This is a genomic window from Pectobacterium brasiliense (genome assembly GCF_016950255.1).
GTDB classification, from domain to species: Bacteria; Pseudomonadota; Gammaproteobacteria; order Enterobacterales; family Enterobacteriaceae; genus Pectobacterium; species Pectobacterium brasiliense.
On sequence record NZ_JACGFN010000003.1, the window covers coordinates 1 to 57,671 of the forward strand.

43 protein-coding genes, 8 tRNA genes and 3 rRNA genes (1 of these 54 running past the window's edge) are annotated in these 57,671 nt (G+C 52.7%); 44 read left to right on the top strand and 10 right to left on the bottom strand.

Annotated elements, in window-relative coordinates; all coding sequences use genetic code 11:
- The 11 genes from H4F65_RS19310 to yjfF form a co-directional block, all read left to right on the top strand.
- Positions 1–1,072 (top strand): 16S ribosomal RNA (locus H4F65_RS19310); the annotation flags it as partial.
- Between the two features lie 73 nt (positions 1,073–1,145).
- A tRNA-Ile gene (locus H4F65_RS19315) sits at positions 1,146–1,222 on the top strand.
- Between the two features lie 42 nt (positions 1,223–1,264).
- Positions 1,265–1,339: transfer RNA gene (locus H4F65_RS19320), tRNA-Ala, on the top strand.
- Between the two features lie 215 nt (positions 1,340–1,554).
- Positions 1,555–4,459: ribosomal RNA gene (locus tag H4F65_RS19325) — 23S ribosomal RNA — on the top strand.
- Between the two features lie 137 nt (positions 4,460–4,596).
- Positions 4,597–4,712 (top strand): 5S ribosomal RNA (gene rrf / locus H4F65_RS19330).
- 52 nt (positions 4,713–4,764) lie between these two features.
- A tRNA-Asp gene (locus H4F65_RS19335) sits at positions 4,765–4,841 on the top strand.
- Between the two features lie 54 nt (positions 4,842–4,895).
- A tRNA-Trp gene (locus H4F65_RS19340) sits at positions 4,896–4,971 on the top strand.
- 439 nt (positions 4,972–5,410) lie between these two features.
- The gene (ytfQ, locus tag H4F65_RS19345; RefSeq protein WP_010283932.1) at positions 5,411–6,367 is read left to right on the top strand and encodes a galactofuranose ABC transporter, galactofuranose-binding protein YtfQ; all 957 of its coding nucleotides are present in this window, start codon (positions 5,411–5,413) and stop codon (positions 6,365–6,367) included.
- Between the two features lie 190 nt (positions 6,368–6,557).
- On the top strand, positions 6,558–8,078 hold the full coding sequence (gene ytfR, locus H4F65_RS19350) for a galactofuranose ABC transporter, ATP-binding protein YtfR (RefSeq protein WP_010283930.1): 1,521 nt from the start codon (positions 6,558–6,560) through the stop codon (positions 8,076–8,078).
- Positions 8,065–9,075, top strand: coding sequence for a galactofuranose ABC transporter, ATP-binding protein YtfT (gene ytfT, locus H4F65_RS19355; RefSeq protein ID WP_010283927.1), 1,011 nt, complete (start codon positions 8,065–8,067; stop codon positions 9,073–9,075). The genes ytfR and ytfT overlap by 14 nt, the downstream gene beginning before the upstream one ends.
- Positions 9,075–10,037 (top strand): galactofuranose ABC transporter, permease protein YjfF, encoded by a 963-nt coding sequence (gene yjfF / locus H4F65_RS19360; protein WP_010283925.1) that lies wholly within the window; start codon positions 9,075–9,077, stop codon positions 10,035–10,037. Before ytfT ends, yjfF begins: the two co-directional genes overlap by 1 nt.
- 21 nt (positions 10,038–10,058) lie before the next feature.
- On the opposite strand, the gene hdfR is transcribed toward yjfF, so the two are convergent.
- Positions 10,059–10,886 (bottom strand): HTH-type transcriptional regulator HdfR, encoded by an 828-nt coding sequence (gene hdfR / locus H4F65_RS19365; protein ID WP_010283922.1) that lies wholly within the window; start codon positions 10,884–10,886, stop codon positions 10,059–10,061.
- A 120-nt stretch (positions 10,887–11,006) separates the two neighbouring features.
- On the opposite strand from hdfR, the gene H4F65_RS19370 reads away from it, so the two are divergent.
- Positions 11,007–11,345 (top strand): MaoP family protein, encoded by a 339-nt coding sequence (locus H4F65_RS19370; protein ID WP_010283921.1) that lies wholly within the window; start codon positions 11,007–11,009, stop codon positions 11,343–11,345.
- A gap of 57 nt (positions 11,346–11,402) precedes the next feature.
- Here H4F65_RS19370 and H4F65_RS19375 read toward each other — a convergent pair whose 3' ends face one another.
- Positions 11,403–12,929 (bottom strand): YifB family Mg chelatase-like AAA ATPase, encoded by a 1,527-nt coding sequence (locus tag H4F65_RS19375; RefSeq protein WP_010283920.1) that lies wholly within the window; start codon positions 12,927–12,929, stop codon positions 11,403–11,405.
- A 407-nt stretch (positions 12,930–13,336) separates the two neighbouring features.
- Between H4F65_RS19375 and ilvL the strand changes: the two genes are divergently transcribed.
- The 7 genes from ilvL to H4F65_RS19410 all read left to right on the top strand — a co-directional run bounded on the left by ilvL (position 13,337) and on the right by H4F65_RS19410 (position 20,836).
- Positions 13,337–13,435: an ilv operon leader peptide gene (gene ilvL, locus H4F65_RS19380; RefSeq protein ID WP_071531109.1), complete on the top strand. Its 99-nt coding sequence runs from the start codon at positions 13,337–13,339 to the stop codon at positions 13,433–13,435.
- A gap of 140 nt (positions 13,436–13,575) precedes the next feature.
- On the top strand, positions 13,576–15,222 hold the full coding sequence (gene ilvG / locus H4F65_RS19385) for an acetolactate synthase 2 catalytic subunit (protein ID WP_010283919.1): 1,647 nt from the start codon (positions 13,576–13,578) through the stop codon (positions 15,220–15,222).
- Between the two features lie 78 nt (positions 15,223–15,300).
- A complete protein-coding gene (gene ilvM / locus H4F65_RS19390) occupies positions 15,301–15,561 on the top strand; it encodes an acetolactate synthase 2 small subunit (RefSeq protein ID WP_005969103.1) in 261 nt (86 codons plus the stop codon).
- A gap of 25 nt (positions 15,562–15,586) precedes the next feature.
- Entirely contained in the window at positions 15,587–16,513 is a 927-nt protein-coding gene (locus H4F65_RS19395; RefSeq protein ID WP_010283915.1) for a branched-chain amino acid transaminase, read from the top strand.
- A gap of 73 nt (positions 16,514–16,586) precedes the next feature.
- Complete coding sequence (gene ilvD, locus H4F65_RS19400; protein WP_010283912.1) at positions 16,587–18,437, top strand: dihydroxy-acid dehydratase; 1,851 nt, start codon at positions 16,587–16,589, stop codon at positions 18,435–18,437.
- 5 nt (positions 18,438–18,442) lie between these two features.
- Entirely contained in the window at positions 18,443–19,987 is a 1,545-nt protein-coding gene (ilvA, locus tag H4F65_RS19405) for a threonine ammonia-lyase, biosynthetic (protein WP_010283910.1), read from the top strand.
- Positions 19,988–20,092: 105 nt separating this feature from the next.
- Positions 20,093–20,836 (top strand): DUF2461 domain-containing protein, encoded by a 744-nt coding sequence (locus H4F65_RS19410; RefSeq protein WP_010283907.1) that lies wholly within the window; start codon positions 20,093–20,095, stop codon positions 20,834–20,836.
- Positions 20,837–20,854: 18 nt separating this feature from the next.
- Here the strand turns inward: H4F65_RS19410 and H4F65_RS19415 are convergent, their stop codons facing one another.
- On the bottom strand, positions 20,855–21,655 hold the full coding sequence (locus tag H4F65_RS19415) for a lysozyme inhibitor LprI family protein (protein WP_010283905.1): 801 nt from the start codon (positions 21,653–21,655) through the stop codon (positions 20,855–20,857).
- A complete protein-coding gene (gene ilvY / locus H4F65_RS19420; protein WP_010283902.1) occupies positions 21,652–22,542 on the bottom strand; it encodes an HTH-type transcriptional activator IlvY in 891 nt (296 codons plus the stop codon). The genes H4F65_RS19415 and ilvY overlap by 4 nt, the downstream gene beginning before the upstream one ends.
- A 167-nt stretch (positions 22,543–22,709) precedes the next feature.
- Here ilvY and ilvC point away from each other — a divergent pair, with 167 nt between their 5' ends.
- Positions 22,710–24,188 (top strand): ketol-acid reductoisomerase, encoded by a 1,479-nt coding sequence (ilvC, locus tag H4F65_RS19425; protein ID WP_010283900.1) that lies wholly within the window; start codon positions 22,710–22,712, stop codon positions 24,186–24,188.
- A gap of 71 nt (positions 24,189–24,259) precedes the next feature.
- On the opposite strand, the gene H4F65_RS19430 is transcribed toward ilvC, so the two are convergent.
- Positions 24,260–24,922 (bottom strand): NADPH-dependent F420 reductase, encoded by a 663-nt coding sequence (locus H4F65_RS19430; protein ID WP_010283898.1) that lies wholly within the window; start codon positions 24,920–24,922, stop codon positions 24,260–24,262.
- A 101-nt stretch (positions 24,923–25,023) separates the two neighbouring features.
- Between H4F65_RS19430 and H4F65_RS19435 the strand changes: the two genes are divergently transcribed.
- Complete coding sequence (locus H4F65_RS19435) at positions 25,024–25,911, top strand: LysR family transcriptional regulator (RefSeq protein ID WP_010283896.1); 888 nt, start codon at positions 25,024–25,026, stop codon at positions 25,909–25,911.
- 43 nt (positions 25,912–25,954) lie between these two features.
- Here H4F65_RS19435 and putP read toward each other — a convergent pair whose 3' ends face one another.
- Complete coding sequence (gene putP / locus H4F65_RS19440; protein WP_010283894.1) at positions 25,955–27,439, bottom strand: sodium/proline symporter PutP; 1,485 nt, start codon at positions 27,437–27,439, stop codon at positions 25,955–25,957.
- A 196-nt stretch (positions 27,440–27,635) separates the two neighbouring features.
- Between putP and putA the strand changes: the two genes are divergently transcribed.
- Positions 27,636–31,604 carry a trifunctional transcriptional regulator/proline dehydrogenase/L-glutamate gamma-semialdehyde dehydrogenase gene (gene putA / locus H4F65_RS19445; RefSeq protein WP_039320256.1) on the top strand — a complete coding sequence of 1,323 codons (3,969 nt, stop codon included), beginning with the start codon at positions 27,636–27,638 and terminating at the stop codon, positions 31,602–31,604.
- A gap of 92 nt (positions 31,605–31,696) precedes the next feature.
- Here putA and ppiC read toward each other — a convergent pair whose 3' ends face one another.
- Complete coding sequence (gene ppiC / locus H4F65_RS19450; RefSeq protein WP_010283892.1) at positions 31,697–31,978, bottom strand: peptidylprolyl isomerase PpiC; 282 nt, start codon at positions 31,976–31,978, stop codon at positions 31,697–31,699.
- Positions 31,979–32,138: 160 nt separating this feature from the next.
- On the opposite strand from ppiC, the gene rep reads away from it, so the two are divergent.
- Positions 32,139–34,160 carry a DNA helicase Rep gene (gene rep, locus H4F65_RS19455; RefSeq protein WP_010283890.1) on the top strand — a complete coding sequence of 674 codons (2,022 nt, stop codon included), beginning with the start codon at positions 32,139–32,141 and terminating at the stop codon, positions 34,158–34,160.
- 20 nt (positions 34,161–34,180) lie between these two features.
- Here the strand turns inward: rep and ppx are convergent, their stop codons facing one another.
- Complete coding sequence (ppx, locus tag H4F65_RS19460) at positions 34,181–35,677, bottom strand: exopolyphosphatase (protein WP_010283887.1); 1,497 nt, start codon at positions 35,675–35,677, stop codon at positions 34,181–34,183.
- Positions 35,678–35,683: 6 nt separating this feature from the next.
- Entirely contained in the window at positions 35,684–36,973 is a 1,290-nt protein-coding gene (gene rhlB, locus H4F65_RS19465) for an ATP-dependent RNA helicase RhlB (protein ID WP_010283884.1), read from the bottom strand.
- A 118-nt stretch (positions 36,974–37,091) separates the two neighbouring features.
- Between rhlB and trxA the strand changes: the two genes are divergently transcribed.
- From trxA to H4F65_RS19555, 18 genes are all read left to right on the top strand, one after another.
- Positions 37,092–37,418 (top strand): thioredoxin TrxA, encoded by a 327-nt coding sequence (gene trxA / locus H4F65_RS19470; protein WP_010283883.1) that lies wholly within the window; start codon positions 37,092–37,094, stop codon positions 37,416–37,418.
- 494 nt (positions 37,419–37,912) lie between these two features.
- Complete coding sequence (gene rho / locus H4F65_RS19475) at positions 37,913–39,172, top strand: transcription termination factor Rho (protein WP_010283881.1); 1,260 nt, start codon at positions 37,913–37,915, stop codon at positions 39,170–39,172.
- 206 nt (positions 39,173–39,378) lie between these two features.
- Positions 39,379–40,476: a UDP-N-acetylglucosamine--undecaprenyl-phosphate N-acetylglucosaminephosphotransferase gene (gene wecA / locus H4F65_RS19480; RefSeq protein WP_085996945.1), complete on the top strand. Its 1,098-nt coding sequence runs from the start codon at positions 39,379–39,381 to the stop codon at positions 40,474–40,476.
- Between the two features lie 21 nt (positions 40,477–40,497).
- Complete coding sequence (gene wzzE / locus H4F65_RS19485; protein ID WP_010283877.1) at positions 40,498–41,544, top strand: ECA polysaccharide chain length modulation protein; 1,047 nt, start codon at positions 40,498–40,500, stop codon at positions 41,542–41,544.
- A 67-nt stretch (positions 41,545–41,611) separates the two neighbouring features.
- Positions 41,612–42,742 (top strand): non-hydrolyzing UDP-N-acetylglucosamine 2-epimerase, encoded by a 1,131-nt coding sequence (gene wecB, locus H4F65_RS19490; protein ID WP_010283876.1) that lies wholly within the window; start codon positions 41,612–41,614, stop codon positions 42,740–42,742.
- Between the two features lie 112 nt (positions 42,743–42,854).
- On the top strand, positions 42,855–44,117 hold the full coding sequence (gene wecC / locus H4F65_RS19495; RefSeq protein ID WP_010283875.1) for a UDP-N-acetyl-D-mannosamine dehydrogenase: 1,263 nt from the start codon (positions 42,855–42,857) through the stop codon (positions 44,115–44,117).
- The gene (rffG, locus tag H4F65_RS19500) at positions 44,108–45,181 is read left to right on the top strand and encodes a dTDP-glucose 4,6-dehydratase (RefSeq protein ID WP_010283874.1); all 1,074 of its coding nucleotides are present in this window, start codon (positions 44,108–44,110) and stop codon (positions 45,179–45,181) included. The genes wecC and rffG overlap by 10 nt, the downstream gene beginning before the upstream one ends.
- 37 nt (positions 45,182–45,218) lie before the next feature.
- Positions 45,219–45,950 (top strand): dTDP-4-amino-4,6-dideoxy-D-galactose acyltransferase, encoded by a 732-nt coding sequence (gene wecD / locus H4F65_RS19505; protein WP_010283873.1) that lies wholly within the window; start codon positions 45,219–45,221, stop codon positions 45,948–45,950.
- Between the two features lie 4 nt (positions 45,951–45,954).
- Entirely contained in the window at positions 45,955–47,085 is a 1,131-nt protein-coding gene (gene rffA, locus H4F65_RS19510) for a dTDP-4-amino-4,6-dideoxygalactose transaminase (protein WP_010283872.1), read from the top strand.
- A 1-nt stretch (position 47,086) separates the two neighbouring features.
- On the top strand, positions 47,087–48,337 hold the full coding sequence (gene wzxE / locus H4F65_RS19515) for a lipid III flippase WzxE (RefSeq protein WP_010283871.1): 1,251 nt from the start codon (positions 47,087–47,089) through the stop codon (positions 48,335–48,337).
- Complete coding sequence (locus H4F65_RS19520; RefSeq protein WP_010283870.1) at positions 48,334–49,419, top strand: TDP-N-acetylfucosamine:lipid II N-acetylfucosaminyltransferase; 1,086 nt, start codon at positions 48,334–48,336, stop codon at positions 49,417–49,419. Before wzxE ends, H4F65_RS19520 begins: the two co-directional genes overlap by 4 nt.
- Positions 49,416–50,804: an ECA oligosaccharide polymerase gene (gene wzyE / locus H4F65_RS19525; protein WP_010283868.1), complete on the top strand. Its 1,389-nt coding sequence runs from the start codon at positions 49,416–49,418 to the stop codon at positions 50,802–50,804. The genes H4F65_RS19520 and wzyE overlap by 4 nt, the downstream gene beginning before the upstream one ends.
- Positions 50,801–51,550 carry a lipopolysaccharide N-acetylmannosaminouronosyltransferase gene (gene wecG, locus H4F65_RS19530; RefSeq protein WP_010283863.1) on the top strand — a complete coding sequence of 250 codons (750 nt, stop codon included), beginning with the start codon at positions 50,801–50,803 and terminating at the stop codon, positions 51,548–51,550. The genes wzyE and wecG overlap by 4 nt, the downstream gene beginning before the upstream one ends.
- Positions 51,551–51,856: 306 nt before the next feature.
- Positions 51,857–53,248 carry a bifunctional threonine/serine APC transporter ThrP gene (gene thrP / locus H4F65_RS19535; RefSeq protein ID WP_039320262.1) on the top strand — a complete coding sequence of 464 codons (1,392 nt, stop codon included), beginning with the start codon at positions 51,857–51,859 and terminating at the stop codon, positions 53,246–53,248.
- Between the two features lie 139 nt (positions 53,249–53,387).
- Positions 53,388–53,464 (top strand) — tRNA-Arg (locus H4F65_RS19540).
- A 121-nt stretch (positions 53,465–53,585) separates the two neighbouring features.
- A tRNA-His gene (locus tag H4F65_RS19545) sits at positions 53,586–53,661 on the top strand.
- Between the two features lie 42 nt (positions 53,662–53,703).
- Positions 53,704–53,790 (top strand) — tRNA-Leu (locus H4F65_RS19550).
- A 42-nt stretch (positions 53,791–53,832) separates the two neighbouring features.
- Positions 53,833–53,909: transfer RNA gene (locus H4F65_RS19555), tRNA-Pro, on the top strand.
- A 123-nt stretch (positions 53,910–54,032) separates the two neighbouring features.
- Here the strand turns inward: H4F65_RS19555 and H4F65_RS19560 are convergent.
- Positions 54,033–55,340: a histidine-type phosphatase gene (locus H4F65_RS19560; RefSeq protein WP_010283848.1), complete on the bottom strand. Its 1,308-nt coding sequence runs from the start codon at positions 55,338–55,340 to the stop codon at positions 54,033–54,035.
- A gap of 247 nt (positions 55,341–55,587) precedes the next feature.
- Here H4F65_RS19560 and purB point away from each other — a divergent pair, with 247 nt between their 5' ends.
- The 3 genes in view from purB to H4F65_RS19575 are tightly spaced (at most 9 nt apart) and all read left to right on the top strand, a layout consistent with a single transcriptional unit that may run on beyond the window.
- Positions 55,588–56,952, top strand: coding sequence for an adenylosuccinate lyase (purB, locus tag H4F65_RS19565; protein WP_039320266.1), 1,365 nt, complete (start codon positions 55,588–55,590; stop codon positions 56,950–56,952).
- Positions 56,953–56,961: 9 nt separating this feature from the next.
- Positions 56,962–57,504 (top strand): GNAT family N-acetyltransferase, encoded by a 543-nt coding sequence (locus H4F65_RS19570; RefSeq protein WP_010284948.1) that lies wholly within the window; start codon positions 56,962–56,964, stop codon positions 57,502–57,504.
- Positions 57,501–57,671, top strand: partial view of an amino acid ABC transporter substrate-binding protein gene (locus H4F65_RS19575; RefSeq protein ID WP_010284946.1) — the 5' portion only. It continues 621 nt past the right edge of the window; 171 of the gene's 792 nt are visible here — the first part of the coding sequence; it begins with the start codon at positions 57,501–57,503; the stop codon falls past the right edge of the window. The genes H4F65_RS19570 and H4F65_RS19575 overlap by 4 nt, the downstream gene beginning before the upstream one ends.

Genomic DNA, 57,671 nt, shown 5'->3' on the forward strand with positions numbered 1-57,671 from the left:
GTTACCCGCAGAAGAAGCACCGGCTAACTCCGTGCCACGCGCTCCGCGTAATACAGGGAGGTGCAAGGTTAATGGAATGACTGGGCGTAAAGCGCACGCAGGCGGTCTGTTAAGTTGGATGTGAAAATCAACACCGGGCTTAACCTGGGGAACTGCATTCAAACCGACAGGCTAACGAGTCTTGTAGAGGGGGGTAGAATTCCAGGTGTAGCGGCTGAAAATGCGCGTAGAGAATCTGGAGGAATACCGGTGGCGAAGGCGGCCCCCTGGACAAAGACTGACGCTCAGGTGCGGAAAGCGTGGGGAGCAAACAGGATTAGATACCCCTGGTAGTCCACGCTGTAAACGATGTCGATTTGGAGGTTGTGCCCTTGAGGCGTGGCTTCCGGAGCTAACGCGGTTAAATCGACCGCCTGGGGAGTACGGCCGCAAGGTTAAAACTCAAATGAATTGACGGGGCCCGCACAAGCGGTGGAGCATGTGGTTTAATTCGATGCAACGCGAAGAACCTTACCTACTCTTGAGCATCCAGAGAACTTAGCAGAGATGCTTTGGTGCCTTCGGGAACTCTGAGACAGGTGCTTGCATGGCTGTCGTCAGCTCGTGTTGGTGAAATGTTGGGTAAGTCCCGCAACGAGCGCAACCCTTATCCTTGTTGCCAGCGATTCGGTCCGGGAACTCAAAGGAGACTGCCGGGTGATAAACGGAGGAAGTGGGATGACGTCAAGTCATCATGGCCCTTACGAGTAGGCTACACACGTGCTACAATGGCGTATACAAAGAGAAGCGACCTCGCGAGAGCAAGCGGACTCATAAAGTACGTCGTAGTCCGGATTGGAGTCCTGCAACTCGACTCCATGAAGTCGGAAATCGCTAGTAATCGTAGATCAGAATGCTACGGTGAATACGTTCCCGGGCCTTGTACACACCGCCCGTCACACCATGGGAGTGGGTTGCAAAAGAAGTAGGTAGCTTAACCTTCGGGAGGGCGCTTACCACTTTGTGATTCATGACTGGGGTGAAGTCGTAACAAGGTAACCGTAGGGGAACCTGCGGTTGGATCACCTCCTTACCAAGAAGATGTGCGTTGAGTGAAGTGCTCACACAGATTGTCTGATGAAAATAACGAGCAGAAATACCTTAATAGGCTTGTAGCTCAGGTGGTTAGAGCGCACCCCTGATAAGGGTGAGGTCGGTGGTTCAAGTCCACTCAGGCCTACCAACTCTTCCGTGAGTGGTATCTAAGGTATCTGTAAGCAACGATGGGGTATAGCTCAGCTGGGAGAGCGCCTGCCTTGCACGCAGGAGGTCTGCGGTTCGATCCCGCATAGCTCCACCATCACTACTCGCTGTATAGAAAATTTCAGAGTGTACCTGTTTGGGTGCACTGCGAAGTTTTGCTCTTTAACAATCTGGAACAAGCTGAAAATTGAAACATGACAGCTGAACAATTATGACCGCCTTCGGGTGTGTCGTGATGAATCAGTCTGTCAATGAGTCTCTCAAATAATCGCAGCGCGATGATGAATCAATCGAAACATCTTCGGGTTGTGAGGTTAAGCGACTAAGCGTACACGGTGGATGCCTAGGCAGTCAGAGGCGATGAAGGCGTGCTAATCTGCGATAAGCGTCGGTAAGCTGATATGAAGCGTTATACCCGACGATACCCGAATGGGGAAACCCAGTGTGTTTCGACACACTATCATGACATGAATACATAGTGTCATGAGGCGAACCGGGGGAACTGAAACATCTCAGTACCCCGAGGAAAAGAAATCAACCGAGATTCCCCCAGTAGCGGCGAGCGAACGGGAGGAGCCCAGAACCTGAATCAGTTTGTGTGTTAGTGGAAGCGTCTGGAAAGTCGCACAGTAAAGGGTGATAGTCCCGTACACAAAAATGCACAAGCTGTGAGTTCGATGAGTAGGGCGGGACACGTGACATCCTGTCTGAATATGGGGGGACCATCCTCCAAGGCTAAATACTCCTGACTGACCGATAGTGAACCAGTACCGTGAGGGAAAGGCGAAAAGAACCCCGGCGAGGGGAGTGAAATAGAACCTGAAACCGTGTACGTACAAGCAGTGGGAGCCTACTTGTTAGGTGACTGCGTACCTTTTGTATAATGGGTCAGCGACTTATATTCTGTAGCAAGGTTAACCGTATAGGGGAGCCGCAGGGAAACCGAGTCTTAACTGGGCGTTAAGTTGCAGGGTATAGACCCGAAACCCGGTGATCTAGCCATGGGCAGGTTGAAGGTTGGGTAACACTAACTGGAGGACCGAACCGACTAATGTTGAAAAATTAGCGGATGACTTGTGGCTGGGGGTGAAAGGCCAATCAAACCGGGAGATAGCTGGTTCTCCCCGAAAGCTATTTAGGTAGCGCCTCGTGAACTCATCTTCGGGGGTAGAGCACTGTTTCGGCTAGGGGGTCATCCCGACTTACCAACCCGATGCAAACTACGAATACCGAAGAATGTTATCACGGGAGACACACGGCGGGTGCTAACGTTCGTCGTGAAGAGGGAAACAACCCAGACCGCCAGCTAAGGTCCCAAAGTCATGGTTAAGTGGGAAACGATGTGGGAAGGCACAGACAGCCAGGATGTTGGCTTAGAAGCAGCCATCATTTAAAGAAAGCGTAATAGCTCACTGGTCGAGTCGGCCTGCGCGGAAGATGTAACGGGGCTAAACCATGCACCGAAGCTGCGGCAGCGACACTTAGGTGTTGTTGGGTAGGGGAGCGTTCTGTAAGCCTGCGAAGGTGGCCTGTGAGGGCTGCTGGAGGTATCAGAAGTGCGAATGCTGACATAAGTAACGATAATGCGGGTGAAAAACCCGCACGCCGGAAGACCAAGGGTTCCTGTCCAACGTTAATCGGGGCAGGGTGAGTCGACCCCTAAGGCGAGGCTGAAAAGCGTAGTCGATGGGAAACAGGTTAATATTCCTGTACTCGGTGTTACTGCGAAGGGGGGACGGAGAAAGCTAGGTTATCCGGGCGACGGTTGTCCCGGTTTAAGCGTGAAGGTGGATGACTTTGGTAAATCCGGGTCATCGTTAACACTGAGGCGTGATGACGAGTCACTACGGTGATGAAGTAACCGATGCTACGCTTCCAGGAAAAGCCTCTAAGCTCCAGGTAACATCAAATCGTACCCCAAACCGACACAGGTGGTCAGGTAGAGAATACTCAGGCGCTTGAGAGAACTCGGGTGAAGGAACTAGGCAAAATGGTGCCGTAACTTCGGGAGAAGGCACGCTGATGGTAAGTGAAGTGACTTGCTCATGGAGCTGAAATCAGTCGAAGATACCAGCTGGCTGCAACTGTTTAATAAAAACACAGCACTGTGCAAACACGAAAGTGGACGTATACGGTGTGACGCCTGCCCGGTGCCGGAAGGTTAATTGATGGGGTCAGCCGCAAGGCGAAGCTCTTGATCGAAGCCCCGGTAAACGGCGGCCGTAACTATAACGGTCCTAAGGTAGCGAAATTCCTTGTCGGGTAAGTTCCGACCTGCACGAATGGCGTAATGATGGCCAGGCTGTCTCCACCCGAGACTCAGTGAAATTGAACTCGCTGTGAAGATGCAGTGTACCCGCGGCAAGACGGAAAGACCCCGTGAACCTTTACTATAGCTTGACACTGAACCTTGAGCCTTGATGTGTAGGATAGGTGGGAGGCTTTGAAGTGTGGACGCCAGTCTGCATGGAGCCAACCTTGAAATACCACCCTTTAATGTTTGATGTTCTAACGTGGACCCGTGATCCGGGTTGCGGACAGTGTCTGGTGGGTAGTTTGACTGGGGCGGTCTCCTCCCAAAGCGTAACGGAGGAGCACGAAGGTTAGCTAATCCTGGTCGGACATCAGGAGGTTAGTGCAAAGGCATAAGCTAGCTTGACTGCGAGAGTGACAGCTCGAGCAGGTGCGAAAGCAGGTCTTAGTGATCCGGTGGTTCTGAATGGAAGGGCCATCGCTCAACGGATAAAAGGTACTCCGGGGATAACAGGCTGATACCGCCCAAGAGTTCATATCGACGGCGGTGTTTGGCACCTCGATGTCGGCTCATCACATCCTGGGGCTGAAGTAGGTCCCAAGGGTATGGCTGTTCGCCATTTAAAGTGGTACGCGAGCTGGGTTTAGAACGTCGTGAGACAGTTCGGTCCCTATCTGCCGTGGGCGTTGGAAGATTGAGAGGGGTTGCTCCTAGTACGAGAGGACCGGAGTGAACGCACCACTGGTGTACGGGTTGTGATGCCAATTGCATTGCCCGGTAGCTAAGTGCGGAAGAGATAACCGCTGAAAGCATCTAAGCGGGAAACTTGCCTCGAGATGAGTCTTCCCTGGGCACTAGATGCCCCTGAAGGGCCGTTGAAGACGACGACGTAGATAGGCTGGGTGTGTAAGCGTAGCGATACGTTGAGCTAACCAGTACTAATGACCCGAGAGGCTTAACCTTACAACACCGAAGGTGTTTTGTGATGAAAGACTCATATAAGAACGATGTTCAGCTTGTTCAGAGATTGGTTCTGGTGGTTACGTGATGACAAGAGAGAGAAAGTCAGCACAGTAACGGCTGGAATGAAACAGAATTTGCCTGGCGGCGATAGCGCGGTGGTCCCACCTGACCCCATGCCGAACTCAGAAGTGAAACGCCGTAGCGCCGATGGTAGTGTGGGGCTTCCCCATGTGAGAGTAGGGAACTGCCAGGCATCAAATTAAGCAGTAAGCCGGAGCAATCTGGTGGTTGTAGAGAAATTCGGTGGAGCGGTAGTTCAGTTGGTTAGAATACCTGCCTGTCACGCAGGGGGTCGCGGGTTCGAGCCCCGTCCGTTCCGCCACTTATTAAAAATTATGCCTGCTAATTTTAGCAGGCATAATGTTAAGCGTAATTTAGGGGCGTAGCTCAGTTGGTAGAGCACCGGTCTCCAAAACCGGGTGTCGCGAGTTCGAGTCTCTCCGCCCCTGCCAAATAAAACCCTTCACGTTATCGTGAAGGGTTTTTTTTGATCTGTACTTTATGCTCGATCCTGTCTCGTATCCTTCTTTCCAATTTCTTCGTTATTTCTCCCCTCTGGATGTCTAATTAATCTAACGTTTTGTTATTTAATAGATAAAATTCGCTAATGTGCTGTTGATAGATCGTGCTGATTTAGCTGTAAATATGCACAAAATAACCGTAATACCAGGTTGTGAACTTGCTCATTCACCTTGTTCGATATTTGAACTAAAACTATCTACAACCTGAGTGAAAGGAAGTTGTTTTTCAGAACGATCCTTCAGGTTGCATTCACTTGTTAGTGATACCTGCCAACATCACATCGGTAGCGCTACAGCAGAAATTCGTAGCGCTATGCTGTACCTGAAATCTGACTAAGTAGCTGTAAGACTACACAGAAGGAGTTTAAGTATGTACAGACGTTTACTGGTAGCTGTTGCTGTAAGCACTGCGTTATGTGGTGCCGTACAGGCAAAACCCTTAACGGTTGGGTTTTCCCAGATTGGTTCAGAATCAGGATGGCGCTCTGCGGAAACTAAGGTGTCAAAGCAGGAAGCCGAGAAGCGTGGGATAACGTTAAAAATAGCGGATGCTCAGCAGAAGCAGGAGAATCAGATTAAGGCTGTGCGGTCGTTCATCGCTCAGGGCGTAGATGCCATATTTATTGCTCCAGTTGTCGCGACAGGTTGGGCACCAGTCTTACAGGAAGCTAAAGAAGCAAAAATTCCAGTGTTCCTGCTTGATAGAACGATTGAGGTAAGCGATCCATCGTTGTACACCGCTGCTATCGCCTCTGATAGCGTCTATGAAGGAAAAGTGGCAGGGGAGTGGCTTGTGAAAGAAGCCGCTGGCAAACCTTGTAATGTTGTTGAGCTGCAGGGAACGGTTGGGGCTAGCGTTGCGATAAATCGTAAGAAAGGGTTTGCTGACGGTATCGCTTCAGATCCACAGATAAAAATTATTCGCTCACAGTCGGGAGACTTTACTCGTAGCAAGGGTAAAGAGGTCATGGAAAGCTTTATTAAAGCTGAGCAGAACGGAAAAAATATCTGTGCGGTTTATGCACATAATGATGACATGGCAATAGGCGCTATTCAGGCAATTAAAGAAGCTGGTTTGAAACCTGGTTCACAAATAAAAGTTGTCTCCATTGATGGTGTCCCTGATATTTTCAAAGCTATGATGAATGGCGAAGCTAATGCCACCGTTGAATTAACACCTAATATGGCTGGGCCGGCTTTTGATGCTTTATTAGCGATGAAGAAGGACGGGAAACAGCCTGAAAAATTCATTCAAACTGAATCACGTTTATTACTGCCTGACACGGCAAAACAGGAATATGAAACCAAGAAAGACCTTGGTTATTGAGATTTATATTGTGGATTTATCATTGATATAAATTTTTCTAAATACCTGGCAGAAATATGAATATGGGAAAGTAGGCTTGCTATGTTTTCTGCACCGTTTAATCACGGGACAGTGAATATTGTCAGCCTACTTACCATAATATTGCTCAGGTGTGATGTAGCCTTGTTAAGTTGTCGCATAGGTGATGCTGATGGAAACGACACGGTTGTTAGATATTCGGGGCATGAGCGTTGAGTTTCCGGGGGTAAAAGCACTAGATCAAGTGGACTTCACGCTTAATCGCGGCGAAATAGTGGCGCTACTAGGAGAGAATGGTGCAGGGAAGTCAACGTTAATTAAGGCGTTGACTGGCGTTTACCATCGCTCAACGGGGGAAATTATCCTCGATGGTATGGCGATTAATCCTGTCAATACGGCTCATGCTCAGTCATTGGGTATTGGCACGGTCTATCAAGAAGTCAATCTATTACCGAATCTGTCCGTTGCGGCAAATCTATTTATTGGCCGTGAGCCCACACGCTGGGGCATCGTGGATCAACATAAAATCCTGCACCAGGCCGAAGCACTTTTATTGAATTATGGACTGATGATCGATGTTAGCCATCCTCTTGGTAATTACTCCATCGCAGTGCAGCAAATTGTAGCTATCGCCAGAGCTATCGATCTTTCCGCTAAAGTTCTAATTCTTGATGAACCGACTGCAAGCCTTGATGCAAAAGAAGTCGATATGCTACTGGATATATTGCGGAAGTTGCGCGACCGCGGAATCGGTATGGTATTTGTGACGCACTTTCTGGATCAGGTTTATCGCATTAGTGACAGAATTACCGTTTTGCGTAATGGAAGATTAGTGGGGGCATTGCCTGCCGCAGAATTACCACGTATTGAATTAGTCCAAATGATGTTGGGGCACAGTTTTGATGAAACGTTATTGAAGCGTGGCGAACATAGTGACGTCTCAGGTGAGCCCATCGTGCAGTTTAAACACTATGGTCGACGTGGCTCGATTAATGACTTCGAGCTTTCCGTGCGCCCGGGAGAAATTGTTGGCCTCGCTGGTCTGCTGGGGTCCGGCCGGACAGAAACCGCGCAGCTGATATTTGGTATTAACGTGCCTGATGCCGGTGAAGCCAGAGTTGATGGCAAACAAGTTAGCATTCGCACACCGCGTGCAGCAGGAAAGCTCGGTTTTGGCTATTGCCCTGAGGATCGCAAGACTGACGGCATTGTCGGTGCGGCAACGGTACGCGAGAACATCATTCTGGCACTTCAGGCGCAACGTGGCTGGCTGAAACCCATTTCCTTACGTGAGCAAACCCGTATCGCTGAAAAATTTATCAGCCTATTAGGGATTCGTACGCCCAGTCCAGAGCAGGAAATTCAGTATCTATCGGGTGGGAATCAGCAAAAAGTCCTGCTATCGCGCTGGTTGGCAACAGAACCGCGCTTCTTGATTCTGGATGAGCCAACGCGAGGAATCGATGTCGGCGCGCATGCTGAGATCATTCGCTTGATCGAAAAATTGTGTGAGCAGGGGATGGCGTTACTCGTGATCTCTTCTGAATTGGAAGAACTGACCGGTTATGCGGATCGCATCATTGTGCTGCGCGACAGGCAGCACGTTGCGCATCTTGAACATAATGAGATCTCGGTTGCCGCAGTGATGCAGGCAATCGCAGTACAAACGGGAGCAGCTGATGACAGACAATAACGTCAAACCTGCCAAAAAAGTCCGCTTAACGTTCACCAAAGGGGTGCCACAGCTTCTGGCGCTCGTTGCCATCTTGCTGATTGATAGCATGGTCGCGCCCAACTTCTTCTCCCTCCACATTCAGGATGGGCGCTTGTTCGGTAGCCTTATCGACATCCTTAACCGCGGTGCGCCCGTTGCGCTGCTGGCATTAGGTATGACGTTAGTGATTGCCACTGGCGGAATCGATTTATCGGTTGGTGCGGTAATGGCGATTGCAGGCGCGACGGCCGCAACGCTTACTGCTGCTGGTCATCCGCTTCCTTCTGTACTGCTGGTTGCGCTATTGGTTGGTGCGTTGTGTGGGCTATGGAACGGTTTTCTGGTTGCGGTGTTACAGATTCAGCCGATTGTGGCGACCTTAATGCTGATGGTTGCCGGGCGAGGTATTGCTCAGCTGATTACCGAAGGTCAAATTATCACGTTTGATAACGCCGGGTTGGCTAAGCTGGGCAGCGGAACCCTGTTCTATCTACCCATGCCAGTGATTATTGCCTGCGTGATGCTGTTGGCGTTGTGGATTTTGACGCGTAAAACGGCACTTGGGTTATTTATCGAATCTGTTGGTATTAATTTGCGATCGGCTCGCAACGCTGGCGTGAGTACGAAGCTGGTATTGGTCGCAGCTTATGTCATATGCGGCGTGTGTGCGGCCGTAGCGGGCGTTATCGTGACGGCAGATATCCGCGGGGCGGATGCGAACAACGCGGGCCTCTGGTTAGAATTAGACGCGATTCTGGCTGTGGTGATCGGTGGCGGTTCGCTACTTGGGGGGCGTTTTAATTTGCTGCTCTCTGTCGTAGGTGCCTTGATTATTCAGAGTATGAATACTGGCATCCTGCTGTCTGGCTATCGGCCGGAATTCAACCTGGTTCTGAAGGCTCTCGTCGTTCTGCTGGTTTTGGTTATGCAATCTCCACGTATTTCGTTGCACCACCTGTTCAGGAGGAAAACATAATGTTGAAACGCCACTTCCCCCTGTTGATGACGATTCTGGTCTTTATTGCTGGCTATTTATTCTGTCTCAGCCAGTTTCCCGGCTTTGCGTCGACGCGAGTTTTCTTTGATTTACTGACGGATAACGCCTTTCTGGGGATCGTGGCAGTTGGGATGACGTTTGTCATTCTGTCTGGCGGGATCGATCTCTCCGTAGGGTCAGTCATTGCATTTACTGGTGTGTTACTGGCCAAATTGATAGGTACGTATGGCATTGATCCTTTCTTTGCATTCGCAATAGCGCTGGTGATGGGTGTCATGTTTGGCGGGTTGATGGGGTGGATTATCGACACGCTCAAATTGCCAGCCTTTATTATCACACTGGCGGGTATGTTCTTTGTCCGAGGAATGAGCTTTATCGTCTCACAGGAGTCGATTCCAATCGATCACCCGGTCTATAGCCAACTGGCGGGTTTAGCATGGCGCATGCCGGATGGAGGACGATTTACCTTTCTGGCGCTGGTTATGTTGATTGTGGTACTGATGGGGATCGTGATGGCGCACCGTACCCGTTTCGGTAACCGTGTTTATGCGATTGGGGGTAGCAGCTATTCAGCGGAACTGATGGGGGTGCCCGTCAGGCGGACGACGATTCATATCTACATGCTTTCCAGTACGTTAGCGGTGCTATCAGGTATTGTTTTCTCTCTCTACACCTCAGCGGGTTATGCCTTGGCAGCAAGCGGTGTGGAATTGGACGCCATCGCTGCCGTTGTCATCGGCGGTACGCTACTGACCGGTGGTGTCGGAACCGTATTGGGCACCCTGTTTGGCGTACTGATTCAGGGTCTGATTCAAACGTATATCACGTTTGATGGTACCTTGAGCTCATGGTGGACAAAAATCGTCATTGGCTTCCTGCTGTTTGCTTTCATTGGGTTACAGAAGGCGTTAAGCACATTCTGGTCAGCCAGACGTGCTTAAGTGGGTTGTGAGCAAAATAGTTCATGGACTAATCACAATAGGCGTTTTCAGCAACTGACGAATCATCGTCTGCTGATCGCTGTTTTGTAACCAAACGGCGTAAAACGGGCGTACAACGGGCTGACTGTCGCCGACTATCCGCAGATTGGAATAGGTTTGTAACCAATGGCTGGGTAAAAACGCGCAGCCGCCGGTTGTTTCAAGCAGTTGGCGGGTCAGTTGGGCCGATGTTGTTGTCAAAACGGGAAGCTGATCGCTGGCTAGTAGGCGATGTTCCTGCTGATGAAAATCTGCGCCCCACTCCAATTTTATATAGGGCAATTCCTGTCCGGGTGGGTGCGCTTCTGCTGCAAACAGTGAAAGGGAGAAGTTGCCCAGCAACTGGCTCGCCAATTCTTCCATTTTTGGCTGTTCGGTCGTAATCAACAGATCCAACTGACGCTCATGGAGTTGTTTTACCAGCGAGTGACGTAAGGCAATGCGCGCTTCTAGCTGGAGCAGCGGGCGCTGTTGATACAGTGATTGTAGCCAGGGAGTCAGATATGCCTCCCAGAGTGACGCCGTTGCTCCTACCGAAAGCAGGCTGTGTTGCTGCGAGCGTGCGACTTCTTTCTTGGCGATCTGCCAGGTACCGATAAGGCTTTCCGCATAGGGCAGAAGCCGTTCGCCGGCGGGCGTCAAACGTATGTTGTTCCGATGGCGGGTGAACAGGTTGGCACCAAGCTGCGTCTCTAACTGGCGAATCCGAAAACTCACCGCTGACTGCGTGAGATACAGGGATTCGGCGGCACGGCCAAAGTGTCTTGTCCTGCTGACTTCCAGAAAGGTTTTTAGTAATTCGGTATCCACGCCCATCTCCAAAAAAATTTTGTCGTAATGATTTAAATGTTTTGTTTTACACAATGTCAAGCCTATCTAATACTCCGCGCCATAAACAACACGACCATAGAAGAATTAGGAGCGTGTAAGATGGCAGAAAGCTTCTCTACCACTAATCGTTTTTTTGATAACAAGTTCTACCCGCGTGGTTTTTCCCGACATGGCGACTTTACGATTAAAGAAGCACAATTGTTGGAACGCCACGGTTACGCGTTTAACGAGCTGGATTTGGGTAAACGTGAGCCAGTGACGGAGGAAGAGACATCGTTTGTTGCAATGTGTCGCGGCGAACGTAAAGCGGAAACGGAACTGGAAAAAATCTGGTCCAAATATCTGGATCGTATTCGTCGTCCTAAACGCTTCCATACGTTGTCTGGTGGTAAGCCGCAGATGGATGCAGTGGAAGAATACACTGAAAGCGATGATTAATTAAGAATGGGGCTAACGCCCCATTTCCTTTTGTGGCGAGCAAATATAACGCTCTCTCTATTCAAGGCTTTTGTGGAGCTGGATGAGCAAGCGATCCATACAGCGATAGCTCAGCGCTTCGGCAAGGTGTTTTCTTTCAATATTATCCCGACCGCCGAGGTCAGCGATCGTGCGCGCGACTTTCAATATCCTGTGCCATGCACGTACGGATAAGCCAAGTTTGTTCATTACCTCTTCCAAATAGGTCGCATCAGCCATCTCCAATCCGCAGTATTTTTCTATTTCACGTGAAGTGAGTAGTGCGTTGATTTTATTTGCCCGTTTCAACTGTATCTGCCGTGCGATCAGCACGCGCTCGCGAATTGTCGCGCTGCTTTCGCCTTGATAATGTTGCTGAGACAAAACCCCTGGTGGTAGTAAAGGGACTTCGATTGAAAGGTCAAAGCGATCCAAAAAGGGACCGGAAAGTTTGCTGAGATAGCGCAGTATTTGTTGTGCCGGCAACCGGTTATGAACGCCCTGATAGTGGCCTGACGGGCTGGGATTCATTGCAGCAACGAGCTGCACCCGTGCTGGGTAGCACACCTTAGCCCGAGTGCGGGAAATGATAATTTCACCGGACTCCAGAGGCTCTCGTAGTGAGTCTAGTACGCGTCGCTCAAACTCCGGTAATTCGTCCAAAAATAGTACACCGTTGTGGGCGAGTGAAATTTCCCCCGGTTTAGGCAACGACCCTCCGCCCACGAGCGCAGCCATAGAGGAACTATGGTGAGGTGCTCTGAATGGTCTGGCTCGCCAGCGCGTCATGGTGGCATCAATGTTGATTAAGCTGTTGATGGCGGCACTTTCCAGTGCTTCTTCATCGCTTAATGGTGGCATCAGATTGCCTAATCGACTCGCCAGCATGGTTTTCCCGGTTCCCGGGGGCCCTAGCAAGAGCAAGTTGTGGCCGCCTGCCGCCGCGATTTCCAACGCGCGTTTAGCTTGTTCCTGACCGATGATATCCTTAAGATCGAGCGTATCTTCCTCGATCGGTGGAACGGGCGTTATGTCGGAGCAACTGAGCAATTGCTCTTCTCCACTGAGAAAAGCACACACGTCCAACAAATGCCCGGCCATCAGCGCTTCACCCTGCGGTATCAGCGTCATCTCCCGTTTGTTGTCATTTGGCAGGATAAGCTGGCGGCCTGCTTTTATGGCTTCCAATGCGGCGGGAATCGCGCCATTGACGCCACGTAAGGTGCCAGACAGGCCGAGTTCGCCAAGAAACTCGTAGCGGCTTAGCTTTTCACCATCGATTTGTTCTGAGGCCGCCAGAATCGCCAGAGCAATCGGCAGATCGTAGCGTCCTCCTTCTTTTGGCAGGTCTGCGGGGGCGAGATTGACCGTGATGCGCTTTGCCGGAAACGTAAATCCGCAATTGATGAGAGCGCTGCGCACGCGATCGCGCGCTTCCTTGACGGTGGTTTCTGGTAAGCCCACCAGCGTTAGGGCTGGTAGCCCGCTGCTGATGTGAACTTCGATATAAACGTCTGGCGCTTGTACGCCAATCATTGCCCGAGTATAGGTAACTGCCAATGACATGCTATTTCCCCTTTGCTGATGGTTTGCATCATGTCTGGCAAGGGAGAAGAAGTAGAGACCGTCTTTGCCACTCTGCGCGGCGGTGTCATGAAATAATCCTCTGTTTCAGTAATGAATAAAATTTATGCGTGATGCGCCGCAATTATGTCGGGTGAACCGATCGTTTAATGCTATCCGCCGATTGACGACTCTCGTTTTCATCTGTCACGTTTTTCGTACAACGCTCATTTTTACGACAACGGGCGAAAATAATTTGATGCGCTTCTACCTTATGATTACGTTGTATTTTTTTCTCGTATCATAGGTAATCCTTACGGGTAGCAATGAAAAAAATTGTTGTCAGACCATGTCTTACTGTGATAACTCTGTAGGCATTCGTTCGACAGAAGATTAATGAACAACCTATTATGAAAGCCCTATCCCTAGTGATTAGCCTAGTCGTGATTAGCGTGGTGGTGATTATTATCCCACCGTGCGGGGCTGCACTTGGACGAAGAATGGCTTAGAAATCAAGGCCTAATTCAAGAAAACCCCCGCACCGAAAGGTCGGGGGTTTTTTGTTGGGCGTAATCTATAACGGAAAGGAACAGAAAATGAACATCAGCATAAAATTCTGTTATTCCCATAAGATGTCGGGGAAATAACTATGAATGGAGCACAGTGGGTGGTTCAAGCGTTGCGAGCGCAGGGAGTGGAAACCGTTTTTGGTTATCCAGGGGGCGCGATAATGCCAGTCTACGATGCACTTTATGACGGCGGCGTTAAACACCTGCTGTGTCGCCACGAGCAAGGCGCGGTAATGGCGGCGATTGGCTATGCCCGCTCCACGGGTAACGTGGGCGTCTGCATTGCGACATCCGGTCCGGGGGCAACGAACCTGATCACCGGTTTGGCCGATGCGCTGCTGGATTCTGTGCCTGTGGTAGCGATCACCGGACAGGTTGGGTCGGCACTGATTGGCACCGATGCTTTCCAGGAAATCGACGTGCTGGGGCTGTCTCTGGCCTGTACGAAACACAGCTTTTTGGTTGAGTCTCTCGAATCACTGCCGGAAGTGATGGCAGAAGCGTTCGCGATTGCCAACAGCGGCCGCCCAGGCCCTGTTTTGGTCGATATTCCTAAAGATATTCAGCTGGCGATGGGGGATTTCACCCCAAACTTTGCGCCCGTTGCTAACGATGTCGATTTCCCCGATCAAGATATTGCGCAGGCATATGCCCTGTTGGCGAAAGCGCAAAAACCGGTGCTGTACGTTGGCGGCGGTGTTGGCATGGCGAATGCGGTTCCGGCGCTGCGTGAATTCCTGAGCGTAACGGATATCCCTTCCGTTTCGACGCTGAAAGGGCTGGGTGCCGTGGATGCCAATCATCCCTATTACCTCGGTATGATTGGTATGCACGGCACGAAAGCGGCGAACCTGATTGTGCAGGAGTGTGATTTGTTAATTGCGGTCGGGGCGCGTTTTGATGACCGCGTGACCGGTAAGCTGAACGCCTTCGCGCCTCACGCCAGCGTGATTCACATGGATATCGACCCAGCGGAACTGAGCAAATTGCGTCATGCTAATGTCGCGCTGCAAGGCGATCTGAACGCGATATTACCGGCGTTGCAACAACCGCTGAACGTCAGTGCATGGCGCGAGCAGGCGGCTATGATGAAGGCGGAATACCCGTGGCGTTATGATCATCCCGGTCAGGCGATTTATGCGCCTGCGTTGCTGAAAACGATCTCCGAACGAATGGATGCGGATACTGTGGTGACGACCGATGTGGGCCAGCACCAGATGTGGGCTGCGCAGCATATGACGTTCAGCCGCCCTGAGAATTTCATCACCTCCAGCGGCCTCGGCACGATGGGCTTCGGCGTACCCGCTGCGGTAGGCGCACAGGTTGCGCGCCCGGATGATATGGTTATCTGCATTTCCGGTGACGGCTCCTTCATGATGAATGTTCAGGAGCTGGGTACAATCAAGCGAAAACGGCTGCCGTTAAAGATCGTGCTGCTGGATAACCAACGGTTAGGCATGGTACGTCAGTGGCAGCAGTTATTCTTTGATGAACGTTATAGTGAAACCGACCTCTCCGATAACCCTGATTTCCTGACGCTGGCAAGCGCGTTTGATATCCCTGGCCAGCGCATCACCCGTAAAGATCAAATTGATGTCGCGCTGGATGCTCTGTTTAACAGCGAAGGACCCTATTTACTGCACGTATCGATCGATGAATATGAAAACGTCTGGCCACTGGTTCCGCCGGGTGCGGGTAACGAAACGATGCTCGATAAATCCAAGTAAGGCTCGACAAAACCGAACTAAGCTCGGAAAAACCAAACAATGGCCGACTTACACAGAATAAGTGCTGGAGACAACAGAATGACACACCATCAACTTTCAATTCAGGCGCGCTTTCGTCCCGAGGTTCTGGAGCGTGTATTGCGTGTTACCCGCCATCGCGGTTTTAAAGTTTGCGCGATGAATATGGTGCAAACCACTAATACCGATCACATTAATATTGAACTGACCGTTGCCAGCCATCGTTCGGTGGATTTATTGTCAACGCAATTGAGCAAGCTGTTGGATATTGCCTGCGTTGACATTCAACCGATGACGACATCACAGCAGATCAGCGCCTAACGCAAAAGAGTAAGGAAAAAGAAGAATGACAAAAAAAGCGGATTACATTTGGTTCAATGGCGAGATGGTTCCATGGGCTGAAGCAAAAGTACACGTCATGTCGCATGCCCTGCATTATGGCACCTCCGTCTTTGAAGGTGTTCGTTGCTACAATTCACATAAGGGCCCGGTGGTTTTCCGTCACCGTGAGCACATGCAGCGCCTGCGTGATTCGGCAAAAATTTACCGTATGCCCGTCGCACAAAGCGTAGATGAGCTGATGGAAGCCTGTCGTGAAACGCTGCGTAAAAATAACCTGACCAGCGCGTATATTCGTCCACTGGTGTTCATTGGTGATGTAGGTATGGGCGTTAACCCACCAGACGGTTATCAAACCGACGTCATCATCGCGGCTTTCCCGTGGGGCGCGTATCTGGGTGAAGAAGCGCTGGAAGCCGGTATTGATGCGATGGTGTCGTCCTGGCATCGTGTGGCGGCAAATACCATTCCAACCGCCGCGAAAGCGGGCGGCAACTATCTATCCTCCCTGCTGGTGGGTAGCGAAGCACGCCGCCACGGCTATCAGGAAGGGATCGCGTTGGATGTCCACGGCTATGTTTCCGAAGGCGCGGGCGAGAACCTGTTTGAAGTGAAGGACGGTATTATCTTCACGCCGCCGTTTACCTCTTCGGCGCTGCCGGGCATTACGCGTGACGCTATCATCAAGCTGGCGAAAGATGCGGGATATGAAGTGCGTGAGCAGGTGCTGTCCCGCGAGTCACTGTACCTGGCTGATGAAGTCTTCATGTCCGGCACGGCGGCAGAAATTACCCCCGTGCGCAGCGTCGATGGCATTCAGGTCGGTGCTGGCAAACGCGGCCCGGTCACCAAAGCCTTGCAACAGGCGTTCTTTGGCCTCTTTACGGGTGAAACCGAAGATAAATGGGGCTGGTTGGATCCGATAAATCAGTAAGCAGTCAAGACAGACAGTCAGGCGGTGACACGTTCCGTCATCGCCAAATTCGTAATTTTTGGAGTAACAGAGCATGCCTAAGTACCGTTCAGCCACAACCACTCACGGCCGTAATATGGCCGGTGCCCGAGCCTTGTGGCGCGCCACCGGGATGACCGACGACGATTTTGGTAAACCGATTATCGCGGTGGTCAACTCCTTCACCCAATTCGTGCCCGGCCATGTGCATTTGCGCGATCTGGGTAAATTGGTTGCCGAGCAGATCGAAGCCTCCGGCGGCGTCGCGAAAGAATTTAACACCATTGCAGTTGATGACGGTATCGCGATGGGACACGGCGGCATGCTCTATTCCCTGCCTTCCCGTGAACTGATCGCCGACTCCGTGGAATACATGGTCAATGCCCACTGTGCGGATGCCATGGTATGTATTTCCAACTGCGACAAAATCACCCCGGGGATGCTAATGGCGTCGCTGCGTCTGAATATTCCGGTGATTTTTGTTTCGGGTGGCCCGATGGAAGCAGGGAAAACAAAATTATCCGATCAGATCATCAAGTTGGATCTGGTGGATGCCATGATTCAGGGCGCAGATCCGAAAGTCTCGGATGAACAGAGCGAGCAGGTGGAGCGTTCAGCCTGTCCGACCTGTGGCTCCTGTTCTGGTATGTTTACCGCTAACTCCATGAACTGTTTGACCGAAGCGCTGGGGCTGTCTCAGCCGGGTAACGGTTCTCTGCTGGCAACGCATGCTGACCGTAAGCAGCTGTTCCTGAACGCAGGCAAACGCATTGTCGGTCTGGCTAAGCGTTACTACGAGCAGGATGACGAGAGCGTGCTGCCACGCAATATCGCTAATAAAGCCGCATTTGAAAACGCCATGATTCTGGATATCGCGATGGGCGGTTCCACCAATACCGTTCTGCATCTGTTAGCCGCGGCGCAGGAAGGTGAGGTGGACTTCACCATGACCGATATCGACAGGCTGTCACGTCAGGTGCCACACCTGTGTAAAGTGGCGCCGAGCACGCAGAAATACCATATGGAAGACGTACACCGCGCGGGTGGCGTTATCGGTATTCTGGGCGAGTTGGACAGAGCGGGTTTGCTGAACCGTGAAGTGAACAACGTGTTGGGCAAAACACTACCGGAAACGCTGGAAGCCTACGACGTGATGCTGACTCAGGATGAGAGTGTAAAAAGCATGTATTCCGCCGGCCCAGCGGGTATCCGTACGACCAAAGCGTTTTCTCAGGATTGTCGCTGGGATTCACTGGATACCGATCGTCAGGAAGGGTGTATTCGTTCCCGCGAATTTGCCTACAGTCAGGATGGCGGGTTGGCCGTGCTGTACGGCAATCTGGCAGAGAATGGCTGTATCGTGAAAACCGCAGGCGTGGATGAAGGGAGTCTGGTCTTCCGCGGTCCGGCAAAAGTTTATGAAAGCCAGGATGATGCGGTAGACGCCATTCTGGGCGGTAAAGTCGTGGCGGGTGACGTCGTTGTGATCCGTTATGAAGGGCCGAAAGGCGGGCCGGGTATGCAGGAAATGCTGTATCCGACCACCTACCTGAAATCGATGGGGCTGGGTAAAAGCTGTGCGCTGATCACTGACGGACGCTTCTCCGGCGGTACTTCTGGCCTGTCTATCGGCCATGCGTCTCCTGAAGCAGCCAGCGGCGGCACTATTGCACTGGTACAGGACGGTGACATCATCGCGATTGATATTCCGAACCGCAGCATTGCGCTGGTCCTGGATGACAATGCGTTAGCAAGCCGCCGCGCAGCGGAAGAGGCGAGAGGCGAGCAGGCCTGGACGCCGCACAATCGCGAACGTCAGGTGTCTTTTGCGCTGCGTGCGTACGCTAGCCTGGCAACCAGCGCAGATAAAGGCGCCGTGCGGGATAAAAGCAAGCTGGGAGGCTAATGCTGATGGCTGTGTCACAACCTCTTCCTGCCGCGCCGGGAGGCGCGGAGTACCTGAGGGCGATCTTGCGCTCGCCAGTGTATGAAGTCACGCAGGTCACACCGCTAGAGAAGATGGAAAAGATCTCTTCGCGGTTGGGTAATGTCATTCTGGTAAAACGTGAAGACAGGCACGCGGTGCACAGCTTCAAGCTGCGTGGCGCGTACGCGATGATGGCCGGTCTGAGCGATGAGCAAAAATCCCACGGTGTGGTAACGGCGTCAGCCGGCAACCATGCGCAAGGTGTGGCGCTTTCTTCCAGCAAGCTGGGAATTAAATCGCTGATTGTGATGCCGGTGGCGACGGCTGATATCAAGGTAGATGCCGTGCGCGGTTTTGGCGGCGAAGTTCTGCTACACGGTGCCAACTTTGATGAGGCCAAGGCGAAGGCGATTGAGCTGTCACAACAGCAGCATATGACCTTTCTGCCGCCGTTCGATCACCCGGCGGTGATTGCGGGACAGGGCACGCTGGCGATGGAATTACTACAGCAGGATGCGCATCTGGATCGCGTGTTTGTGCCGGTCGGCGGCGGTGGTTTGGCGGCAGGTGTTGCCGTACTGATCAAACAGCTGATGCCACAGATTCAGGTGATCGGCGTAGAAGCGGAAGATTCCGCCTGTCTGCGTGCGGCGCTGGATGCCGGGCAACCGGTCGATCTGCCGCGTGTCGGGCTGTTTGCTGAAGGTGTGGCGGTGAAGCGCATTGGCGATGAAACGTTCCGCCTGTGCCGGGAATATCTGGATGACGTGATTACCGTCGACAGCGATGCCATCTGTGCGGCAGTGAAAGATCTGTTTGAGGATGTCCGAGCAATTGCTGAACCGTCCGGCGCGCTGGCGTTGGCGGGGATGAAGAAATACATCCAGCAGCATCAAATTCAGGGTGAACGTCTGGCGCATATTCTGTCCGGTGCGAACGTCAACTTCCACGGGTTACGCTACGTTTCTGAGCGCTGCGAGCTGGGTGAACAGCGCGAAGCCTTGCTGGCCGTGACGATCCCAGAGAAACAGGGCAGCTTCCTGAAGTTTTGCCAACTGCTGGGCGGCCGTTCCGTTACCGAATTCAACTATCGCTATGCGGATGCCAAAGATGCCTGCATTTTTGTCGGTGTGCGTCTGACGCGTGGCTATGCGGAGCGGCAGGAGATTATCGCTGAGCTGTCCGCAGACGGTTATGAAGTGGTGGATTTGTCCGATGATGAAATGGCGAAGCTGCACGTTCGCTATATGGTCGGCGGACGCCCTTCCAAACCGCTCCAGGAACGGTTGTACAGCTTTGAGTTCCCAGAGTCACCGGGCGCATTACTGAAATTCCTGCATACGCTGGGGGCGCACTGGAATATTTCACTGTTCCATTACCGCAGCCACGGCACGGATTTTGGCCGCGTGCTGGCCGCGTTCGAGTTGGATGCTGGCGATCGGGAATTCGAGCAGCACCTACAGGCGCTCGGCTATGAATGCCACGATGAAACCAATAACCCCGCGTTCCGTTTCTTTTTAGCGGGTTAAGTTAGCGGTTAAACGTTGAGTGTTCCCTTAACGCCGCCGATGGTGTTTCACCGTCGGCGGCGTTATCTTTATGTCATCTGATAGCAACAGGGATGGCATTTCTTTATGGCAACGCAGTTCACGGGTTTTTCTCAAGCGGGTTTAACGTTTCTTCAGCAGGTGCGTCAGTACAACGATAAAGCGTGGTTTGACGAGCACCGTGCGGTTTACGATGAGCAGTTGGTTGCGCCGTTCCGCACGCTGGTGGATGAACTCAGTCTGACCATGTTGCAGATTGATGATCACTTTGAAACACGTCCTGCCATCGGCAAAACGCTCTCCCGTATTCACCGCGATACGCGCTTTTCTCACGATAAATCACGCTATCGCAGCCATATGTGGCTCACTTTCAAACGTACTCGCAAAGACTGGACGGACGCGCCGGTGTATTTCTTTGAAATCACGCCGGATACCTGGCGTTACGGGCTGGGCTATTACAGCGCGACGCGGAATACGATGGACCTGTTCCGTCAGACGCTGCGTGGTAATCCGTCGCAGTTTCTTGAAGTAGCGAGCTGTCTGGGAAAGACCTTCACGCTGGAAGGCGAAAGCTACAAACGCCCGCTGATTAAAGAGCAGGAGCCGGAACTGGCTGACTGGTATAACCGTAAGTCGTTTGCTGCGATATCTACCCGACAGGATATGGATGCGCTGTTTTCCGGCGATCTGGTGACGGTCCTGTCACAGGGTTTTACCCAGCTTGAACCGCTCTATCATTACCTGATGAACGTCGAAACCATGAAGAAGGCCGCGCAGGAAACGGAGTCCGATACGCGGACATTTTCGGCGGATAAGTGGTTTGAACGCTAGAGCCAGAGTGAGCCAATGCTACGGCGTTTTCTGCGGCTCCAGTGGCGTTTTATCGCGCTCCAGCAAATAGTTAAACAGGTAACCTTCTTCCCGATTGCTGCCGAAGGTGGCGATTTGCAGATGATCATCGTCAATGCAGGTGAGCAGTATTTTCACCTGCTGACCGAAGCTGCTTTCGCCTTTGCCAATGGCTTGCGTATCGCTCATCTGACGGGCGGTGAAGTCTGAATCATCCAGCTTGTTACCGTAGCGGAATGCAATCGATGCGCCGCCTTCAATCTTGCCGCGCTGGTTGGTCATGGTCAGGCTGACGGCGTGGTAGGGCGCTTTCTGATCGTACATTTCCCGAAAATAATCCCCCAGATCGCGATATTCCTCGGCGGAAAGCCCTGACATCACATACTCATAGCTGAATGAACCGTGGAAACAAGCGGTGCTTTTCACGGGCGTAATCGGCGAAGGGAGTGCGTGCTGCGCGATGTCATTCAGATAGTGCAGCCGGTTTAACTGCTGCTGGTAGCGTTGTCGCAGGCAGTCTTCGTCTTTGCACTGGTCGCGCGTGGTAAGCCAGCCGCGCTGAAATTGGTTGAGCGTTTTTTCCCACGGCGCGCTGTTGTCGTACGCCGTCAGGAACGTACGGGAGGTCTTCCACGCTTGTGCCAGTTCTTCATCTAGTTGCCCAAGCAGCGGGCTGGCGCAAATCAGCTTTTCCTGCACCGAGTCGGCTTTGTTGCAGGAGAAACTGGCGGCTTGCGCATGGTGGCTGAAGGCGGCGAACGCCACCCCTGCGGCGATGAGGGTAGTGAAGGCTATCTTCATGGTGTGTCCTGTAATATGTCCCAAAAGGCGGCAATCAGCGGTTCGCTAAGCCGTTTTTTCTGTACGCACACACCCAGCTCAAGCGGCTCCATTACCTGCTCGACAAAGACAGAGACGCGGTTGCGTACCGGTTCCGGGCTGTTCTCCAGTACGACGTTGGGAATCAGCGCGATACCACAGCCCAGCGCGACCATCGATACCATCGCTTCATGCCCGGAGATGGTGGCGTAAATCTGTGGGTTAGTGATGTGGTTGCGTCGGAACCACAGATCGATGCGCTTACGCACCGGGCCGTGTTCCGGCAGGATAAACGGAATCTGCGACCAGTCTGGGTCTGCCTGCCGCACCAGCGACTGCACGGGGCAGGGAAGTGCCGGGATAATCAATGCCAGAGGCAGTTTATCGAGCGGCATGAAGTCAACGCTGGCTGGGAGCGCTTCCGGGCGTCCCGCAATCCCCAAATCCCCATCGTTCGACTGAATTTTCTCCACGGCATCGGCGGCGTCGCCCGTCGTCAGTTTAATTTCTACCAGCGGGTGCAGCGCCCGAAAGCGATCCAGAATCGGCGGCAGGTGGCTGTAGGCGGCGGTGACGGAACAGAAGATCCGCAGCTCGCCGCTTAGCGACGGCCCATGCTGGTCTATCGTGTGGCGCAGTTGCTGATATTGCAGCAACGTTTGCTGGGCGAACTGCTTCAGGTGATCTCCGGCATCGGTAAGCTGCACGGTACGGTTATCGCGCAGAAACAGCGTCTGCCCTAAATCCTCTTCCAGCCGCTGAATTTGCCGTGACAGCGTGGACGGGCTGATGTGCATCGCCTTGGCGGTACGGCCAAAGTGCCGACTTTCCGCGAGGTGCAGGAATAATTTGAGATCACGTAAATCCATGCGATACAGGCCCCGTTTTTTATCTTGCAGATAGTGCAATGTGACGTTGTTAATATATCAATTTAAGCAACGCAATTCCTGTCATATGATGGGGTCATAGTGAATTCCCATCTGGTGGGAATCCTTTCTCGAATAACAGACAAACAAAACCGTATACGGAGCACGACATGGCTAACTATTTCAACACATTAAACCTGCGTCAGCAGCTGGATCAATTGGGCAAGTGCCGCTTCATGGGGCGTGATGAATTTGCCGATGAGGCGAGCTACCTGAAAGGGAAAAAAGTGGTGATCGTCGGCTGTGGTGCTCAGGGTCTGAACCAGGGTCTGAACATGCGCGATTCTGGTCTGGATATCGCTTACGCCCTGCGTGCTGAAGCGATCGCTGAAAAACGAGCATCATGGCGCAAAGCGACCGAAAACGGCTTCACCGTTGGTACCTACGAAGATCTGATTCCACAGGCTGACCTGGTGGTTAACCTGACGCCGGACAAGCAGCACTCAGCAGTCGTTCAGGCAGTACAACCGCTGATGAAACAGGGCGCTGCGCTGGGCTACTCTCACGGCTTCAACATCGTTGAAGTGGGTGAGCAAATCCGTAAAGACATCACCGTCGTGATGGTGGCTCCGAAGTGCCCGGGTACGGAAGTACGTGAAGAATACAAACGTGGCTTCGGCGTACCAACGCTGATCGCGGTTCACCCGGAAAACGATCCGAAAGGCGAAGGCATGGCCATCGCTAAAGCGTGGGCTGCGGCCACCGGTGGTCACCGTGCTGGCGTTCTGCAATCTTCTTTCGTTGCGGAAGTGAAATCTGACCTGATGGGTGAGCAGACCATTCTGTGCGGTATGTTGCAGGCGGGTTCTCTGCTGAGCTTCGACAAACTGGTTGCTGAAGGCACCGATCCGGCTTATGCAGAAAAACTGATTCAGTTCGGCTGGGAAACCATCACCGAAGCGCTGAAGCAGGGTGGGATTACGTTGATGATGGATCGCCTGTCCAACCCAGCCAAACTGCGTGCTTACGCGCTGTCTGAGCAGTTGAAAGGCATCATGGCACCGCTGTTCCAGAAACACATGGATGACATCATCTCCGGTGAATTCTCCAGCGGCATGATGGCTGACTGGGCGAACGATGACGTGAAACTGCTGACCTGGCGTGAAGAGACCGGTAAAACGGCATTCGAAAACGCACCGCAGTTCGACGGTAAAATCGCTGAACAAGAATACTTTGATAACGGTGTGCTGATGGTTGCGATGGTGAAAGCGGGCGTTGAGCTGGCGTTTGAAACCATGGTGAGCTCTGGCATCATCGAAGAATCGGCTTACTACGAATCACTGCATGAGCTGCCGCTGATCGCCAACACCATTGCGCGTAAGCGTCTGTATGAAATGAACGTGGTTATCTCTGATACCGCTGAATACGGTAACTACCTGTTTGCTAACGCTGCCGTTCCATTGCTGAAAGATGCGTTCATGGCCTCTCTGCAGCCGGGCGATCTGGGCAAAGCGGTAGCGGGCACCGAAGTGGACAACGCGCAGCTGCGTGATGTGAACGAAGCGATCCGTAACCACCCAATCGAAACCGTAGGCCACACGCTGCGCGGTTACATGAAAGACATGAAGCGTATCGCTGTTGCGGGTTAATTTCCGTCAGTGATCGAAATAGAAGAGGGCACAGCATTGGCTGTGCCCTCTTTTTTATCTGTAGTTACCCTTTATCTTGCGTTATTTACGTCGTGTACCGTCGGTATGTCGCGTGAGGCAAGCGCCAGCGCCGTGGTTAATTCTGCTGTTGTCATACGAACACAATAAGACGGCATTCCCCTTTCAAAACGCCATCCTTCAGACAATTTTCCCGCATCGACAACATCAAATCCGAATGCATCATAGAGTCCAGCCACAATGGTTTTTCCTTGCTCATCATCACCTGCAAGCGGTAGCGCCCGGCGATGGGCTGAGCCTGTCGGGAGCCCATCGCTTTCAAGCTGTGTCATAGGGATTGCATTGAACGCTTTGGTGATCCTGGCGCCTGGTAAATAACGCGCCAGTAGCTCGCTGGTAGTGGTACTGCGTGTATCCAGTGCGGTGACCTTACCATCTCGCTCGGTATAGTAATTGACGGTATCGATGACGGATTTTCCCCGTAAAACCTGTTCAGGGAGCTTATCGATGGCGGTAAAGGGAACGGCGATAACCACAATGTCACCAAATTGCGCGGCTTGAGTGGCGGTTCCGATGTCGCAACCGATCATCGGACGGAGGCTGAAAAGTGATTGGGGATCGCGTGAGTTACTGAGCATGACCTGATGGCCGTTCTGGAGCGCTAATTTAGCGATCGCTCGTCCAACAAAGCCTGCACCAATAATGCCGATATTCATCTTCTTCTCCTTAATGCTTTTGAGAAAGGAATCTTAATTGCCTACAATTTGAAGATAAATTGTGATTTTAAAAGCAAACAAACAACAAATATGAGCGAATTATGGACCGACTGACCAGTATGAGTGTCTTTGTTAAAGCATCGGAGTTAGGGTCTTTTGCCGCCGCCGCAGAAGCGTTAGGCATATCTCCACAGATGGTGGCGAAGCAGGTGGCATGGCTTGAAACGAGGCTTGGCGTTCGGTTGCTGAATCGTACGACGCGGAAGCAAAGCCTGACGGATATTGGTTTGCGTTATTATGAGCGCTGCAAGGTTGTTCTTGCCGAGGCAGAGGACGCTGACGCAGTCGCCCGCGAAATGCAGGTGACACCTTCGGGAATGATTCAGGTTAACGCGCCGGTTACCTGGGGATCGCATCTACTTGCGCCGTTTATCACGCACTATCTCGCACGCTATCCTGACACGCAAATTGCGCTAACGCTGAATGATCGTCTGGTCGACCCGATAGAAGAGGGGTTTGAAGTCATCATTCGTATCGGTGAATTAGCGGATAGTTCGATGGTGGCTTGGCCGCTTCAGTCTTACTCGTTGATTGCCTGTGCATCACCTGACTATCTGGCGCGTGAAGGCGTGCCAGATACGCCAGCAAGCCTCGCACGTCACGCGTGCCTTATTTATGGCCTACGCACCGCCGCGACGTCTTGCCGATGGGTATTCCAAAAAGACGGTAAGTCCGAAGAAATCAGGCCACAGGGTAGGCTTTTTGCTAATGACTGGAACGCGCTGCTGCATGCAGCGATAGAGGGGTATGGTATTACGCTGGGGCCGGAGGTCGTGCTACGTAAGGAAATTGACCGCGGACGACTGGTGCAGGTGCTATCTGACTATAACGGCCCTGCCCGCCCGGTTCATGTTATGGTCCCGATGGGACGGCGTTCTGCCGTTAAAATTAAAACCTTCGTCGATGCAGTCAGAGCAACTTTCGGGTAAAGATAAGCCCGTGGCACAGCGAACGATGCCACGGGCGTGATGGCTAAACGGACTTGTATTCCGCTTCCGCCTGATTGAAACGATCGGTAATCGCTTTTGATGGCGCTTTACCCAGCAGGCTGACGATGAAAATAGTCAGGCTGTTGAAGATGAAACCGGGGATGATTTCATACAGACCCAGCCAGGCGTACTGTTTCCAGATCAGAACGGTTGCCGCACCCACGATCATACCGAGCAGTGCGCCGTTGCGCGTCATTCGCGGCCACAGCAGAGAAATCAAAATCACCGGCCCGAATGCGGCACCAAAGCCTGCCCAGGCATAGCTCACCAGACCCAGGACCCGGTTTTCAGGGTTGATAGAGAGCGCGATAGCGATGATAGCCACGAGCAGCACCATGGCGCGGCCCACCCATACCAACTCTTTCTGACTGGCATTCTTGCGCAGGAATGGCTTGTATAAATCTTCGGTGATGGCGCTGGAACACACCAGCAGTTGGCAGCTCAGCGTACTCATCACGGCAGCCAGAATCGCAGACAGCAGCACACCGGCAATCCACGGGTTGAACAGCAGCATGGACAGCTCGATAAAGACACGCTCGCTGTTTTGCGCCACGTTGCCTGCCTGATCCGGGTTATTGTTAAAGTAGGCGATGCCGAAGAAGCCCACCGTCACGGCACCAGCCAGACAGAGAATCATCCAGGTCATACTGATGCGGCGTGCGCTGTGAATCGTGTGATGTGAATCCGCAGCCATAAAGCGGGCCAGAATGTGCGGCTGGCCGAAATAGCCCAGACCCCAGCCCATCAGCGAGATAATGGCGACAAAATTCAGCCCTTTGAACATATCCAGATTGGCCGGATTTTTCGCTTCAATCACCATCAGCGAGCTGTCGATTCCCCCAAGTGACAGGATGACCATCACCGGCGTCAGAATCAGGGCGAAAATCATCAGGCTGGCCTGGACGGTGTCCGTCCAGCTTACTGCCAGAAAACCACCGATAAAGGTATAGGCGATGGTGGCCGCTGCACCTGCCCATAATGCGGTGCCGTAGCTCATGCCAAAGGTGCTTTCAAACAGACGCGCCCCCGCAACCACGCCGGATGCACAATAGATAGTGAAGAAAATCAGGATGACTAACGCGGAGATCACGCGCAGTAATTTACTGTTATCTTCAAAACGGTGGGTGAAATAGTCAGGCAGGGTGAGCGCGTTGTGGTTGATTTCGGTGTGTACGCGCAGGCGTCCGGCGACCCATTTCCAGTTCAGGTATGCGCCTAACGTCAGGCCGATCGCGATCCAGCTTTCAGAAATACCGGAAATGAAAATGGCACCCGGTAACCCCATCAGCAGCCAGCCGCTCATATCGGAAGCGCCTGCCGACAGCGCGGTGACCACGCTACCCATCCGGCGTCCGCCCAGAATGTAATCGCCAAAGTTATTGGTGGCGCGGTAGGCAAACAGGCCGATGAGGACCATCCCGAAAATATACACCAGAAACGTCACCAGCATGGGTGTGCTTATTGTCATTCAACTCTCCACATTCTTTTTCGTGCCGCTGTCGCGACGACGCTGTGTTTTATAGTAATCACTCAGGCCGGAACGAGGTCTGACGGTGATGATGGGCTGCAACCGATCCATTTGTTAACAAGGTTGCACAAAGTTGCAACATGGTTGATATTGACGTTATCCCGATGTGCATCTTCTCATGACAGGAGTGGACTCTATGGGCTCTACCACGATGGGTGTAAAACTCGATGAGGAAACGCGCGAACGTATCAAGGCGGCAGCACAGCGTATTGATCGTACACCGCACTGGCTGATCAAACAGGCTATTTTCCATTACCTCGAACGCCTCGAAAGCGGCCTCGACACTCCTGAAACACCGCAATGGGCGAACGTCAGCCACATTGAAGCGGAAGAGATTATGCCGCAATCTCAGGAAGAAGAAACCCACCTACCCTTTCTTGATTTCGCCGAGCAGGTTCTTCCTCAGTCCGTTATCCGCGCCGCCATTACTTCTGTTTACCGCCGTCCCGAAAGCGAACTGGTACCTATCTTGCTCGAACAGGCAAGACTTACCGATGAAATGTCGCAGTTAACGCAGAAACTAGCTTATCAACTGGCAGAGAAATTACGCGGTCAGAAAGCCGGAAATGGGCGTGCGGGCATTGTGCAAGGGCTGCTACAGGAATTCTCACTTTCTTCTCAGGAAGGGGTTGCGCTGATGTGCTTAGCCGAAGCGCTGTTGCGTATTCCTGATAAATCCACGCGCGATGCGCTGATCCGCGACAAGATCAGTCGGGGAAATTGGCAGGCGCATCTTGGTCACAGTCCGTCACTCTTTGTGAATGCTGCAACCTGGGGGCTGCTGTTTACCGGAAAGCTGGTGGCGACGCACAACGAAGTGAACCTCTCGAATTCACTGAACCGCATCATCGGGAGAAGCGGTGAACCGCTTGTTCGCAAAGGTGTCGATATGGCTATGCGGCTGATGGGGGAACAGTTTGTCACTGGGGAAACTATCGGCGAAGCGCTGGCGAATGCCCGCGAACGGGAGAATAACGGCTTCCGTTACTCTTACGACATGTTAGGTGAAGCCGCGCTGACGGAACACGATGCTGCCGCGTATCTGGCGGCCTATCAACAGGCGATTCATGCTATCGGCAAAGCCTCGAACGGGCGCGGGATTTATGAGGGGCCGGGCATCTCCATCAAGCTGTCGGCGCTGCATCCCCGCTATAGCCGGTCGCAGTATGATCGTGTGATGGAGGAACTTTATCCGCGTTTGTTGATGCTGACGCTGCTGGCGCGTCAGTACGATATTGGGATCAATATTGACGCGGAGGAAGCCGATCGACTGGAGATCTCGCTCGATCTGCTGGAAAAACTCTGCATGGAGCCACAGTTGGTGGGGTGGAACGGCGTTGGGTTTGTCATTCAGGCTTATCAGAAACGCTGCCCGTATGTGATTGATGCATTGATTGAGCTGGCACAGCGCAGCCGTCGGCGGCTGATGGTTCGTCTGGTGAAAGGGGCGTACTGGGACAGTGAAATCAAGCGCGCACAGGTTGACGGGCTGGAAGGCTACCCGGTCTACACGCGTAAGGTCTATACCGATGTGTCGTATCTGGCGTGCGCTCGGAAGCTGCTGGCCGTACCGAATCTGATTTACCCGCAGTTTGCCACGCACAACGCGCAGACGGTAAGTGCGATCTACCACATGGCGGGCAACAATTATTATCCTGGGCAGTATGAATTCCAGTGCCTGCACGGCATGGGTGAACCGCTCTACGATCAGGTGGTGGGCGCGGTTGCTGACGGCAAGCTGAACCGTCCGTGTCGTATTTATGCTCCGGTCGGAACTCATGAAACGCTGTTGGCTTATCTGGTACGACGCCTGCTGGAAAACGGCGCGAATACCTCGTTTGTTAATCGCATTGCGGATACCTCAATGGCGCTGGAAACGCTGATTGCCGATCCGATTCGTGGCGTAGAGGCGCTGGCAAAAGTGGAATGGAGCATGGGCGTATCGCATCCCAAGATTCCTCTGCCACGTCAGCTATATGGACGGGAACGGCAAAATTCGAGCGGACTGGATCTTTCGAACGAGCACCGGCTGGCTTCGCTCTCCAGCGCGTTGCTGAATCATGCGCCACAGCTGTGGTATGCCGCGCCAATGATTGAGGGGGAAAGCGAGGCGAGTGAAGAAAACCCTGTCGTAAATCCCGCGGATGTACACGATGTGGTGGGCTACGTTCTCGATGCCTCGGTGGCGGATGTTGAGCTGGCGGTAGATGCCGCAGTACATGCGGGCACCATTTGGTTTGCTACACCTCCCGCAGAGCGTGCCGCGATATTGAATCAGGCCGCCTCGCTGATGGAAGGGCAGTTGCAAAGTCTGCTGGGACTGCTGGTGCGGGAAGCGGGTAAATCCTTCAGTAACGCGATTGCTGAAGTGCGCGAAGCGGTGGACTTCTTGCGCTATTACGCGGGGCAGGTTCGGGATTCATTCACCAATGATAGCCATCGTCCGCTGGGGCCAGTGGTTTGCATCAGCCCGTGGAATTTCCCGCTGGCGATCTTCACCGGTCAAATTTCTGCCGCACTGGCGGCAGGAAACAGCGTGCTGGCGAAACCGGCTGAACAGACGCCGCTGGTTGCGGCACAGGCAGTGCGTATTTTACATGAGGCGGGCATTCCTCAGGGGGTGCTGCAACTGCTGCCTGGACAGGGAGAAACGATTGGTGCCGCGTTGGTCAGCGATGAACGGGTACGCGGCGTGGTGTTTACCGGATCGACGGCCGTTGCCAAAACCCTGCAACGCAGCATCGCGGGCAGGCTCGATCCGCAGGGGCGTTTGACGCCGCTGATTGCCGAAACGGGTGGCCTGAATGCGATGATTGTCGATTCGTCTGCGCTGACGGAGCAGGTGGTGAATGATGTTATCGCCTCTGCGTTCGACAGCGCCGGACAGCGTTGCTCGGCGCTGCGTCTGCTGTGCCTGCAAGAGGATATTGCGGATCGTACTCTGGCTATGCTGCGTGGCGCGATGGCCGAGTGTCGAATGGGGAATCCTGAGCGGCTATCGACCGACATCGGCCCGCTGATTGACGCGGAAGCGAAAGAGAACGTGGAAGTGCATATCCAGACGATGCGGGCGAAAGGCCATTCGGTATTTCAGGCAGCGTATCCGCAGGATGAGGAGACGTGGCGGCATGGGACGTTTGTGAAACCGACTCTGATCGAACTGGGCAAGATAGACGAGCTGAAAAAAGAAGTTTTTGGTCCAGTTTTACACGTAGTTCGCTATCAAAGCCAGCAGTTGGATGCAGTGATTGAGCAGATCAACGCGGCGGGATACGGTCTGACGCTGGGTGTACATACCCGCATTGATGAAACTATCCTGCGTGTGACGAGCAAGGCGAAGGTGGGTAATCAATATGTGAACCGCAATATGGTCGGTGCCGTTGTCGGTGTTCAGCCGTTTGGCGGGGAAGGCTTATCAGGAACCGGACCAAAGGCGGGCGGGCCGCTTTATCTGTACCGTTTGCTGACACATCGTCCGGACGACGCGTTTGCGGCAGAATTTGCACAGCAGAACCGTGAGCAGGCGCTGGATGTGTCTGCCCGATCGTCGCTGCTGGCGGGGCTACAGGCGCTGGAAGACTGGGCGATTGCTGGGGAGCGTCGCGTGCTAGCGACGTTATGCCAGCGCTATAGAGAATATAGCGTCAGCGGGACAACGCGACAGCTGCCTGGCCCGACAGGGGAAAGTAATTCCTACACGCTGTTGCCGCGTGAGCGGATTCTGTGTCTGGCGGATAATGAGGACGATCGCTTGATTCAGACGGCGGCAGTGCTGGCAACGGGCGGGGAGTTGCTGTGGCTGGAAGGCGAGCAGGAGAAAACGCTTTATGGCCGTTTACCCGCCGGCGTGCAGTCGTATATTCAGCTCACGCCTGACTGGCAGCGGCACGAGGTGTCTTTTCATGGCGTCATTTATCATGGGGACGCCGATCGGTTACGGCAACTGAGTGAGGCGCTTGCAGAGCGCGATGGCCCGATTATCCAGCCGTTAGGCTATGCGCAGGGCGATACCCACGTTCAGTTGGAGCGTCTGTTGACCGAACGTTCTCTGAGTATCAATACCGCCGCCGCGGGCGGCAATGCCAGCTTGATGACGATAGGTTAATAAGGCATTTAATAGAAAAACGCGCCAAACCAGAAGGTCGGCGCGTTTTTCATGTTCGGGGCGTCGGCGTGGCGACTTCATTGCGATACAACTTAATGGCGGTAAAGCACCTTGATTACGTGGTAACCAAACTGGGTTTTCACCGGACCAAACGGTTTCAGCAATTCGCAGGAAAACACCGCCTTATCGAAAGCTGGCACCATGTCGCCTTTACGAAATTCACCTAAATCGCCGCCGTTGCGTTTTGACGGGCAGGTCGAGTGCTTCTGTGCCAGTTTCTGGAAGTCTGCACCTTTTTCCAGCTGCGCAAGAATGTCATTAGCTTCCTGCTCAGTGTCTACCAGGATGTGTAGGGCTGCTGCGGTATTTGCCATGTTATTACCTTTTTTGCAAAAGAGATTCCGGCGCGCAATGTAACATTTGCAACGCAAGATGTGGACTGCGATGTGCTTTCCTTAATAACAAATCCCCAGTCAAGATCGATACATCTTTCTGCTACAATCGCCTTCCGTTTTATGAGTGAGCAAGATCGTTATGCGCTTAAACCCCAGCCAACAACACGCTGTCGAATTCGTCACCGGACCTTGTCTGGTGCTGGCGGGCGCAGGTTCAGGCAAGACCCGCGTTATCACCAACAAAATCGCGCACCTTATCCGCCAGTGTGGCTATCAGGCTAAGCACATTGCCGCCGTGACGTTTACCAACAAAGCGGCACGAGAGATGAAGGAGCGCGTGTCGCAAACGCTGGGGCGTAAAGAAACGCGTGGGTTGATGATCGCGACTTTCCATACGCTGGGGTTGGAGATCATCAAACGTGAGTACGTCGCGTTGGGCATGAAATCCAACTTCTCCCTGTTTGACGATCAGGACCAGATGGCGCTGCTGAAAGAGCTGACGGAACAGTGGCTGGAAAACGATAAGGTTCTGCTGCAACAGCTGATCTCGACGATCTCAAACTGGAAAAACGATCTGATCGATCCTGCCGGTGCGGCAGCAACCGCCCGTTCCGAACGCGACAGGCTGTTTGTGCATTGCTACTCGCTCTATCACGACCACTTACGTGCCTGTAACGTACTGGACTTCGACGATCTGATTTTGCTGCCCACGCTGCTGCTGAAGCAGAACGTGGAGGTACGTGAACGCTGGCAGAATCGCTTACGCTACCTGTTGGTGGATGAATATCAGGACACCAACACCAGCCAGTATGAGCTGGTTAAGCTGCTGGTTGGCACCCGCGCGCGTTTTACCGTCGTAGGCGATGACGATCAGTCAATTTACTCCTGGCGCGGCGCACGACCGCAGAATCTGGTGCTGCTACAGCAGGATTTCCCCGCGCTTGACGTGATCAAGCTGGAACAAAACTACCGCTCGTCCGGCCGCATTCTGAAAGCCGCCAATATTCTCATCGCCAATAACCCGCACGTTTTTGAAAAGCGTCTGTTCTCGGAGCTGGGTTACGGTGATGAACTCAAGGTCATTACTGCCAACAATGAAGATCACGAAGCGGAGCGGGTCGTTGGTGAGCTGATTGCCCATCACTTTATTAAAAAGACCCAGTACGGCGACTATGCCATTTTGTATCGTGGCAACCATCAATCGCGTCTGTTTGAAAAGATGCTGATGCAGAACCGTATTCCGTATCGTATTTCCGGCGGCACGTCGTTTTTCTCCCGACCTGAAATCAAAGATTTACTGGCTTATCTGCGCGTACTGACCAACCCGGACGATGACAGCGCGTTCTTACGCATTGTGAACACGCCCAAGCGTGAGATTGGCCCGGCGACGATGAAGAAACTGGGCGAGTGGGCAGGGCAGCGCAATAAAGGTCTGTTCAGCGCGAGTTTTGATCTTGGGCTGAGCCAGACGCTGACCGGTCGTGGGCTGGAGTCCCTGCAACGGTTTACCCAGTGGCTGGCGGAAATCGCCCGTCTGGCAGAGCGTGAACCAGTCGCCGCCGTGCGAGATCTGATTCATGGGTTGGACTACGAAAGCTGGCTGTATGAAACCTCGCCGAGCCCAAAAGCCGCAGAAATGCGGATGAAGAACGTCAATCAGCTATTCAGCTGGATGACGGAAATGCTGGAAGGGTCCGATCTGGATGAGCCGATGACGCTGACGCAGGTCGTAACACGTTTCACGCTGCGGGACATGATGGAACGGGGAGAGAGTGAAGAGGAATTGGATCAGGTTCAGCTAATGACGCTACATGCGTCCAAAGGCTTGGAATTCCCGTACGTCTTTTTAGTTGGGATGGAAGAAGGTCTGTTGCCGCACCAGAGCAGCATTGATGAAGATAACGTCGACGAAGAGCGTCGTCTGGCATACGTGGGGATTACGCGTGCTCAGCGCGAACTGTTCTTCACATTGTGCAAAGAACGCCGCCAGTATGGCGAGTTGGTGCGCCCCGAACCGAGCCGTTTCCTGCTTGAACTGCCGCAAGATGATGTGGTGTGGGAAACGGAAAGAAAAGTGGTGAGCGCACAAGAGCGTATGCAGAAAGGTCAGACGAACGTCGCTAATATTCGGGCGATGTTGGCAAAAGCAAAAGGGGAGTAGTTCTCTCCCCTATATGCTCGTTAAGCTGGGGTTTCTTCCAGCATCAGCGGCCAGTGTACGTAGCTCTGCCAGCGGCTTTCCTGTTCCAGCATTTCTGCCCGTAACGGGTGCTGAGCCAGCCAGCCGGCAGGCAGAATCAAGCGTAACGTTTCACCTTCTACGCGTAAACGTACGGCTGGCAGCGTGTCATCGCGGCGGCGGCTGGCAAAAATAATCGCCAGACGAAGCAGGCGGCACAGGCGCTGTGCCTGATTGACCGGCAGCGCATTTTGCTGACTGAGCGGCATTAAATCGACAGGGTTAACCTGGTTTTGCAGGAGTGTCGCTAACAGCTTTTTCTGGGCGGGCGTAAAGCCTGGGAGATCGCTATGGCGAATCAAATAGGCTGCATGCTGGGGAGACTGGCGAAAATCAATACTCAAACCGATTTCGTGCACCAGGCAGGCGCTGCGCAGTAACTCGCGACATCGGCTATCTAACTGCCAGTCACGGGCAACCTGTTGCAGAAAGTTGTCTGCCAACGCACTGACGCGTTTAGCCTGTTCGGTATCCAGCAGATAACGGCGTTGCAGCGTTGCTAACGTGCGGTGACGAATATCCTGATCGACAGGCAGATCCAGCATGCCATAGACCAGTCCTTCACGCAGCGCGCCTCCGGCCAGCGTCATCGTTTTGATGTCTAACTCCTGGAAGATCGCCAGTAGAATGGCTAATCCGCTGGGGAAAACCAGCGCGCGTTCCAGCGTCAGGCCATCAATTTCCAATTCTTCCAGCTTATCGCATTGAATCGCATGCTCTTTAAGCTGTCTGAGCTTCGGCAGAGTAATGTATTCATCCATTCCCTGCGCGACCATAATTTCCTGTAGCGCCTGGACTGTGCCGGAAGCACCAACGCAGATTTGCCAGCCCTGCTCACGCAGAGAGGCCGCGACAGGACGCAACATTTCACGCGCCGCTTGTTCAGCGCGCTCAAAATTACCGGCTTCCAGATTACGGTCACTGAAATAGCGATCTAGCCACGTTACGCATCCCATCGGGAGGCTGATCAACTGAGTTGTTTTTGCGCCGATTCCCGTTGCCAGTTCGGTACTGCCACCGCCAATATCCACGACCAGACGCGCATCTGGGCCGCCTGTCGTATGTGCCACACCTTGATAAATCAAGCGTGCTTCTTCTTCACCGCTGATAACCTGAATCGGCAAGCCCAGAATTTCCTGAGCCCGTTGCAGAAACTCGTCAGCGTTCGTTGCCAGTCGCAGGGTGGCTGTCGCGACGACACGCACCTGATCCTGTGGAATGTCCTGCAACCGTTCGGAGAACAGTTGTAGACACTGCCAGCCACGCTGCATCGCTTCCTGCGAGAGCCGATTCTGTTTATCCAGCCCTGCCGCAAGGCGGACTTTACGCTTTATTTTCGCCAGCGTCTGAATGCTGCCTGCGGTTTCCCGGGTGACCAGCATATGGAAGCTGTTCGAGCCGAGATCGATGGCAGCGTAAAGTGAAGAAGAGCTCAGCATCGACGGTTAGTCCGCTCGTTTACGGTTATTACGGGGCGCTCCGCTGCGGCGTGGCGCATTGTGTCGGCGCGGGCCATTGTTGGAACGCGGTGGACGTGTTAAACGCTTCGGCGCAGGTAAATCATTCATCAGCGCGTCACTGTTGTATTTGCTGACTGGGATACCGTGACCGATATAGGTTTCGATAGCCGGGAGATTCAGCGCGTACTCTTCACAGGCCAGACTGATAGAGAATCCGCTTTGTCCCGCACGGCCCGTACGGCCAATACGGTGAACGTAGTCTTCGCAGTCATCCGGCAGATCGTAGTTAAAAACGTGGGTCACAGAAGGAATATGCAAACCGCGTGCTGCAACGTCCGTTGCCACCAGAATATCCAGATTACCCTGGGTAAACTCTTCCAGAATACGCAGACGTTTTTTCTGTGCGACGTCGCCTGTCAGCAGCCCAACGCGATGACCATCGGCAGCCAGATGGCCCCAGATGTCTTCACAGCGATGCTTGGTATTCGCAAAAATAATGCAGCGGTCCGGCCACTCTTCTTCCAGCAGTGTCTGGAGCAGGCGCATTTTTTCTTCGTTGGATGGATAAAACAGTTCTTCTTTAATGCGGTGGCCGGTTTTCTGTTCCGGTTCAACTTCCACATACTCGGCGTTATTCATCTGTTCAAACGCGAGTTCACGCACCCGGTAGGAGAGCGTAGCGGAGAAGAGCATGTTCAGGCGCTGTGCCGCTGCGGGCATGCGGCGGAATAGCCAGCGAATGTCTTTGATGAAGCCGAGATCGTACATGCGATCTGCTTCGTCCAGCACGACGACCTGAATCGCGCCCAGATTGATGTGGTTCTGCTTGGCATAATCGATCAGACGACCGGTGGTGCCGATCAGAATATCAACGCCGCTTTCCAGCACTTTAAGCTGTTTGTCGTAGCCGTCGCCACCGTAGGCTAAACCTAATTTTAGCCCAGTTGCATGAGACAGCGCTTCTGCATCAGAGTGAATCTGGACAGCCAGTTCACGGGTTGGTGCCATAATTAAGGCACGTGGCTGATTGGTCTGACGCTCTGCATTTGCAGGGTGTGAAAGCAGATAATGGAAAGTAGACGCGAGAAAAGCCAGCGTCTTGCCGGTACCGGTTTGCGCCTGACCCGCAACATCACGCCCTGACAGAGCCAATGGCAGAGCTAACGCCTGAATAGGCGTACAGTTATGAAACCCTTTACTTTCAAGAGCTTCAATAACCTGCGGGTGCAGGGCGAAGTCGGAAAACTTCTGTTCAGTTAAGTGTGTTTTGCTCATAGTGTGGTAGAATATCAGCTAACTATTGCTTTACGAAAGCGTATCCGGTGAAATAAAGTCAAGCCGTTGTTGGTTAATGCTAAACCAACAAGGTAGAAATAATCCTGCGGAGTAAAATATGAGCGATAAAATAATTCACCTGACTGATGACAGCTTCGGCACGAAAGTATTGCAAGCTGAGGGCGCTATCTTGGTTGATTTCTGGGCTGAGTGGTGTGGTCCTTGCAAAATGATCGCTCCTATTCTGGATGAAATTGCTGAAGAGTTTGAAGGTAAACTGACGGTTACCAAGCTGAATATTGATGAAAATCCGGCTACTGCGCCGAAATATGGTATCCGTGGTATCCCTACTCTGCTGCTGTTTAAAAACGGCGAAGTCGCTGCGACGAAAGTCGGCGCACTGTCGAAAGGGCAATTGAAAGAGTTCCTGACGGCGAACCTGTAATTAGCTTGATACCTTAAAAAGGGTGTCGCCGGCGGGCGCAATTGGGCAATATGTAATTCTCATATTGACTGCTTGCCGCTCGTCGGGAAGCGTGTTAGATTCTTCATCACTGCATATCGTACTTGCCTATGTTTAAGCCCTTAGGCTTAAGCCTGAAAGTTAGAGTCTAAAGCATTATTCTGTGTCGAAATCGAAAAAATCGTTGTTTTACAAGGTAATTGTTCTACAAGACGATTGTTTCACAACACGTTTGTGATCCGATTTGGGCAGTCTGCTAGTTTTACAATAATTGGTTTTATGTGTCTTCGATCTCCTGCCGTTGATTTATGCGGATATCGTTTATGCGGATGTTGTTTTGCGCGGATTTAATGCGCTTCAGGTGTGAAACCAGACAGGAATCCGGTGGTTGAAGGCTGTTATAGAGGCACGGATGATCCTGCCATACCATTCACGTTATAGTTCGAGATTTACCCCGAGTTAAAGAACCCACCACTATGAATCTTACCGAATTAAAGAATACGCCAGTTTCTGAGTTAATTACTCTTGGCGAAAATATGGGACTGGAAAACCAGGCCCGCATGCGCAAACAGGATATTATCTTCGCTATTCTGAAACAGCATGCCAAAAGCGGCGAGGATATTTTCGGCGATGGTGTGCTGGAGATATTGCAGGATGGCTTCGGCTTTCTCCGCTCCGCAGACAGCTCCTACCTCGCAGGCCCCGATGATATCTACGTTTCTCCCAGCCAAATCCGCCGTTTTAACCTCCGCACTGGTGACACCATTTCTGGCAAGATTCGTCCGCCGAAAGAAGGTGAACGCTACTTTGCGCTGCTGAAAGTTAACGAAGTCAACTACGACAAACCTGAAAACGCCCGCAACAAGATCCTGTTCGAAAACTTAACGCCGCTGCACGCAAACTCTCGTCTGCGTATGGAGCGGGGTAATGGTTCGACAGAAGATCTGACGGCGCGTGTGCTGGATCTGGCTTCACCGATCGGCCGTGGTCAACGTGGTCTGATCGTTGCACCGCCAAAAGCGGGTAAAACCATGCTGCTGCAAAACATCGCACAGAGCATCGCTTACAATCATCCTGACTGTGTGCTGATGGTGTTGCTGATTGACGAACGTCCGGAAGAAGTTACCGAGATGCAGCGTCTGGTGAAAGGTGAAGTGGTGGCGTCAACGTTTGACGAGCCAGCTTCCCGTCACGTTCAGGTTGCCGAAATGGTGATCGAAAAAGCGAAGCGTCTGGTTGAGCATAAGAAAGACGTTATCATCCTACTGGACTCCATTACCCGTCTGGCACGTGCCTACAACACCGTGGTTCCGGCTTCGGGCAAAGTGTTGACTGGTGGTGTGGATGCTAACGCCCTGCATCGTCCGAAGCGTTTCTTCGGCGCGGCGCGTAATGTTGAGGAAGGCGGTAGCCTGACCATCATCGCCACCGCGTTGGTTGATACCGGTTCTAAGATGGACGAAGTGATTTACGAAGAATTTAAAGGTACAGGTAATATGGAACTGCACCTGGCGCGTAAAATCGCAGAAAAACGCGTGTTCCCGGCGATTGACTACAATCGTTCCGGTACGCGTAAAGAAGAACTGCTTACTACCTCTGAAGAATTGCAGAAGATGTGGATTCTACGCAAGATCATCCACCCAATGGGTGAGATCGACGCGATGGAATTCCTCATCAACAAGTTGGCGATGACGAAAACCAACGATGAATTCTTCGATATGATGAAACGTTCATAAATCCGGGCGTTCATCCATTACGGATAACTCGGGGAACGCCACGCTGGGTCGTGGCGTTTTTTTATCCCCTAATTGATCGGATGTGAAGGGGCTTTCTATCAGGAAGTCTCGGTTATCACTCAATTTGTACTGGCGATCAATGTAGGCGATAGGATATAAGGCGTAAACCGAGTCTATACTGAACAGCTACAGCGCAGCTGTTAACGGTGAACTTACTCACTATGAGTACCGAATTACTATTTATTTTCTTGTTTTCTCTGGGCTTTCTTTTTTTTGCTCGCAGCATTGCGGGTAAAATAGGGCTTGTCGATCGTCCCAACTACCGTAAACGCCATCGGGGTCTTGTACCTCTGGTTGGTGGTATCTCCGTGTATGCGGGTATCTGCTTTACCTACTTCATTACCGATCAATATATTCCCAACTTCCGTCTTTACCTGCTGTGCGCGGGTGTGCTGGTGTTTATCGGCATGCTGGACGATCGTTTTGATATCAGCGTGAAAATTCGTGCCGTTGTGCAGGCGTTTGTTGCCGTGGTGATGATGGCTTTCGCTGGCTTGACGATACATAACCTGGGATTCATCTTCGGTCCGTGGCAGATGGGGCTAGGGCCGTTTGGCTATCTGGTCACGTTGTTTGCGGTTTGGGCGGCAATTAATGCGTTCAATATGGTGGACGGGATCGATGGATTGCTCGGCGGGTTGTCCTGCGTCTCATTTGGGGCGATGGGCATTTTGCTGTACCTGAGCGGTCACACGAATCTGGCATTGTGGTGTTTCGCCATGATTGCGGCGACGTTGCCTTATATTCTGCTTAACCTCGGCATGTTTGGGCCACGCTACAAGGTGTTCATGGGCGATGCGGGTAGTACGATGATTGGCTTCACGGCGATCTGGCTCCTGATTCAAACAACGCAAGGCCCTCAGCATCCGATTAATCCAGTTACGGCACTGTGGATCATCGCTATCCCGCTGATCGATATGATCGCCATTATGTATCGGCGCTTGCGCAAAGGGATGAGCCCGTTCTCGCCTGACCGACAGCATATCCATCATTTAATGATGCGGGCTGGCTTCTCTTCCCGTCAGGCTTTTGTGCTGATTACGCTTGCTGCCGCCTTGTTGGCCGCGGTCGGCGTGTTGGGTGAATATTTCTTTTTTATACCCGAATGGTTTATGTTGGCATTATTCTTGCTTGCATTTCTACTGTATGGCTACTGCCTGAAACGAGCATGGCGGGTCGCCCGTTTTATCAAGCGAATCAAACGTCGTATGCGGCATTCTGATGAGCAAAAGCAGTCATCCTGACCAAATAATTTTGGGGAAGTAATGAAATCAGAGAACTTGTCTACCGGGAATGCGTTGATTGATAACGAACTGGATATCCGTGGGTTATTTCGCCTGTTGTGGCGTGAAAAGGTGTGGCCGATAGCAATCGGCCTGCTTTTTGCCGTTGTGGCACTAGGCTATTCCTATCTTGTTAAACAGGAGTGGAGCGCGACAGCGATTACCGACAAGCCGACGGTCAATATGCTAGGTGGGTATTATTCGCAGCAGCAATTCCTGCGTAACCTCGACGCCCGCTCTTTTTCTGCGCCTCAGCCCGAACAACCGTCTATTTCGGCTGATGCTTATGACGAGTTCATCATGCAATTAGCGGCTTACGATACCCGCCGCGATTTCTGGTTGCAGACTGACTATTATAAGCAGCGCCTGGAAGGCGATGAAAAAGCCGATGCGGCTCTGCTCGATGAATTGGTTAACAACATTCAGTTTACGCCGCGCGACGACGGGAAAAAGACTAATGATTCCGTGAAGCTGGTGGCAGAAACCTCTAAAGATTCCAACACGTTGCTTCGTCAGTATGTAGCTTTTGCCAGCCAACGTGCAGCCAGTCACCTGAATGAAGAAATTAAGGGTGCCTGGGCGGCCAGAACTATCTTCATGAAGTCGCAGATCAAGCGTCAGGAAGCGGTAGCAAAAGCGATTTACGATCGTGAAGTCCGCAGCGTTGAGCTGGCGCTGAAAATCGCTCAGCAGCAAGGTATTAGCCGCAGCCAGACGGATACGCCCGCAGATGAAATCCCCGCATCGGAAATGTTCCTGCTTGGCAGGCCGATGCTTCAAGCCCGACTGGAAACATTGCAGACCAGCGGCCCGCACTACGAACTGGATTACGATCAAAATCGCGCGATGTTGGCGACACTGAACGTTGGCCCAACGCTTGAGGACAGTTTCCAGACGTATCGTTATTTGCGTACGCCGGAAGAGCCGGTGAAGCGTGACAGCCCACGCCGGGCATTCCTGATGGTGATGTGGGGTGCGATTGGTGCGCTCGTCGGCGCGGGTGTTGCCTTGGCTCGCCGTCCGCGCTAACCAGCTTGCTGATTCGCGTCTGATGCTCAGCGAGCGTCTGCGTCTAACCTGATTAAAGAGATTCAATGTGAAAGTATTGACTGTTTTCGGCACCCGCCCGGAAGCCATAAAAATGGCACCGCTGGTTCATGCCCTGGCTCAGGATGGAGCCTTTGAATCGAGAATTTGCGTAACAGCCCAGCACCGGGAGATGCTGGATCAGGTGCTGCGTTTGTTCGATATTACGCCGGATTACGATCTGGATATTATGCGACCGGGGCAGGGGCTCAGTGAGATATCCTGCCGGATTTTATCAGGACTTGAACCCGTTATGGCGGAGTTCAAACCGGATTTGGTGTTGGTACACGGCGATACCACCACGACGTTGGCAACCAGTCTGGCGGCTTTTTATCAGCGTATTCCCGTCGGCCATGTAGAAGCGGGATTGCGTACTGGCAATTTGTATTCGCCCTGGCCGGAAGAGGCTAACCGCAAACTGACCGGACATTTGGCGATGTACCATTTTGCTCCGACGGAAAATTCCCGCCAAAATTTACTGCGTGAGCACCTGTCCGATCGACATATTTTTGTGACGGGTAATACGGTGATTGATGCGCTGTTCTGGGTGCGCGATCGTATTCTCGCGGACGCCGCGCTACGCCGCAGCCTTGACGAAAAATATGCCTTTTTAGACGACAACAAGAAGCTGATTCTGGTTACCGGACACCGCCGTGAAAGTTTTGGCGGCGGCTTCGAGCGCATTTGCAGCGGGCTGGCAGATATTGCCCGTCGACACCCTGAAGTGCAAATTGTGTATCCGGTTCACCTAAACCCTAATGTCAGTGAGCCGGTGAATCGCATCCTGAGCGGCATTGATAATGTGATGCTGATTGCGCCGCAGGACTATCTGCCTTTCGTGTATTTGATGAATCGCTCTTACATGATTTTGACCGACTCTGGCGGCATTCAGGAAGAAGCGCCGTCGTTAGGCAAGCCCGTATTGGTGATGCGTGATACGACAGAACGGCCGGAGGCAGTGGAAGCCGGTACGGTCAAGCTGGTAGGGACAGAAGTAACCAGTATTGTCGATGCGGTATCTATGCTGTTGACGGATGAAGAAGCGTATCAGGCAATGAGTCGCGCCCATAATCCCTATGGCGATGGACAAGCCTGTCAACGCATCGTTGATGCTTTAAAAAATCGCCAGGAGCGATTTTAAACGTCGCTTGCGACGATCCGAAGGGAGTCGGGCAGGGATAGCCCGACATAAAAAATCGCTAAGTGCATTTTTGGGCTGCGACGGCCCGACATAAAAATTATCAGGTGACACTATGAGCTTTACTACCATTTCCGTAATCGGTTTGGGCTACATCGGTTTACCCACCGCTGCGGCGTTTGCGTCGCGCCAGAAAAAAGTCATCGGTATTGATGTGAATAAACTGGCGGTCGAAACCATCAATCGCGGCGAAATCCATATCGTCGAGCCCGATCTGGATTCGTTGGTCAAAGTGGCAGTGGAAAATGGTTACCTCCAGGCGCTGACAAAGCCTGTGCCAGCCGACGCTTTCCTGATTGCCGTTCCTACCCCATTCAAAGGCGACCACGAACCCGATCTGGCTTATGTTCAGGCGGCTGCCGCGTCTATCGCGCCCGTTTTGAAGAAAGGCGATCTGGTGATTCTGGAATCGACATCCCCTGTAGGTGCAACTGAGCAAATGGCCGAGTGGCTGGCCGAGGCGCGAGCGGACTTGACGTTTCCGCAGCAGGTTGGGGAAACGGCGGATATCAATATAGCCTATTGTCCTGAACGCGTTCTGCCGGGGCAGGTCGTGGTCGAACTGATTAAAAACGATCGCGTCATTGGCGGCATGACCCCGGTGTGCTCCGCGCGTGCCAGTGAGTTATACAAAATCTTCCTCGAAGGTGAGTGTGTGATTACTAACTCCCGCACCGCCGAAATGTGCAAGCTGACGGAAAACAGCTTCCGCGACGTCAATATTGCTTTCGCCAATGAGCTCTCGCTGATTTGTGCCGAACAAAACATTAACGTATGGGAACTTATCCGATTGGCAAACCGCCATCCCCGCGTCAATATCCTGCAACCCGGCCCTGGCGTCGGCGGGCATTGCATTGCGGTCGACCCCTGGTTTATCGTGGCGCAGAATCCGCAGCAGGCCCGGTTGATTCATACCGCCAGACTGGTGAACGATGGCAAGCCGCTCTGGGTCGTGGATCGCGTTAAAGCGGCCGTGGCGGATTATCTGGCACAAACGGATAAACGCGCCAGCGAGGTCACGGTGGCCTGCTTTGGGCTAGCGTTCAAGCCCGACATTGACGATTTACGTGAAAGCCCAGCGGTAGGGATTACGTCCATGATTGCACAGTGGAATACCGGCGTGACGTTAGCCGTCGAACCGAATGTCAAACACCTGCCGTCCGTGTTGGCCGGACAGGTAAAACTGGTCGATACCAGCAGTGCATTAAAAGAAGCCGATGTGCTGGTAATGCTGGTCGACCACCGTCAGTTTAAAGCGGTTAGCCCAGAAGATGTGAAACAACAGTGGGTGATCGATACCAAAGGAGTATGGCGTTGAAACGTATTTTAATTACCGGCGGCGCAGGGTTTATTGGTTCAGCGTTGGTCAGATACATTTTGACTGAAACGCAGGACAGCGTCGTCGTTGTCGATAAGCTGACCTATGCAGGTAACCTGTCTTCGCTGGCACCCGTCGCTGATAGCTCACGCTTCGCGTTCGAGCAAGTTGATATCTGCGATCGTGCGGAATTGGACCGTGTCTTTACTGCTTACCAGCCCGCGCTGGTGATGCATTTGGCGGCAGAAAGTCACGTCGATCGCTCTATCGATGGCCCGGCGGCGTTTATCGAAACCAATATTGTCGGCACCTATACGATGCTGGAAGCCGCACGCCACTACTGGCAAAACCTGGCTGATGCGGACAAGCGCGCATTCCGTTTTCACCATATCTCTACCGATGAAGTGTTTGGTGACCTGCATGGGACGGACGATCTGTTTACAGAAACCACGCCTTATGCGCCAAGCAGCCCCTATTCCGCATCGAAAGCCTCCAGCGACCACCTTGTTCGCGCCTGGCTGCGCACCTATGGGTTCCCGACGGTTATCACTAACTGCTCGAATAACTACGGCCCTTACCATTTCCCAGAGAAGCTGATTCCGCTGGTGATCCTGAATGCGGTCGCGGGTAAACCGTTGCCGGTTTACGGTGACGGTGCGCAAATCCGTGACTGGCTGTTTGTCGAAGACCACGCTCGCGCACTGTACAAAGTGGTGACGGAAGGCGAAATCGGTGAGACGTATAACATCGGTGGTCACAACGAGCGCAAAAACATTGAAGTCGTGCAGACCATTTGCGATCTGCTGGAAGAGCTGGCACCGAATAAGCCTGCTGGCGTAGCGCATTACCGCGATCTCATCACTTACGTGAAAGACCGCCCTGGCCACGATATGCGTTACGCGATCGATGCTGGGAAAATTGAACGTGAGCTGGGCTGGCGTCCAGAAGAAACGTTTGAGACGGGTATGAGAAAAACCGTCAGTTGGTATCTGAATAACGAAAAATGGTGGCGCAGCGTGCAGGATGGTTCTTATACCGGTGAGCGTTTAGGGTTGAACGACTAAACCTGCGTCTGATGGCGGAAAATAAAGGAGCGAAACGATGATCCATCCGATATCAATTGGAAAGGGAGAGATTCGCGCCACGGTTGAACCGCTGGGCTGGGAGAGCGAATTCTTCCAGATTGACAGCGGTAAGCTGAACTTTTCGCCTTCCGCGCCCGCGTTGACGCTCGATGCGCTGAACGCATTTACGCTGACGCAGGCTAAAATCGCAGCGGATAATCTGGTGCTGGCAGATGCGCTTGCCGATCTTGGGTTTCGATTGGTTGAAGGCGAGGTCGATCTCAGTCTGCCGCTGCAACGGGCTACGATTGTTACGCCGCTACCGCGCTGGCGTGAAGCCACACCCGACGATATCCCTGCACTGAGGGACGCGGCGTCACGTGTTTTTGCGCTGAGCCGTTTTCGTTCTCCGTGGTATCAACCGCAGGATAGCGGGCGTTTCTATGCGCAGTGGATTGAGAATGCCGTGCGCGGTACGTTCGACCACTGCTGTTTGCTGGTGGAAGATGCCGCGGGCAATCCACAAGGATGGGTCACGCTACGCAGAGTGAATGACTCGGATGCCCGTATCGGACTACTGGGCGTTTGGCCGAGCGTTACGGTACGTGGCATCGGTTCACAGCTGATGGCGCTGGCGGAAGCGTGGTGCCGACAACAAGAGTTGATATGTCTTCGGGTCGCGACACAGGTTAGCAACGTGGCGGCGCTTCGTCTTTATCTTCGCCGTGGTGCCACGATTGAGGGCACGGCGTATTGGTTATACAGGTGATCACATGATTCCATTTAATGCGCCACCAGTTGTTGGTACAGAACTAGATTATATGCAGGCTGCCATGAGCAGCGGTAAATTGTGCGGCGATGGTGGGTTTACCCGTCGCTGTCAGCAGTGGCTGGAACATTATTCCGGTAGCAAAAAAGTCCTGCTTACGCCGTCCTGCACCGCTTCGTTGGAGATGGCGGCTATCCTGCTGGACGTGAAGCCCGGCGATGAAGTGATCATGCCGAGCTATACCTTCGTGTCCACCGCCAATGCCTTTGTGCTGCGCGGTGCGAAGATCGTGTTTGTCGATATCCGCCCGGATACCATGAACATTGATGAGACGAAGATCGAAGCGGCCATTACGGAAAAGACGCGCATTATCGTGCCAGTTCACTACGCAGGTGTAGCTTGCGAGATGGACGCGATTATGGCACTGGCGAAGAAATACGATTTATATGTCGTGGAAGATGCCGCGCAGGGCGTGATGTCGAGCTACAAAGGCCGTGTTCTGGGCTCTATCGGCCACATCGGCTGCTTCAGCTTTCACGAAACCAAGAACTATACCTCGGGCGGCGAGGGCGGAGCCACGCTGATTAATGACGCGAGGCTGGTGGAGCGTGCGGAAATCATCCGGGAAAAAGGCACCAACCGCAGCCAGTTCTTCCGTGGGCAGGTGGACAAATACACCTGGCGGGATATTGGTTCAAGCTACCTGATGGCAGATATTCAAGCTGCCTACCTCTGGGCACAGCTGGAAGCGGCGCGTCCGATCAACGAACGCCGTCTGAAACTGTGGCAGAACTACTACGCGGCATTCAAATCGCTGGCTGATACTGGGCGTATTACCCTGCCGACCGTGCCTGCCAATGGGATTCATAACGCGCACATGTTTTATATCAAACTGCGCGATCAGGACGACCGCAGTGCGTTTATCAATTACATGAAAGAAGCCGAAATCATGACGGTCTTTCATTATATCCCGCTGCACAGTTGCCCGGCCGGCCTGAACTTCGGTAGTTTCTCCGGTGAAGACCGCTACACCACGCAGGAAAGCGAGCGGCTGGTGCGTTTACCGCTGTTCTACAACCTGTCAGACGTCAATCAGCGGACGGTGATCAATACCATTCTGAGCTTCTTCTCCTGATATGTCGTTGGCGAAAGCATCGATATGGACGGCAGGCTCCACGCTGATAAAAATCGGCGCGGGGCTGGTTGTCGTCAAACTGTTGGCGGTCGCCTTTGGCCCCAGCGGCGTGGGGATGGCAGGGAATTTCCGCCAGTTGATTACGGTGTTGGGCGTGTTAGCCGGTGCGGGAATCTTCAACGGCGTCACCAAATATGTGGCGGAGTACCAGCAACAGCCGGAACGGCTCAGGCCGCTGCTCGGCACGTCAGTCACGCTGGTGCTGGGGTTCTCCACGCTGCTGGCGATTCTCTTTCTGGCCGCTGCAACGCCTATCGCCAATCTGCTGTTTGGGCATGATGACTATCGCGATGTGGTGCGTGCGCTGGCGTTTATCCAAATGGGTATCGCCTACGCCAACCTGTTTCTGGCTATTCTCAAGGGCTATCGGGATGCGATAGGCAACGCGCTGGCTGTGATCGGCGGCAGCCTGATCGGGCTGGCGGCCTTTTGGCTCTGCCTGCAACTGGGCGGTTATGTTGGCGCACTGGCAGGGCTGGCGCTGGTGCCCGCGCTGCTGGTGATTCCGGCAGGCATCATGCTATATCGACGCACTCCGCTGTCGCTGATATCGCTAAAACCCGCGTGGGATCGCGCGATTGCTGGGCAGTTGGGCAAATTTACGCTGATGGCGTTAATGACCGCGGTGACGCTGCCCGTTGCGTACATCATGATGCGTAACCTGTTGGCGGCACATTACAGCTGGGACGAAGTGGGCATTTGGCAGGGCGTCAGCAGTATTTCCGATGCTTACCTACAATTTATTACCGCCTCCTTTACCGTGTATTTGTTGCCGACACTCTCGCGTCTGACGGATAAAGCCGCGTTATCGCAGGAAATTGTCCGCTCACTGAAGTTTGTGCTGCCCGTTGTGGCAGGTGTTAGCTTTTGTGTGTGGCTGCTGCGAGATTTTGCCATCTGGTTGCTGTTCTCCAGCGAGTTCACGGCAATGCGAGATCTCTTCGTTTGGCAATTGGTAGGCGATGTAATGAAAGTGGGCGCTTACGTTTTTGGCTATCTGGTCATTGCGAAAGCGGCATTGCGCTTTTATCTGCTCACGGAAGTGAGCCAGTTTCTCCTGCTGACCGGGTTTTCCCACTGGCTGATCCCGCTTTATGGTGCACAAGGTGCGGCACAGGCCTATATGGCAACCTACCTGGTCTATTTTTTGCTTTGTTGTTGCGTATTCATTATTTACCGTAGGCGAGCATGACGACACTGATTCATGTATTGGGATCTGACATCCCGCATCATAACCAGACCGTTTTACGTTTTTTTAACGACGTACTGGCGACGGAACTCCCCGAGCAGCAGATTCGGCATTTTATCGTGGCATCCCGCGACGGCATTTCATCGGCTGATTTCCCCGCGCTGCGTATCGAAACCTGCGTGGATAAGAAAACGCTGGCTGAGGCCGTCATTGCCAGAGCCAAAGCGAACCGCAAGATGCGCTTTTTCCTGCATGGGCAGTTTAATCCCACGCTGTGGCTGGCGTTGCTGAGCGGAAAAATCAAATCTGAGCAGGTTTACTGGCACGTTTGGGGCGCGGATTTGTATGAAGAGGCGAGTAGCCTGAAATATCGCCTGTTTTATCTGCTGCGGCGTATGGCGCAAAAGCGCGTCGGACATGTGTTTGCCACGCGTGGCGATCTGGCGTGGTATCAGCAGCGTTCACCTCGCGTGCCGACATCATTGCTGTACTTCCCAACGCGAATGGATCCCGCGCTAACGGGCATGCAGGTGGATAAACCGCTGGCTGGGCCGATGACGATTCTGGTCGGCAATTCTGGCGATCGCACGAATCGCCATCAGGAAGCGCTGCGGGCGATTCATAAGCAGTTCGGGAAAAATGTGCGGGTCGTTGTGCCGATGGGCTATCCCGCGAATAACGAGTCCTACATCGCGCAGGTGGAAAAGGACGGTTTGGCGCTGTTTGGCGTGAAAAATTTCCAACTGCTGAAAGACCAACTGGCGTTTGATGATTATCTCAACATGTTGCGCACCTGCGATTTGGGCTATTTTATTTTCGATCGCCAGCAGGGAATCGGGACGTTATGCCTGCTGATTCAGTTTGGCGTGCCGTTCGTGATCAGCCGACAAAATCCGTTCTGGCAGGATCTGACGGAACAAGGGCTACCCGTGCTGTTTTACGGTGACGAATTGGATGAGGCGCTGGTGCGTGAAGCGCAGCGCCAACTGGCATCAGTCGATAAGCAACAGATTGCGTTCTTTAATCCCAATTATCTGCAAGGCTGGCGCGATGCGCTGGCGTTGGCGACGGGAGAACCAACATGACGCTGGGGCAATTTGGTGGGCTGTTTGTCGTCTACCTGATTTCAGTCATCTTTATCCTGAGCCTGACCTGGATGGAGTTCCGGCGGGTACGTTTTAATTTTAACGTGCTGTTTTCCCTGCTCTATTTGTTGACGTTCTATTTTGGTTTTCCGTTTACCTGCGTGCTGGTGTTCCGGTTTGGCGTTGACGTGGTTCCCGTGCAGTTCCTGCTTCAGGCGATGCTGTCTGCGACGGCGTTCTATGCGATCTATTACGTCAGCTATAAGACGCGGTTACGCCAGAAAACCTCCGTGCCACGTGCGCCACTTCTGACAGTGAACCGGGTTGAAGCTAATCTGACCTGGCTGCTGTTGGCGCTGATTGCCGTTGCCACCGTCGGTATCTTCTTCCTCAACAATGGCTTTTTGTTGTTTAAGCTGCGTTCTTACAGCCAGATATTCTCTAGCGATGTATCCGGTGTGGCGTTGAAACGCTTTTTCTACTTCTTCATTCCGGCGATGCTGGTGGTGTATTTCCTGCGCCAGACGCAGCGTGCGTGGATAATGTTCCTCATCGGAACGGTCGCGTTTGGGATGCTGACGTATGTGATTGTTGGCGGAACGCGTGCAAATCTGATCATCGCCTTCGCGCTGTTTCTGTTTATTGGCATTGTGCGCGGCTGGATTACGCTCTGGATGCTGGTTGCGGCTGGCGCGTTCGGGATTGTCGGGATGTTCTGGCTGGCGCTGAAGCGCTATGGGCTGGATGTCAGCGGCGATTACGCCTTCTATACCTTCCTCTATTTAACCCGTGACACCTTCTCGCCTTGGGAGAATCTGGCGCTGCTATGGCAGAACTACGACAAGATTGAATTTCAGGGGCTGGCACCGATTGCTCGTGATTTCTACGTCTTTATTCCGTCCTGGCTATGGCCGGACCGTCCTAATTTGGTGTTAAACAGTGCGAATTATTTCACCTGGGAAGTGTTGAATAACCGCTCTGGGCTGGCAATCTCCCCCACGCTGTTGGGTTCGCTGGTGGTGATGGGCGGGGTGCTGTTTATCCCGCTCGGCGCGATTGCGGTAGGGCTGGTTATCAAGTGGTTCGACTGGGTGTACGAGTTAGGTAAGAACGACAGCAATCGCTATAAGGCCGCGATTTTACAGGCGTTCTGCTTCGGGGCGGTGTTCAATATTATTGTGCTGACGCGTGAAGGCGTCGATTCTTTTGTTTCACGTGTGGTGTTTTTCTGTCTGGTATTTGGTCTGTGTCTGCTGGTTGCCAAACTGCTCTATTGGCTGCTGGAAAGCGCTGGACTCATCCGGCAGCGTCTGATGCGTATGCGAGCCACGCCGATCGCACCGACACCCAACACCGTGGATCCTGTGATAAAGGAGCAGGTATGACAGCGTTAAAAACCACAGAGACCATTCCTCTGTATACCATTCGTGGTTTGCCCATTCACGGCTTTCGCAATATGGCGCAGTTTGTAGATTACCTGTTTACGGGCGAGCGGGTTGAAACAGGCACGCTCGTCGCGATTAATGCTGAGAAAGTGCTGACGGCGGAAAAAGACGTCGCACTGCGTATGCTGCTCGATCGCGCAGAGTATAAATATGCGGACGGCATTAGTATTGTGCGCTCCATTCGGCGCAAATACCCGCAGGCTGACGTCACGCGGATTGCGGGCGCCGACCTGTGGGAAGCGCTAATGGCACGAGCGGGCAAGGAGGGAACGCCGGTTTTTCTGGTGGGCGGCAAACCTGATGTGTTGGCACAAACGGAAGCGAAACTGCGGGCGCAGTGGAACGTGAATATTGTCGGCAGTCAGGATGGCTATTTTGCGCCAGAGCAGCGCGATGCCCTGTTCGAACGTATCCGTGCCAGCGGTGCGCAAATTGTTACCGTCGCGATGGGGTCGCCACGACAGGAAATTCTGATGCGCGACTGTCGTCACCACTATCCCGATGCGCTGTATATGGGCGTGGGTGGAACGTATGACGTCTTTACCGGGCATGTGAAGCGTGCCCCGCTCGTGTGGCAAAACTTAGGACTGGAATGGCTGTATCGTTTGCTATCCCAGCCGAGTCGTATTTTTCGGCAGCTTAAGCTGTTGAAATATGTTGCCTATCACTACAGCGGTCGCCTGTAACTTCATTGAATTGGCGCGTTAAACGCGCCAACCTTTCCCCGCCATTTTTCCAAGTAGTATATAAACCTGATTTCTTATTCCTATTCGATTTTAATTGTCTGTTTGCCAGCCAATCAGAAATACAGAATTCTATCTTTGGCGTATTCGTCATCCCTGATGTGTTATTCAAACCCACATTACGGTATTTTCATGCCGCTAATTTGGGGCAAGGGTACGTTCTTTCTCATCGGTAGTCGGCAGTATTTCTGAAATAAGAACAATAACCGGCAGCAGCCGGGATAAGCACAACATAAAGACAGAGGATATATGGCAGAAGATGTAAAGCAGGAAAAACTCCATCGAGGGTTGGAAGCCCGACATATTGAGCTGATTGCGCTGGGTGGCACGATCGGCGTCGGGCTGTTTATGGGCGCGGCTAGCGCGCTGAAGTGGGCGGGGCCATCAGTATTGCTGGCTTATATTGTCGCTGGGATCTTTGTTTTCTTCATCATGCGCTCAATGGGCGAAATGCTGTTTCTGGAGCCAGTAGCGGGATCGTTTGCCGTCTACGCGCACAAATACATGAGCCCCTTTTTCGGGTATCTCACCGCGTGGGGCTACTGGTTTATGTGGATGGCGGTCGGGATTTCGGAAATTACCGCCATTGGCGTATATGTTCAGTATTGGTTCCCCGATTTGCCGCAATGGTTACCGGCTATTGCCGCGGTTGCGCTGGTTGCGGGCGCAAACCTTGCTGCAGTCAGGCTGTATGGTGAAATCGAATTCTGGTTCGCGATGATAAAAATCACCACCATCGTCGTGATGATCGTCGTCGGTGTTGGCATTATCTTCTTTGGCTTTGGTAACCATGGTCAGGCGACGGGATTTAGTAACCTGACCGAACACGGTGGTTTCCTCGCGGGAGGCTGGAAAGGTCTGCTGTTCGCACTCTGTCTGGTGGTGGCGTCTTATCAGGGCGTGGAACTGGTCGGCATTACGGCGGGTGAGGCGAAAAATCCGCAGGTGACGCTGAAGCGCGCGATCAACAACATTCTATGGCGTATTCTGATTTTCTATGTGGGCGCGATCTTCGTTATCGTCACGATTTTCCCCTGGAATGAAATCGGCACGTCCGGTAGTCCGTTTGTGATGACATTTGCGAAAATCGGTATCACCGCCGCAGCAGGGATCATCAACTTTGTGGTACTGACGGCCGCACTGTCCGGTTGCAACAGCGGTATGTATAGCTGTGGACGTATGCTGTATTCGCTGGCCAACAACCGCCAGCTCCCTGCCTGGTTAGGTAAAGTGACAGCCAGCGGCGTACCCGCGGCAGGCGTCATGATTTCCATTCTTTGCCTGATGGCTGGGTCGGTGTTGAATTACATCATCCCTAACCCAGAAAAAGTGTTTGTGTATGTTTATAGCGCCAGCGTGCTGCCGGGTATGGTGCCGTGGTTTGTGGTGTTGATTAGCCAACTGCGTTTTCGTGAACAGCATCGCGCAGCGCTGGCCACACACCCGTTTAAATCGATACTGTTCCCGTGGGTAAACTACCTGACGATGGCATTTTTGCTGTGTGTGCTGGTAGGCATGTACATCAATATCGATACGCGGATGTCTTTACTGGTCGGTATTGCCTTTTTAGCCGTGGTTAGCCTGTGTTATTTCGCACTGGGACTGGGCAAAAAAACGTCTCTGACAGGAAGTAAGTCGTAGTATTTGGGGGCGGGAAGGGCGGAACTGTGTGTTATTTAGCTTGGAATGAGCAAATCCTAATCAAACGCATCATTTCGATAAAAAAGCACTAGACAGCCAGTCGCTAAGCCCGTAATATCCCGCCCCGCAACGGCGCTAAGCGCCCGTAGCTCAGCTGGATAGAGCGCTGCCCTCCGGAGGCAGAGGTCTCAGGTTCGAATCCTGTCGGGCGCACCATTATATTTTTATGAAGTATGTTGTGTGCAAGAGCTGCGGTGGTACACTTTTTTTCGTAAAGAAAGTATCCCGTAAAAAGGAAGTACCGCGTAATAAGTAGTTGATGTAAAGTGTGGTGATGGTGGCTATAGCTCAGTTGGTAGAGCCCTGGATTGTGATTCCAGTTGTCGTGGGTTCGAGTCCCATTAGCCACCCCAGATTTTGCAGATATAGCAGTTGATTGACAGTTTGTGAGTTATGCGAAGGTGGCGGAATTGGTAGACGCGCTAGCTTCAGGTGTTAGTGTTCTTACGGACGTGAGGGTTCAAGTCCCTCTCTTCGCACCACACAAACGAGAACATCAGTGATGTTCAAAAAAGCAGTACATTCGGCGAGTAGCGCAGCTTGGTAGCGCAACTGGTTTGGGACCAGTGGGTCGGAGGTTCGAATCCTCTCTCGCCGACCAATTACGAAGAAAAGCACATCGAAAGATGTGCTTTTTTTTCGCCTGTAATTTGCCTTCTCTGGCGAAAGCCTTGTCGGATTCATCAACCCGACAAGACGTTCTTGTTCCCTGTGATATCGTGCGTTACGGCGCGTAATGCACAGGTGCCAGCGCGCTGCTATCGATACTTTCTCGTATTGATTTCAGTGCGGTACCAAAAGGACACAGCGCGCCTTTTTCTGTTTGCTGGCAGCCCTGAGAGGTCAATTCTTCTTTCAGTAACGGTTGCCGATCGTCAAGCGGCGTCAGAGAACGGATCTGATCCAGCGATTGTGTCTGGAAATAGATACGCAAAAAACGCTGCTGAGTGGTGGTATCGCGCCAGCGTTCGAATACCAGACTGCCCGCGGGTGGAATGTTATCGGCAGTGTCACCGGGTAGCTGCCAATGAAACTGCAACAGCGTGCGCAGATAGGCGATGTTGGTGTCGTGAGCGACATACAGCAAGTAAGGCACGGCTGGTGGCTCGCCTTGTGTGGTGTCTTGCGCTTCCTGCGTTCCCTGTGCCAGAGCCTGTGCGATTTGCTGCATCAATAGCGACCCGCCGCGCTGTGCGATATAGGGAACATCATTGGTGAAGTCGTATTTAGCCGTCATCGGCGCCATCAGTGGGATGAGATCCTGCGTACTGTGGACATGACCAAAAGCGACCTGTGCCAGCGGCAGGTTTTCGCTATATTCAAGCAGGAAAACCTCGCTCATATTCGCCAGCGTATTCAGTCCGCTGATAGAAGTCGAACCGTCTTTATCCTGTTTGAACGCCCACGGTTTATCAAATACCGGACAGGGTTTGTCTGCCTCGCATACGACCTGCTTCAATAGCTCGATACTGGGCTTAAGACGCTCATAGGCGATATTCAAATCACCACCCATGGCTTTCAGCACCGCAGCCTTTGCCCGTTCTGAGTCAAGCGTGCCAATGCCCATTTTGTCCCCGTGGAACAGTGGATCCTGTTTTTCATCCTCAACGGCATGCGTCATAACGCCGCAGCCGGGAAACATGCCGTCCATATAGGCTTGTGCAGTTGCGCGGGTGCGTTGTAACGGGCTGGCGAGCACATAAATTTGTTGTTCCGTTGGACAACCTGACGCGAACAGATGCTGTTGACGGTAATACTCGGCCTCATAGCGGCCTTTTAGCACGGTGGCAGCATAGCCGTGTCCGGTTAATTCACCCTCGCGTGTGACCCACTGTGGCCACGCTCGTGCTGTGCCGGACTCCAGCGCCGTCGTGTTGGATTCTGTTGGAGGACGTACGCCATGACGGCTGACTTCAACGACCTTTTCCAGCTGGTAGCGATCCTGAGCCTGGGCCAGAGTAGAGAATGAAGAAATAATGATCATGGTAATCAATAAGCTACGGGGAGTACGTAATGTCGTGTGGGAAAGCATGATAATCCTTCGTCAGCGGTCATACGGATAAGGAGTTTCATTGTAGGTAGAGGAAAGTGACAAATGGGCTTTTCTGCTTGGGAGAGAGTGTTAGCGAACATTTCTACATGCATAGTTTGCAATCAAACTTTTTGATCTAAGATAGATCCCAAAGGTATAAAGCGCATAATTTCCGCATGTTATATTTTTAAAAATTAAAAAGACGACATAAATCCCGCCTAATAAATCCAACACTAACGAGTTAACTATGGCATCACATCTTATTGATTTTCTTCTTATAGGGAATAATTTTGGCACGCCTGAAATGCGCGGCGTCTGGTCCGAGCATAACCGCCTGACTAAACAGGTCGAAGTTGAAGTTGCCCTGGCACTTGCCGAGGGTGAACTAGGTGTCATTCCGCTGGATGCGGCAAAAACCATTGCAGAAAACGCTGACGCAAGCGCGCTTAACGTTGAAGAGATTGCAAAAGATGCCGCGCGCATGAAGCACTCTCTGATGCCGACGATTGCCGCGATTCAGAAACAGTGCGGTGCGGCGGGTGAGTTTATTCACTACGGCGTGACCACGCAGGACATCGTTGATACCGCGACAGTGTTACAGCTGAAACAATCTTTTGATATTGTCGTCAGAGATACACAACTGCTGGCCGTTGAATTGAAGCGTCTGGCGAAGAAATATCAACACACGCTGATGGCCGGTCGTACCCACGGTATGCAGGCGTTACCCACCACGTTTGGCTTCAAACTGGCCGTCTGGCTGGATGAATTTATCCGCCACCTCGAACGTCTGGCTGAAATCAAAGAACGTGTTCTCGTCGGCAACATCAACGGTGCCATCTGCACCTATGCCTCTTTTGGCGAGAAAGGGCCGGAAATCGAGCGTTTGACGCTGGATAAGCTGGGGCTGAATACGCCGAATATCGGCTGGCAGTCTGCCCGCGATCGTTTCTCCGAATATGCTTCTGTTACGGTTCTGATCAGCGGTACGCTGGGCAAAATCGGTAATGAGCTGTACAACCTGATGCGCACCGAGATTAACGAAATCGAAGAACCGTTCTCTGAAGGGAAAATCGGTTCTACCACGATGCCGCATAAACGTAATCCAGCTGCACTGGAAGGGCTTGCGAGCCTGACGGCTCCGCTGTTTAAGAGCGCTGCACTGATTCATGAGTCGATGAAAGTTGAGCATGAGCGTGATGCGATGAGCTGGCGTGCGGAGTGGATTGCGCTGCCAGAAATCAATATCTATCTGTCCGCTCAGCTTCAGAATGCGCTTGGCATCCTGCGTGGTATGTCCGTCAACGAGAAGCAGATGCTGGCGAACCTCGATCTGCAAAATGGCCTGCTGCTGTCTGAGAAAGTGATGTTCGAGATTGGTAAACGTCTCGGCAAGCAGACTGCTCACCATCTGGTTTACGAATGCTCAATGCAGGCATTCGAGCAGAATCAGTCCTTTAAATCGGTACTGCTGGCTCATCCAGTGCTATCTGAACAGGTGACCGCCGCCGATCTGGACGAATGGCTGAATCCGGCTAACTACGTTGGCAGTGCGCCGCAGAAGGTTGATGACGTGATTCACTATGCAGATAACTCCGGCCTGCTGCCAGCATAAGGTGACACCATGAGTATCGTATTTCGTCAGGCCACGCTTGCGGATGATGAAACTTTTCTGGCGCTGGCGCTGGCCGCATTTGAGCCGATTCGCCAGTTAGGCATCAATTTTTCCGCCGCCCATGCGGATATCGACATGGTGCGTACGCATATTGCTTCACACGGCGTTTATGTGATGGAAAAAGACGGTGAGATGGTATCGTCATTTACCATCCGCTATCCGTGGGGGCCTGAGCCGGGCCCGTTCGGTCTACCTCATCTGGGCTGGTTTGCAACGCACCCTGGTTATAAAAAACAGGGACTGGGTAAGCAAATGATGAGCTGGCTGGAGGAAGAAATTCTGATTAACCAGCTCAAAGCGCCTGCCGTGTCGCTTGGCACCGCGCAAAACCACCCGTGGCTGATTGAGATGTACAGAAATTATGGTTTCAAGGAAGTCGGGCAGACGAATCTGGGAAAAGGACACCTGACAATCTGGATGGAAAAAATCCTTGATAACCAATTGTATGACCAGTGGAAAGATAAAAAATCAAAAAGAGAGGCAGTAAAATGATGAAAAAAGTAACGTTGTCTGTTCTGGCGCTGACGACCGCCTTTCTTGTTGCTGGCTGTGATTCTGGGAAGAGCGGCTCTGAGCAGGAAAAAGTATTGAAAGTGGGTTCAACAGGCCAAAGTTATCCAAGTGGCTTCAAGCAGGATAACAAGCTGGTCGGGTTTGAC

Bases quoted from the DNA above. Each gene is read 5' to 3' on its own strand.
- ytfQ (WP_010283932.1), top strand. From the start codon at position 5,411: ATGTACAGACGTTTACTGGTAGCTGTTGCTGTAAGCACTGCGTTATGT.
- ytfR (WP_010283930.1), top strand. From the start codon at position 6,558: ATGGAAACGACACGGTTGTTAGATATTCGGGGCATGAGCGTTGAGTTT.
- ytfT (WP_010283927.1), top strand. From the start codon at position 8,065: ATGACAGACAATAACGTCAAACCTGCCAAAAAAGTCCGCTTAACGTTC.
- yjfF (WP_010283925.1), top strand. From the start codon at position 9,075: ATGTTGAAACGCCACTTCCCCCTGTTGATGACGATTCTGGTCTTTATT.
- H4F65_RS19370 (WP_010283921.1), top strand. From the start codon at position 11,007: ATGGCAGAAAGCTTCTCTACCACTAATCGTTTTTTTGATAACAAGTTC.
- H4F65_RS19375 (WP_010283920.1), bottom strand. From the start codon at position 12,929: ATGTCATTGGCAGTTACCTATACTCGGGCAATGATTGGCGTACAAGCG.
- ilvL (WP_071531109.1), top strand. From the start codon at position 13,337: ATGAAAGCCCTATCCCTAGTGATTAGCCTAGTCGTGATTAGCGTGGTG.
- ilvG (WP_010283919.1), top strand. From the start codon at position 13,576: ATGAATGGAGCACAGTGGGTGGTTCAAGCGTTGCGAGCGCAGGGAGTG.
- ilvM (WP_005969103.1), top strand. From the start codon at position 15,301: ATGACACACCATCAACTTTCAATTCAGGCGCGCTTTCGTCCCGAGGTT.
- H4F65_RS19395 (WP_010283915.1), top strand. From the start codon at position 15,587: ATGACAAAAAAAGCGGATTACATTTGGTTCAATGGCGAGATGGTTCCA.
- ilvD (WP_010283912.1), top strand. From the start codon at position 16,587: ATGCCTAAGTACCGTTCAGCCACAACCACTCACGGCCGTAATATGGCC.
- ilvA (WP_010283910.1), top strand. From the start codon at position 18,443: ATGGCTGTGTCACAACCTCTTCCTGCCGCGCCGGGAGGCGCGGAGTAC.
- H4F65_RS19410 (WP_010283907.1), top strand. From the start codon at position 20,093: ATGGCAACGCAGTTCACGGGTTTTTCTCAAGCGGGTTTAACGTTTCTT.
- H4F65_RS19415 (WP_010283905.1), bottom strand. From the start codon at position 21,655: ATGAAGATAGCCTTCACTACCCTCATCGCCGCAGGGGTGGCGTTCGCC.
- ilvY (WP_010283902.1), bottom strand. From the start codon at position 22,542: ATGGATTTACGTGATCTCAAATTATTCCTGCACCTCGCGGAAAGTCGG.
- ilvC (WP_010283900.1), top strand. From the start codon at position 22,710: ATGGCTAACTATTTCAACACATTAAACCTGCGTCAGCAGCTGGATCAA.
- H4F65_RS19430 (WP_010283898.1), bottom strand. From the start codon at position 24,922: ATGAATATCGGCATTATTGGTGCAGGCTTTGTTGGACGAGCGATCGCT.
- H4F65_RS19435 (WP_010283896.1), top strand. From the start codon at position 25,024: ATGGACCGACTGACCAGTATGAGTGTCTTTGTTAAAGCATCGGAGTTA.
- putP (WP_010283894.1), bottom strand. From the start codon at position 27,439: ATGACAATAAGCACACCCATGCTGGTGACGTTTCTGGTGTATATTTTC.
- putA (WP_039320256.1), top strand. From the start codon at position 27,636: ATGGGCTCTACCACGATGGGTGTAAAACTCGATGAGGAAACGCGCGAA.
- ppiC (WP_010283892.1), bottom strand. From the start codon at position 31,978: ATGGCAAATACCGCAGCAGCCCTACACATCCTGGTAGACACTGAGCAG.
- rep (WP_010283890.1), top strand. From the start codon at position 32,139: ATGCGCTTAAACCCCAGCCAACAACACGCTGTCGAATTCGTCACCGGA.
- ppx (WP_010283887.1), bottom strand. From the start codon at position 35,677: ATGCTGAGCTCTTCTTCACTTTACGCTGCCATCGATCTCGGCTCGAAC.
- rhlB (WP_010283884.1), bottom strand. From the start codon at position 36,973: ATGAGCAAAACACACTTAACTGAACAGAAGTTTTCCGACTTCGCCCTG.
- trxA (WP_010283883.1), top strand. From the start codon at position 37,092: ATGAGCGATAAAATAATTCACCTGACTGATGACAGCTTCGGCACGAAA.
- rho (WP_010283881.1), top strand. From the start codon at position 37,913: ATGAATCTTACCGAATTAAAGAATACGCCAGTTTCTGAGTTAATTACT.
- wzzE (WP_010283877.1), top strand. From the start codon at position 40,498: ATGAAATCAGAGAACTTGTCTACCGGGAATGCGTTGATTGATAACGAA.
- wecC (WP_010283875.1), top strand. From the start codon at position 42,855: ATGAGCTTTACTACCATTTCCGTAATCGGTTTGGGCTACATCGGTTTA.
- rffG (WP_010283874.1), top strand. From the start codon at position 44,108: ATGGCGTTGAAACGTATTTTAATTACCGGCGGCGCAGGGTTTATTGGT.
- wecD (WP_010283873.1), top strand. From the start codon at position 45,219: ATGATCCATCCGATATCAATTGGAAAGGGAGAGATTCGCGCCACGGTT.
- rffA (WP_010283872.1), top strand. From the start codon at position 45,955: ATGATTCCATTTAATGCGCCACCAGTTGTTGGTACAGAACTAGATTAT.
- wzxE (WP_010283871.1), top strand. From the start codon at position 47,087: ATGTCGTTGGCGAAAGCATCGATATGGACGGCAGGCTCCACGCTGATA.
- H4F65_RS19520 (WP_010283870.1), top strand. From the start codon at position 48,334: ATGACGACACTGATTCATGTATTGGGATCTGACATCCCGCATCATAAC.
- wzyE (WP_010283868.1), top strand. From the start codon at position 49,416: ATGACGCTGGGGCAATTTGGTGGGCTGTTTGTCGTCTACCTGATTTCA.
- wecG (WP_010283863.1), top strand. From the start codon at position 50,801: ATGACAGCGTTAAAAACCACAGAGACCATTCCTCTGTATACCATTCGT.
- thrP (WP_039320262.1), top strand. From the start codon at position 51,857: ATGGCAGAAGATGTAAAGCAGGAAAAACTCCATCGAGGGTTGGAAGCC.
- H4F65_RS19560 (WP_010283848.1), bottom strand. From the start codon at position 55,340: ATGCTTTCCCACACGACATTACGTACTCCCCGTAGCTTATTGATTACC.
- purB (WP_039320266.1), top strand. From the start codon at position 55,588: ATGGCATCACATCTTATTGATTTTCTTCTTATAGGGAATAATTTTGGC.
- H4F65_RS19570 (WP_010284948.1), top strand. From the start codon at position 56,962: ATGAGTATCGTATTTCGTCAGGCCACGCTTGCGGATGATGAAACTTTT.